This is a genomic window from Paraburkholderia sp. Tr-20389, from assembly GCF_017104565.1.
Taxonomy (GTDB): domain Bacteria; phylum Pseudomonadota; class Gammaproteobacteria; order Burkholderiales; family Burkholderiaceae; genus Paraburkholderia.
This window is the reverse complement of record NZ_JAAGPD010000005.1, coordinates 172,018-229,046: the sequence shown is the minus strand read 5'-3', so window position 1 is coordinate 229,046 and position 57,029 is coordinate 172,018. Positions and strand designations below refer to the sequence as shown.

Annotated in this window: 53 protein-coding genes and 1 tRNA gene (1 of these 54 running past the window's edge); 24 read left to right on the top strand and 30 right to left on the bottom strand. The window is 61.6% G+C overall.

What is annotated here, in order from left to right; genetic code table 11:
• The first annotated feature begins 211 nt into the window (after positions 1-211).
• From dprA to G3N95_RS08445, 3 genes are all read left to right on the top strand, one after another.
• The gene (gene dprA, locus G3N95_RS08455) at positions 212-1,381 is read left to right on the top strand and encodes a DNA-processing protein DprA (protein ID WP_205969540.1); all 1,170 of its coding nucleotides are present in this window, start codon (positions 212-214) and stop codon (positions 1,379-1,381) included.
• Positions 1,382-1,435: 54 nt separating this feature from the next.
• The gene (locus G3N95_RS08450) at positions 1,436-1,813 is read left to right on the top strand and encodes a thioredoxin family protein (protein ID WP_205969539.1); all 378 of its coding nucleotides are present in this window, start codon (positions 1,436-1,438) and stop codon (positions 1,811-1,813) included.
• A gap of 304 nt (positions 1,814-2,117) precedes the next feature.
• Positions 2,118-4,778 carry a DNA topoisomerase III gene (locus tag G3N95_RS08445; RefSeq protein WP_205969538.1) on the top strand — a complete coding sequence of 887 codons (2,661 nt, stop codon included), beginning with the start codon at positions 2,118-2,120 and terminating at the stop codon, positions 4,776-4,778.
• Positions 4,779-4,922: 144 nt separating this feature from the next.
• Here the strand turns inward: G3N95_RS08445 and G3N95_RS08440 are convergent, their stop codons facing one another.
• Together G3N95_RS08440 and G3N95_RS08435 are read right to left on the bottom strand one after the other, a co-directional pair.
• A complete protein-coding gene (locus G3N95_RS08440) occupies positions 4,923-6,011 on the bottom strand; it encodes a LysR family transcriptional regulator (RefSeq protein WP_205969537.1) in 1,089 nt (362 codons plus the stop codon).
• A 334-nt stretch (positions 6,012-6,345) separates the two neighbouring features.
• Positions 6,346-8,202 carry a phosphoenolpyruvate carboxykinase (GTP) gene (locus G3N95_RS08435; protein ID WP_205969536.1) on the bottom strand — a complete coding sequence of 619 codons (1,857 nt, stop codon included), beginning with the start codon at positions 8,200-8,202 and terminating at the stop codon, positions 6,346-6,348.
• Between the two features lie 351 nt (positions 8,203-8,553).
• Between G3N95_RS08435 and G3N95_RS08430 the strand changes: the two genes are divergently transcribed.
• Entirely contained in the window at positions 8,554-9,567 is a 1,014-nt protein-coding gene (locus tag G3N95_RS08430; RefSeq protein ID WP_205969535.1) for a D-2-hydroxyacid dehydrogenase family protein, read from the top strand.
• Between the two features lie 52 nt (positions 9,568-9,619).
• Here the strand turns inward: G3N95_RS08430 and G3N95_RS08425 are convergent, their stop codons facing one another.
• Together G3N95_RS08425 and G3N95_RS08420 are read right to left on the bottom strand one after the other, a co-directional pair.
• Entirely contained in the window at positions 9,620-10,486 is an 867-nt protein-coding gene (locus G3N95_RS08425; protein WP_205969534.1) for a patatin-like phospholipase family protein, read from the bottom strand.
• 55 nt (positions 10,487-10,541) lie between these two features.
• Positions 10,542-10,946 (bottom strand): PaaI family thioesterase, encoded by a 405-nt coding sequence (locus G3N95_RS08420; protein ID WP_205969533.1) that lies wholly within the window; start codon positions 10,944-10,946, stop codon positions 10,542-10,544.
• Between the two features lie 211 nt (positions 10,947-11,157).
• Here G3N95_RS08420 and G3N95_RS08415 point away from each other — a divergent pair.
• Positions 11,158-11,233 (top strand) — tRNA-Lys (locus tag G3N95_RS08415).
• Positions 11,234-11,310: 77 nt separating this feature from the next.
• On the opposite strand, the gene G3N95_RS08410 is transcribed toward G3N95_RS08415, so the two are convergent.
• The 10 genes from G3N95_RS08410 to G3N95_RS08365 form a co-directional block, all read right to left on the bottom strand.
• Complete coding sequence (locus tag G3N95_RS08410) at positions 11,311-11,580, bottom strand: DUF4148 domain-containing protein (protein ID WP_205969532.1); 270 nt, start codon at positions 11,578-11,580, stop codon at positions 11,311-11,313.
• Between the two features lie 175 nt (positions 11,581-11,755).
• Positions 11,756-12,589 (bottom strand): anti-sigma factor, encoded by an 834-nt coding sequence (locus G3N95_RS08405; protein WP_205969531.1) that lies wholly within the window; start codon positions 12,587-12,589, stop codon positions 11,756-11,758.
• Entirely contained in the window at positions 12,586-13,104 is a 519-nt protein-coding gene (locus G3N95_RS08400) for an RNA polymerase sigma factor (protein ID WP_012399445.1), read from the bottom strand. The genes G3N95_RS08405 and G3N95_RS08400 overlap by 4 nt, the downstream gene beginning before the upstream one ends.
• A gap of 118 nt (positions 13,105-13,222) precedes the next feature.
• Entirely contained in the window at positions 13,223-13,960 is a 738-nt protein-coding gene (locus G3N95_RS08395) for an anti-sigma factor (RefSeq protein WP_205969530.1), read from the bottom strand.
• Between the two features lie 162 nt (positions 13,961-14,122).
• Positions 14,123-14,914, bottom strand: coding sequence for an ABC transporter substrate-binding protein (locus tag G3N95_RS08390; RefSeq protein ID WP_205969624.1), 792 nt, complete (start codon positions 14,912-14,914; stop codon positions 14,123-14,125).
• 33 nt (positions 14,915-14,947) lie between these two features.
• Positions 14,948-15,790, bottom strand: a complete 843-nt coding sequence (locus G3N95_RS08385) for a carbon-nitrogen hydrolase family protein (protein ID WP_205969529.1) — start codon at positions 15,788-15,790, stop codon at positions 14,948-14,950.
• A 14-nt stretch (positions 15,791-15,804) separates the two neighbouring features.
• Complete coding sequence (locus tag G3N95_RS08380; RefSeq protein ID WP_205969528.1) at positions 15,805-16,959, bottom strand: pyridoxal phosphate-dependent aminotransferase; 1,155 nt, start codon at positions 16,957-16,959, stop codon at positions 15,805-15,807.
• 323 nt (positions 16,960-17,282) lie between these two features.
• Positions 17,283-18,674 (bottom strand): ATP-dependent RNA helicase DbpA, encoded by a 1,392-nt coding sequence (dbpA, locus tag G3N95_RS08375; RefSeq protein ID WP_205969527.1) that lies wholly within the window; start codon positions 18,672-18,674, stop codon positions 17,283-17,285.
• A gap of 14 nt (positions 18,675-18,688) precedes the next feature.
• Positions 18,689-18,874, bottom strand: coding sequence for a hypothetical protein (locus G3N95_RS08370; RefSeq protein ID WP_012399439.1), 186 nt, complete (start codon positions 18,872-18,874; stop codon positions 18,689-18,691).
• Between the two features lie 436 nt (positions 18,875-19,310).
• Positions 19,311-20,318: a helix-turn-helix domain-containing protein gene (locus G3N95_RS08365; protein WP_205969526.1), complete on the bottom strand. Its 1,008-nt coding sequence runs from the start codon at positions 20,316-20,318 to the stop codon at positions 19,311-19,313.
• Positions 20,319-20,675: 357 nt separating this feature from the next.
• On the opposite strand from G3N95_RS08365, the gene adh reads away from it, so the two are divergent.
• Together adh and G3N95_RS08355 are read left to right on the top strand one after the other, a co-directional pair.
• Positions 20,676-22,196: an aldehyde dehydrogenase gene (gene adh / locus G3N95_RS08360; RefSeq protein WP_205969525.1), complete on the top strand. Its 1,521-nt coding sequence runs from the start codon at positions 20,676-20,678 to the stop codon at positions 22,194-22,196.
• Positions 22,197-22,275: 79 nt separating this feature from the next.
• Entirely contained in the window at positions 22,276-22,668 is a 393-nt protein-coding gene (locus tag G3N95_RS08355) for a DUF779 domain-containing protein (RefSeq protein WP_205969524.1), read from the top strand.
• 40 nt (positions 22,669-22,708) lie between these two features.
• On the opposite strand, the gene eutC is transcribed toward G3N95_RS08355, so the two are convergent.
• From eutC to eat, 3 genes are all read right to left on the bottom strand, one after another.
• On the bottom strand, positions 22,709-23,503 hold the full coding sequence (gene eutC / locus G3N95_RS08350; protein WP_205969523.1) for an ethanolamine ammonia-lyase subunit EutC: 795 nt from the start codon (positions 23,501-23,503) through the stop codon (positions 22,709-22,711).
• Positions 23,500-24,894: an ethanolamine ammonia-lyase subunit EutB gene (locus tag G3N95_RS08345; protein ID WP_205969522.1), complete on the bottom strand. Its 1,395-nt coding sequence runs from the start codon at positions 24,892-24,894 to the stop codon at positions 23,500-23,502. Before G3N95_RS08345 ends, eutC begins: the two co-directional genes overlap by 4 nt.
• Before the next feature lie 81 nt (positions 24,895-24,975).
• Entirely contained in the window at positions 24,976-26,379 is a 1,404-nt protein-coding gene (eat, locus tag G3N95_RS08340) for an ethanolamine permease (protein ID WP_205969521.1), read from the bottom strand.
• 285 nt (positions 26,380-26,664) lie between these two features.
• Between eat and G3N95_RS08335 the strand changes: the two genes are divergently transcribed.
• Together G3N95_RS08335 and G3N95_RS08330 are read left to right on the top strand one after the other, a co-directional pair.
• Positions 26,665-27,531, top strand: a complete 867-nt coding sequence (locus G3N95_RS08335) for an AraC family transcriptional regulator (protein WP_205969520.1) — start codon at positions 26,665-26,667, stop codon at positions 27,529-27,531.
• Positions 27,532-27,583: 52 nt separating this feature from the next.
• Complete coding sequence (locus G3N95_RS08330) at positions 27,584-27,817, top strand: hypothetical protein (protein WP_205969519.1); 234 nt, start codon at positions 27,584-27,586, stop codon at positions 27,815-27,817.
• A gap of 46 nt (positions 27,818-27,863) precedes the next feature.
• Here G3N95_RS08330 and G3N95_RS08325 read toward each other — a convergent pair whose 3' ends face one another.
• The 5 genes from G3N95_RS08325 to dnaA all read right to left on the bottom strand — a co-directional run bounded on the left by G3N95_RS08325 (position 27,864) and on the right by dnaA (position 35,804).
• Entirely contained in the window at positions 27,864-29,057 is a 1,194-nt protein-coding gene (locus tag G3N95_RS08325; protein WP_205969518.1) for an MFS transporter, read from the bottom strand.
• Complete coding sequence (locus tag G3N95_RS08320; protein WP_205969517.1) at positions 29,054-29,554, bottom strand: hypothetical protein; 501 nt, start codon at positions 29,552-29,554, stop codon at positions 29,054-29,056. The genes G3N95_RS08325 and G3N95_RS08320 overlap by 4 nt, the downstream gene beginning before the upstream one ends.
• Positions 29,555-30,301: 747 nt before the next feature.
• Positions 30,302-32,773: a DNA topoisomerase (ATP-hydrolyzing) subunit B gene (gene gyrB, locus G3N95_RS08315; protein ID WP_205969516.1), complete on the bottom strand. Its 2,472-nt coding sequence runs from the start codon at positions 32,771-32,773 to the stop codon at positions 30,302-30,304.
• A gap of 113 nt (positions 32,774-32,886) precedes the next feature.
• Positions 32,887-33,990: a DNA polymerase III subunit beta gene (gene dnaN, locus G3N95_RS08310; RefSeq protein ID WP_012399430.1), complete on the bottom strand. Its 1,104-nt coding sequence runs from the start codon at positions 33,988-33,990 to the stop codon at positions 32,887-32,889.
• Positions 33,991-34,247: 257 nt separating this feature from the next.
• On the bottom strand, positions 34,248-35,804 hold the full coding sequence (dnaA, locus tag G3N95_RS08305) for a chromosomal replication initiator protein DnaA (RefSeq protein WP_241018311.1): 1,557 nt from the start codon (positions 35,802-35,804) through the stop codon (positions 34,248-34,250).
• Positions 35,805-36,188: 384 nt separating this feature from the next.
• Here dnaA and rpmH point away from each other — a divergent pair, with 384 nt between their 5' ends.
• The 4 genes from rpmH (at position 36,189) to yidC (ending at position 38,846) form a co-directional block, all read left to right on the top strand.
• On the top strand, positions 36,189-36,323 hold the full coding sequence (gene rpmH, locus G3N95_RS08300; protein ID WP_133649748.1) for a 50S ribosomal protein L34: 135 nt from the start codon (positions 36,189-36,191) through the stop codon (positions 36,321-36,323).
• Between the two features lie 26 nt (positions 36,324-36,349).
• A complete protein-coding gene (gene rnpA, locus G3N95_RS08295) occupies positions 36,350-36,859 on the top strand; it encodes a ribonuclease P protein component (protein WP_205969515.1) in 510 nt (169 codons plus the stop codon).
• 73 nt (positions 36,860-36,932) lie between these two features.
• On the top strand, positions 36,933-37,163 hold the full coding sequence (gene yidD / locus G3N95_RS08290) for a membrane protein insertion efficiency factor YidD (protein ID WP_007581797.1): 231 nt from the start codon (positions 36,933-36,935) through the stop codon (positions 37,161-37,163).
• Between the two features lie 30 nt (positions 37,164-37,193).
• The gene (gene yidC / locus G3N95_RS08285) at positions 37,194-38,846 is read left to right on the top strand and encodes a membrane protein insertase YidC (protein WP_205969514.1); all 1,653 of its coding nucleotides are present in this window, start codon (positions 37,194-37,196) and stop codon (positions 38,844-38,846) included.
• Between the two features lie 99 nt (positions 38,847-38,945).
• Here the strand turns inward: yidC and G3N95_RS08280 are convergent, their stop codons facing one another.
• Complete coding sequence (locus tag G3N95_RS08280) at positions 38,946-39,368, bottom strand: transcriptional regulator (RefSeq protein WP_205969513.1); 423 nt, start codon at positions 39,366-39,368, stop codon at positions 38,946-38,948.
• A gap of 346 nt (positions 39,369-39,714) precedes the next feature.
• On the opposite strand from G3N95_RS08280, the gene mnmE reads away from it, so the two are divergent.
• The gene (mnmE, locus tag G3N95_RS08275) at positions 39,715-41,115 is read left to right on the top strand and encodes a tRNA uridine-5-carboxymethylaminomethyl(34) synthesis GTPase MnmE (protein ID WP_205969512.1); all 1,401 of its coding nucleotides are present in this window, start codon (positions 39,715-39,717) and stop codon (positions 41,113-41,115) included.
• 111 nt (positions 41,116-41,226) lie between these two features.
• The gene (locus tag G3N95_RS08270; protein ID WP_205969511.1) at positions 41,227-42,384 is read left to right on the top strand and encodes an integrase arm-type DNA-binding domain-containing protein; all 1,158 of its coding nucleotides are present in this window, start codon (positions 41,227-41,229) and stop codon (positions 42,382-42,384) included.
• Positions 42,385-42,663: 279 nt separating this feature from the next.
• Here the strand turns inward: G3N95_RS08270 and G3N95_RS08265 are convergent, their stop codons facing one another.
• The 4 genes from G3N95_RS08265 to G3N95_RS08255 all read right to left on the bottom strand — a co-directional run bounded on the left by G3N95_RS08265 (position 42,664) and on the right by G3N95_RS08255 (position 44,368).
• On the bottom strand, positions 42,664-42,957 hold the full coding sequence (locus G3N95_RS08265; protein WP_205969510.1) for a hypothetical protein: 294 nt from the start codon (positions 42,955-42,957) through the stop codon (positions 42,664-42,666).
• A 302-nt stretch (positions 42,958-43,259) separates the two neighbouring features.
• Positions 43,260-43,391 carry a hypothetical protein gene (locus G3N95_RS40845; RefSeq protein ID WP_277397999.1) on the bottom strand — a complete coding sequence of 44 codons (132 nt, stop codon included), beginning with the start codon at positions 43,389-43,391 and terminating at the stop codon, positions 43,260-43,262.
• 36 nt (positions 43,392-43,427) lie between these two features.
• Complete coding sequence (locus tag G3N95_RS08260; RefSeq protein WP_028363935.1) at positions 43,428-43,595, bottom strand: hypothetical protein; 168 nt, start codon at positions 43,593-43,595, stop codon at positions 43,428-43,430.
• A 146-nt stretch (positions 43,596-43,741) separates the two neighbouring features.
• Positions 43,742-44,368 carry a LysE family translocator gene (locus G3N95_RS08255; RefSeq protein ID WP_205969509.1) on the bottom strand — a complete coding sequence of 209 codons (627 nt, stop codon included), beginning with the start codon at positions 44,366-44,368 and terminating at the stop codon, positions 43,742-43,744.
• A gap of 505 nt (positions 44,369-44,873) precedes the next feature.
• On the opposite strand from G3N95_RS08255, the gene G3N95_RS08250 reads away from it, so the two are divergent.
• Complete coding sequence (locus tag G3N95_RS08250) at positions 44,874-45,215, top strand: hypothetical protein (protein WP_205969508.1); 342 nt, start codon at positions 44,874-44,876, stop codon at positions 45,213-45,215.
• 514 nt (positions 45,216-45,729) lie between these two features.
• On the top strand, positions 45,730-46,308 hold the full coding sequence (locus G3N95_RS08245) for a YaeQ family protein (protein WP_205969507.1): 579 nt from the start codon (positions 45,730-45,732) through the stop codon (positions 46,306-46,308).
• A gap of 49 nt (positions 46,309-46,357) precedes the next feature.
• On the opposite strand, the gene G3N95_RS08240 is transcribed toward G3N95_RS08245, so the two are convergent.
• The gene (locus tag G3N95_RS08240) at positions 46,358-46,771 is read right to left on the bottom strand and encodes a VOC family protein (RefSeq protein ID WP_205969506.1); all 414 of its coding nucleotides are present in this window, start codon (positions 46,769-46,771) and stop codon (positions 46,358-46,360) included.
• A 380-nt stretch (positions 46,772-47,151) separates the two neighbouring features.
• Here G3N95_RS08240 and ada point away from each other — a divergent pair, with 380 nt between their 5' ends.
• The 5 genes from ada (at position 47,152) to G3N95_RS08215 (ending at position 52,601) form a co-directional block, all read left to right on the top strand.
• Positions 47,152-48,282 carry a bifunctional DNA-binding transcriptional regulator/O6-methylguanine-DNA methyltransferase Ada gene (gene ada, locus G3N95_RS08235; RefSeq protein WP_205969505.1) on the top strand — a complete coding sequence of 377 codons (1,131 nt, stop codon included), beginning with the start codon at positions 47,152-47,154 and terminating at the stop codon, positions 48,280-48,282.
• The gene (locus G3N95_RS08230; RefSeq protein WP_205969504.1) at positions 48,279-49,202 is read left to right on the top strand and encodes a DNA-3-methyladenine glycosylase; all 924 of its coding nucleotides are present in this window, start codon (positions 48,279-48,281) and stop codon (positions 49,200-49,202) included. Before ada ends, G3N95_RS08230 begins: the two co-directional genes overlap by 4 nt.
• Positions 49,203-49,451: 249 nt before the next feature.
• Positions 49,452-51,065: a glutamate--cysteine ligase gene (gene gshA, locus G3N95_RS08225; protein ID WP_205969503.1), complete on the top strand. Its 1,614-nt coding sequence runs from the start codon at positions 49,452-49,454 to the stop codon at positions 51,063-51,065.
• Positions 51,066-51,292: 227 nt separating this feature from the next.
• A complete protein-coding gene (locus G3N95_RS08220; RefSeq protein WP_205969502.1) occupies positions 51,293-51,769 on the top strand; it encodes a hypothetical protein in 477 nt (158 codons plus the stop codon).
• 103 nt (positions 51,770-51,872) lie between these two features.
• Entirely contained in the window at positions 51,873-52,601 is a 729-nt protein-coding gene (locus tag G3N95_RS08215; RefSeq protein WP_205969501.1) for an OmpA family protein, read from the top strand.
• Between the two features lie 32 nt (positions 52,602-52,633).
• Here G3N95_RS08215 and G3N95_RS08210 read toward each other — a convergent pair whose 3' ends face one another.
• Together G3N95_RS08210 and G3N95_RS08205 are read right to left on the bottom strand one after the other, a co-directional pair.
• Positions 52,634-54,238: a DHA2 family efflux MFS transporter permease subunit gene (locus G3N95_RS08210; protein ID WP_205969500.1), complete on the bottom strand. Its 1,605-nt coding sequence runs from the start codon at positions 54,236-54,238 to the stop codon at positions 52,634-52,636.
• Between the two features lie 146 nt (positions 54,239-54,384).
• On the bottom strand, positions 54,385-54,921 hold the full coding sequence (locus G3N95_RS08205; RefSeq protein WP_205969499.1) for a MarR family transcriptional regulator: 537 nt from the start codon (positions 54,919-54,921) through the stop codon (positions 54,385-54,387).
• 251 nt (positions 54,922-55,172) lie between these two features.
• Here G3N95_RS08205 and G3N95_RS08200 point away from each other — a divergent pair, with 251 nt between their 5' ends.
• Complete coding sequence (locus G3N95_RS08200) at positions 55,173-55,538, top strand: hypothetical protein (protein WP_205969498.1); 366 nt, start codon at positions 55,173-55,175, stop codon at positions 55,536-55,538.
• A gap of 275 nt (positions 55,539-55,813) precedes the next feature.
• A protein-coding gene (locus tag G3N95_RS08195) for an efflux transporter outer membrane subunit (RefSeq protein ID WP_205969497.1) crosses the window boundary here: on the top strand, positions 55,814-57,029 show its 5' portion. The gene runs 386 nt beyond the window's last position; the window shows 1,216 of its 1,602 coding nt (coding positions 1-1,216); its start codon is at positions 55,814-55,816; its stop codon lies off the right edge, out of view.

Below are 57,029 nucleotides of genomic sequence, written 5' to 3'. Positions count from 1 at the left end.
TTGGCTATTCGGCCAGGTTGTTCGCCAGTCGCGACACGCACAGCATAGATAGCGGCCGAACCGCGTTGATTCAACGCCTGTTCAGTGCGCTCATGCGCATGTCGCCCGGGCGCGCGCAAACGCGGCGCAGCAGGGGTTTCGGTTATTTCGGATGATGAAAATTTTAGCATGGCGACCGAAAGGCCGGTTGCCGTGAGCGAGGACGCCAGCCATGCAGACGCTTCCCCTGACAGACCCAGAACTCGCCGCGTGGTTGCGGCTTGCCATCGCACCCGGCCTGAATCCGGCCGCCCTGCGCCGCCTGCTCGTGATCTTCGGGCTGCCCGAAGCCGTGCTGTCGCAGACCTTCGCCGCGCTCTCCGAGGCCACCGACGAGGCCACTGCCCGAGCCGCACTCGCCCCGCCTTCCACGGATTTCCCCGCGCAGCTCGACGCGGTGCGCGCGTGGCGCGCGCTGCCCGGCAACGCGCTCGTGACGCTCGACGACCCTGCCTATCCTCCCTCGTTGCTGACCATGCCCGATCCGCCGCCGCTTCTGTATGTAAAAGGCCGCATCGAACTGCTGCACACACGCAGCGTCGCGGTGGTCGGCAGCCGCAGCGCGACGCCTCAGGGAATCGAAGATGCGTCGAGGTTCGCCCGTGCCTTGTCGGACGCCGGAGTGACAGTCGTGTCTGGTCTCGCGGCAGGCGTCGACGGCGCGGCGCATCGCGGGGCGCTTCAAGGGCGCGGCAGCACGGTCGCGGTAATCGGCACGGGCGCGGATGTCGTGTACCCGGCCTCTCATCACGCGCTCGCGCACCAGATTGCCGACGACGGCGCGATCCTGTCGGAATGGCCGCTCGGCACGCCGGCCCGCTCCGCCAATTTCCCGCAGCGCAACCGGCTGATCGCAGGGATCGTGCATGGTGTGCTGATCGTCGAGGCGGCGATGCGCTCAGGCTCGCTGATCACGGCGCGGCTCGCCAACGAAATGGGCCGCGATGTCTTTGCGATTCCCGGTTCGATCCACGCACCGCTGGCTCGCGGCTGTCACCGGATGATCAAGCAGGGCGCAAAACTCGTCGAAACGCCGGAAGATGTGCTCGAAGAGCTAGGATTCCCCGCGCCGCCGGCAGATCCCGCGCCCCGGCTGCACATCGTTCCGCAGTCGCAAACAGCCGATCTCGACTCGCAGCGGAACACTGAGCCCGGCTTTCAGGCCGATGCCCGACGCCTGCTCAGCGCGCTTGGCCATTCGCCCACCACGCTTGAAATCCTGGCCGAACGCACCGACATGGACGACACGCTGCTGCAAAGCACACTGCTGCGGCTCGAACTGGCTGGCGAGTTGTGTGCGCTGCCCGGCGGCCGGTATGTTCGAGCGGTGCACAGCGCCTGACGCGACGTGCTACATTCGCGCCAAATAACCCATGTAATGCCGAAGGAACCCGCCATGCCCGCGCTGAATCTGGACACCGACTCGAAACGGATCGCCGAGCGCGTCAGCGATCGCGACACGCTTTTCGTGGCGTGTCTGTGTGCGGAATGGTGCGGAACCTGCCGTGAATACCGGGCCGCGTTCGATGCGCTGGCAGACAGGCATCCCAACGTCTGCTTTGCTTGGGTCGATATCGAGACGCACGCGGACCGCTTCGACGATCTGGACGTTGAGAATTTCCCGACCATTCTTATAGAAGACGGGATCACCACGCGCTTCTTCGGAACGGTTTTGCCACAGGCGTCGATCGTCGAACGGATGCTGGTTGATCTGACGGCAGTGCCCGGCATCAAAGGCGCGCCGAAAATGCGGCCGACGCTGCTGGAAGCCTGATCCGTCCCCGGGCCCTACGCTCACCTTCGCCTCATTCCAGGGTATTCCCGACCGCGGCGGCACGGCGTTTGCAAAATCGCCGTGTAATGCGGAAAAAGTGAGCTAAATCAGCGACGAAGCCGCCTTCGGACCCGCTCGTCACACGCTTGCCCAACCAATCTGCGCGCAATTATGATGCGCCGCTTTTTTGGGCTCATCGGTTGCCGTTGCGGCGGCGTGTGCTATAAAGCGGTCGTTAATGGGTGCCTAACCCGAGTGGGAAATCCCGCGGTACCGCCCCGAATCCACCAACTTATTTTCAGTCATGTCCAAAGCACTGATCATCGCCGAAAAGCCATCCGTCGCGAACGACATCGCGCGGGCTTTGGGCGGGTTTACCAAGCATGACGAGTACTTCGAAAGCGACGATTTCGTCATTTCGTCGGCAGTCGGCCATCTGCTGGAGATTGCCGCGCCCGAAGAATATGAAGTCAAACGGGGAAAATGGAGTTTCGCCAATCTCCCCGTTATTCCGCCCCATTTCGACCTGAATCCGATCGCGAAAAGCGAATCGCGGCTGAAGGTGCTGAACAAGCTCATCAAGCGGAAAGATGTCGACCGTCTGATCAACGCATGTGACGCGGGGCGCGAGGGCGAACTGATTTTCCGCCTGATCGCGCAGCACACGAAAGCGAAACAGCCGGTGCAGCGTCTGTGGCTCCAGTCAATGACGCCCGCCGCAATCCGCGACGGCTTCGCGCAACTGCGCACCGACGCCGACATGCAGCCGCTCGCGGATGCCGCGCGGTGCCGCTCGGAAGCTGACTGGCTCGTGGGCATCAACGGCACGCGCGCGATGACCGCGTTCAACAGCAAGGGCGGCGGCTTCTTCCTGACCACGGTCGGGCGGGTGCAAACGCCGACGCTGTCGATCGTCGTCGAGCGCGAAGAAAAGATTCGCCGCTTCGTGCCGCGCGACTACTGGGAAGTGAAGGCCGAGTTCGTGTGCGCGGCGGGCTTCTACGAAGGCCGCTGGTACGACCCGAAGTTCAAGAAGGACGAGTTCGATCCGGAAAAGCGGGATTCGCGACTCTGGAGCCTGCCGGCTGCGGAAACGATCGTCGCGGCCTGTCGCGGCCAGACGGGCAGCGTCTCGGAAGAATCGAAGCCGTCGACGCAACTGTCGCCCGCGCTGTTCGACCTGACCAGCCTGCAGCGCGAAGCCAACGGACGCTTCGGCTTTTCGGCCAAGAACACGCTGGGCCTTGCCCAGGCGCTGTACGAAAAGCACAAGGTGCTGACCTATCCTCGTACCGACGCGCGCGCGCTGCCGGAAGACTACCTGGAAACGGTCAAGCACACGATGGAGATGCTCAAGGAGAGCAACAACTATCTGCCGCACGCGAAGCAGGTGCTCGACAAGGGCTGGGTGAAGCCGAACAAGCGCATCTTCGACAACTCGAAGATCAGCGACCACTTCGCTATCATCCCGACCCTGCAGGCGCCGAAGGCACTCTCCGAGCCCGAGCAGAAGCTCTATGACCTCGTCGTCAAGCGCTTCCTCGCCGTGTTTTTCCCGGCTGCCGAGTACCGCGTCACCACGCGTATCACGGAAGTCGTCGGCCATCACTTCAAGACCGAAGGCAAGGTGCTCGTCGAGCCGGGCTGGCTGCAGGTCTACGGCCGCGAGACCGGCGGCGAAGACGCCAACCTCGTCCCGGTGCAGAAGGACGAGAAGGTCAAGACCGACAAGATCGCCGCGCAACAACTCGTCACGAAGCCGCCCGCACGCTACAACGAAGCGACGCTGCTCTCGGCGATGGAAGGCGCCGGCAAACTCGTCGAAGACGACGAACTGCGCGAAGCGATGGCCGCGAAGGGTCTCGGCACGCCGGCCACGCGCGCCGCCATCATCGAAGGTCTGCTCGGCGAAAAGTATCTGGTCCGCGAAGGACGCGAGCTGATCCCGACCGCGAAGGCTTTCCAGCTGATGACGCTGCTGCGCGGCCTCGACGTGAAGGAACTGACCGCGCCTGAACTGACGGGCGAATGGGAATACAAGCTGTCGCAGATGGAACGAGGCAAGCTGCCGCGTGACGCGTTCATGCAGGAAATCGCCCGCATGACGCAGACCATCGTCAAGCGCGCGAAGGAATACGACTCCGACACGATTCCCGGCGATTACGCGACGCTGCAAACGCCCTGCCCCAATTGCGGCGGCCAGGTGAAGGAAAACTATCGGCGCTTCGCGTGCACGAAGTGCGAATTCTCGATCTCGAAGATTCCGGGCGGCCGGCAATTCGAAATCGAGGAAGTCGAAGAGTTGCTGCAGAAGAAGCAGATCGGTCCGCTGTCGGGCTTCCGCAGCAAGATGGGCCGTCCGTTCTCGGCGATCCTTAAACTGTCTTTCGACGACGAAACGAAGAACTACAAGCTCGAATTCGACTTCGGCCAGGATCAGGGCGGCGAAGACGGCGAAGCGCCGGACTTCTCCGAGCAGCAACCCGTCGGCGCGTGTCCGAAGTGCAGCGGCAAGGTGTTCGAGCACGGCATGAGTTACGTCTGCGAAAACTCTGTGGCGAATCCGAAGACCTGCGACTTCCGTTCGGGCAAGGTGATCCTGCAGCAGGAAATCGCGCGCGAACAGATGGCGAAGCTGCTGGAAAACGGACGCACCGACCTGCTGACGAACTTCAAGTCGTCGCGCACGGGCCGCAACTTCAAGGCATTCCTCGTCAAGCAGAACGACGGCAAGATCGGCTTCGAGTTCGAGAAGAAGGAACCGAAGGAAGGCGCTGCCAAGACGGCGGCTGCGAAGGCGGCTGCCAAGGCTGCGCCTGAGTCCGCGACGGCCGAAGCAGCGAATGAAGCCGCACCCGCGAAGAAAACCGCCGCGAAAACGGCTGCTGCAAAGAAGGCGCCCGCGAAAAAGGCAGCAGCAAAAACCACGGCCGCGAAGTCCGCTGCACGCAAGACAGGTTCGTAAAACAGGTTCAGCGCGGGCCGCCGCAAGGCTCGCGCGAACCGCGCAATCTCGAAGCTGCAACAAAAAGCGCAGTCACCATTACGGTGACTGCGCTTTTTTATCGCCTGGTGGACGCCGTCATTGCCCGGCGTCGCTGGACTCGCGTCAGTGGGTCGGCGAAGCGATGCCGCGAGAACGGTTCAGCGTACGCGTCGGCTTGGCCGGAATTTCGCCGTCGAGCAGGCTCGACAGCGGCTCGGCGCCGTCGAACGCTTCAGGCGGCATCGACATAGCCGTCGATTCCAGCATCGACGGTGCGCGTTCTACGCCGTCTTTCACCCACTGCTCGCCCAGCTTGCTGTTCGGCGTCTGGTTGAAGTGCTCGACGAGGTGATCGATGAACGTGCGGACCTTCGCCGGCAAGTGTCGGCGGCTCGGGTAGGCGATGTTGATCTCGACCTGCGGCAAGCGATAGTCGCTCAACAGACGCACCAGCTTGCCGCGCGTCGTGTCGCGCCCGATCAGGTAGCTCGGCAGGATCGCGATGCCCATGCCGAGCAACGCGAACTGACGCAGCATTTCCGTGTTGTTCGCGACGATCACGTTGGTCGGACGCACGCGCACCTCACCGTCCGGACCGGTGAACACGCGTTCATCGCCCCAGTATTCGGACGGCAGCGACAGGCACGGATGCTCGAGCAGCTGCTCGGGGCGCGTCGGCGTGCCGTGCTTCTCCAGGTACGCCGGGGTCGCGCAGACGGTCATGCAGCCCGTCGTCAGGCGCCGCGTCACGATGCTCGCGCTGCGCATGTGACGCGCGATCACGACGCCGACATCGAAACCTTCTTCGACAAGATCGACCTGGCGGTCGACCAGCGTCACATCGGGAATCACCTTGGGATAGCGCTCGGCGTAGGTCTGAAGCACGGGCGCAAGGTTATGCAGGCCGAACACGACGGGCGCGACGATGCGTAGCGTGCCGACGGGCTCGTGATTGCGCGCGACGACCATCTGCTCGACGTCTTCCAGCTCGTCGAGAATCTGACGGGCGCGTTCCAGATAAACCTGACCGGACTCAGTCAGCGAAAGACTGCGGGTGGTGCGGTTGAGCAGCCGGGTGCCAAGACGGCCTTCGAGATCGGCGACGTGACGGGTGGCGACTGCGTTTGAAATATCCATCGCGCTGGCCGCGCGGGCGAAACTGCCGAGGTCCGCCACTTTGACGAAAACTCGCATCGACTGCAAATGATCCATGAACAACTCCTGCCGTAGTACCGCTCCCCTCGCGAACAGGAAGCACACTTGGAATTTTCCTACGACTAGGGAAATCCTGCAGAAGTTGCCTAAGAAAACAGAAATTTTATAAAAATTTGAGTCAATCTCTTCGGGGACGGAATACCGACATGCCGATTGTTCCAGTCAACGAAACAATTTGCTGCATCGCGTCGAAAACCGACATTTGGCTCGAACAGCGAAAGGGGCGCGTCGGCAGCGGAATGGGGGTCGAAAGGCGAGGAAAAATCGGTCGGATGGATGAAAAAAGCCGCCCGAGGGCGGCTTGCTCTTAGGTTAGTGAACGCTCACAACATCACGCGGTTAGCTTCCTTTCGAGCGCGCTGCGCGTATCTTGCAGCGCGGCAGGCAGGCCCTGCTTCAGCGTGTGGAACAACTCGCTGTGCAACGCGAGTTCCTTGCGCCACGCGACATCATCGACGGAAATCACCTGTTCGAACTGCTTGCGCGTGAAGTCGAGCCCGCTCCAGTCGATGTCCTCGTAACGCGGCGATACGCCGAACGCGTGCTCCTCGCCCTTCGCCTTGCCTTCGATCCGGTCGACCATCCAGCGCAGGACGCGCATGTTTTCACCGAAGCCCGGCCATACGAATTTGCCGTCGTCGCCCTTGCGGAACCAGTTGACGCAGAAGATCTTCGGCGTGCGTGCGCTCATCTGCTCGAGTTTCGCGCCCGTTTTCAGCCAGTGGCCGAAGTAGTCGCTCATGTTGTAGCCGCAGAACGGCAGCATCGCGAACGGATCGCGCCGCACGACGCCCTGCTGGCCGGCGGCTGCTGCTGTCGTTTCCGAGCCCATCGTCGCGGCCATGTAGACGCCCTCGACCCAGTCGCGTGCTTCCGTCACGAGCGGCACGGTCGTCGAGCGGCGGCCGCCGAACACGAACGCGTCGATCGGCACGCCCGCCGGGTTCTCCCAGTCGGCGTCGATCGACGGACATTGCGAGGCAGGCGCCGTGAAGCGCGCGTTCGGATGTGCGGCCTTGCGGCCCGTTTCCTTCGCGATGGCGGGCGTCCAGTCCTTGCCCTGCCAGTCGATAAGATGCGCGGGCGGCTCGTCCGTCATGCCTTCCCACCAGACGTCGCCGTCGTCGGTCAGCGCGACGTTCGTAAAGATCACGTTTTCCTTCAGCGTGGCCATCGCGTTGAAGTTGGTCTTTTCGCTCGTGCCCGGCGCGACGCCGAAATAGCCCGCTTCCGGGTTGATCGCGTAGAGACGCCCGTCCTTGCCCGGCTTGATCCAGGCGATGTCGTCGCCGATCGTCGTGATCTTCCAGCCGTTCATGCCTTGCGGCGGAATCAGCATCGCGAAATTGGTCTTGCCGCACGCCGACGGGAACGCCGCCGCCACATGGAGCTTCTTGCCTTCCGGCGAGGTCACGCCGAGCACCAGCATATGCTCTGCGAGCCAGCCTTCAGCGCGGCCCATCGTCGACGCGATGCGCAGCGCGAAGCACTTCTTGCCGAGCAGCGCATTGCCGCCGTAGCCCGAGCCGTAGCTCCAGATTTCACGCGATTCCGGAAAATGGACGATGTATTTCGTGTCGTTGCATGGCCACGCGACATCCTTCTGGCCAGCCGCGAGCGGCGCGCCGACGGAATGCACGCACGGCACGAAATTGCCGTCCTCGCCGAGCACGTCGTACACCTTGCGACCCATGCGCGTCATGATCCGCATGTTCGTGACGACATACGGGCTGTCGCTCAGCTCGACGCCGATATGGGCGATCGGCGAGCCGAGCGGCCCCATCGAGAACGGTACGACGTACATCGTGCGGCCGCGCATTGCGCCGTCGAACAAGCCGTCGAGCGTCGCGCGCATCTCGGCGGGCTCGATCCAGTTGTTGGTCGGGCCGGCGTCTTCACGATGTTGCGAGCAAATGAACGTGCGGTCCTCGACGCGCGCGACGTCGGACGGATCCGAGCACGCGAGATACGAATTCGGCCGTTTGGCGGGGTCGAGCTTTTTGAGGGTGCCGGCCGCGACCATCTGCGCCGACAGGCGGTCATATTCCTCCTGCGAACCGTCGCACCAGACGATCCGCTCCGGCTTTGCCAGCGCCGCGACGCGCTGCACCCACTCGATCAGCTTTTTATGTTTGACCCAGGCAGGCGCTTCGAGGGTCGAATGGCCTGCAAATGCGGGATGATTCATCGAGCTGTCTCCGTTTTGGTAGAAGTAGAAAAACGGTGCTAGCCCAGCGACGCTGCGTGCGAGAGGCGATAATTCGCGCGAGGGTTCTCCGACGCGCGATCCTGCAGGTCGTTAGGGCCATTCCAGCCTGTCGCCGGCACGTTGAAACCGTCTGTAAAGCGGCTTGCGTGAACATGCAACAAACTGTTAAAAACAAGGGAACTTGCCGTGCCGTCGTGGCTCCGTCCATAGCGGCTCCTTATACGGTAAGGCATTCAAAACAAGCATCATGTGCTCCAGGTCACATGATGTGACACCCGAATCAGACTCTCCGTTCCGCACCCATTGAGTGCGTCGCACAACATATACGCCATGAAGATTGCCATCCTTGACGACTATCAAGACGCCGTCCGCAAGCTCGACTGTTTCCAATTGCTCGCCGACCACGAGGTCAAGGTTTTCAACAACACCGTTCGCGGCCTTGGCCAGCTCGCCAGCCGCCTGTCGGAAGTCGATGCCCTCGTTCTGATTCGCGAACGCACCCGCATCAGCTCTCAACTGCTCGACAAGTTGCCGCATCTGCGCATGATCAGCCAGACGGGCAAGGCGGGAAGCCATATCGACATGGCCGCCTGTACCGAACGCGGCATCGCCGTGCTCGAAGGCGTCGGGTCGCCCGTCGCTCCCGCCGAACTGACGTGGGCCCTAATCATGGCCGCGCAGCGCCGCATTCCGCAATACGTAGCAAACCTTAAACAGGGAGCATGGCAACAATCGGGCCTGAAGACGTCTGCACTGCCGCCGAACTTCGGTCTCGGCCAGGTGCTGCGCGGCCAGACGCTCGGCATCTGGGGCTACGGCAAGATCGGCCGGATGGTCGCGGGCTACGGCAAGGCGTTCGGGATGAACGTGCTGGTCTGGGGCCGCGAGCACACGCGCGAAGCCGCCGTCGCCGACGGCTATCAGGTCGCGGAGAGCCGTGAAGCGCTGTTCGAACAGAGCGACGTGCTGTCGCTGCATTTGCGCCTGCACGATGACACACGCGGCATCGTCAAGCAGGACGACCTGATGCGCATGAAGCCGACCGCCCTCTTCGTCAACACGAGCCGTGCGGAACTGCTGGAAGAAAATGCGCTGATGGGCGCGCTGTCGCACAACCGGCCGGGCATGGTGGCGATCGACGTCTATGAGAGCGAGCCGATCCTGCAGGGCTATAGCCTGCTGCGCATGGAAAACGTGATCTGCTCGCCGCATATCGGCTACGTCGAGAAGGAAAGCTACGAGCTTTATTTCAGCGCGGCGTTCAAGAACATTCTCGCGTTCGATCAGGGCGACACGGTGAGTGTCGCCAATCCGGAAGCGCTGCAGGGCGGGCGCCGGAAGTAAGCAAAAGCGGCCTTCAAAGGCCGCTTTTTTATGTGCGCCCTTTAGTCGTGCTTCAGTCGCGCGCGGCGGCGTTGAGCAGTTCAGGCATGCGTTGTAGAAACTGCTCGCCGTCCGTGCGGCCGAGATTGTACGCGTGCAGCATCTGCGACGGACTCGTGTAGTCCCAGCTCGAAATCGGCACCTTGCTCGACGGCTGCACGTACAACCGCTGCTGCGCGTCGTGCGGCACGACGAACATCTGCGGACGCGGATAGATGCGCGTCACCATCACGAGCACCATGCCGGGCGTTGGATCGAGCGCGCCGACGGGCACGTTGTCGACCATCCCGCCATCGAGCACGGGGCGCCCGTTGCGCCGCAGAACGGGCGTGAACGGCGGCGTACACGATGACTGCAGAATCAGGTCGGCGAGTTCTTCGACATTCGCGCAATCCTGCGCGCGCACGAACTCCGGATGAAAGCCAATCGACTGGCCGAGCGTCGGGTGCAGCGTCTTGCGAATGTATTTTTCGATGTTGTACGCGATCAGTCCGGCCGCGACGGCGCTGCGTGCGCCCAGCCAGCGCGGCACATGCGACACGCCGATGCGGATTTCGGGCGCCTTCGCGAGTAGCTCGAACTTCTCACCGTAGATGTCGAGCAGCGCCTGGCGGTAGATGCGGTAATGCGGAAACACCGATTCGCCGCGCAGCAGATTGCCCCAGTACGCGTTCTTCTTGTTGTTGCGCAGCGCGTTCTCGTAGTAGCGCATGACCCAGTCGGCGTCGCGCGTGAAGAGCATGCAGGCCGTCGCCGCGCCCGCCGATATGCCCGTGATCACGCGCGGCTTGATGTCGAGTTCCGGCTGGATCACGTCCCAGAAGCCTGCTTGCCACCAGCAGCGATTGCCGCCGCCGGCGAAAACGACCTGATCGAACATCCAAGTTTCCTTCGATCGCCGTCGCGCGCGTTTTGCGCCGACGGCGGATGCGCGCTCAGTTGAGCAGCGCGTAAGTGGTGGTGGCGTGGACGGCCATCTTGCCGTCTTCGTCGATGAGTTCGACTTCGCCGAATACGAGATTGCGGCCCATGCGCAGCACGCGCGCGGTGATCAGCACATCGCCTTTGCGGACGGCGCGCATGAAGCTGATGTTCAGCGAGACGGTTGTCATCGGCTTGAATTCGCCGAGCGCAGCCGAAATGGCGACGACCATCGCCGTGTCGGCAGCCGCCATGAAAACCTGGCCGCAGATGACGCCGCCGCTGTGGCGCAGCTCGCCTGAAAACGGCAAGCGCAGCGTGGCGCTTTCATCGTCGACCTTGACGGGCGTGAGGGAAAGCGCCCGTACCCACGGCGCGAGCACACGGTCGAGCAGTTCCCGGACTTCGTTGTCGTCCATCGTGATTTTCCGTTGGAGCCGTGCGGGAGGCCGCACGGCGTGATGTCGCGACATCATACCGGGACGAACGCGCGTGCGCTTCAATGGTGCTTTCGGCTGCTTCCCACGCCTTGCTTCGACCCTGTGGCGGACGCCGCGTGATCTTTTTTTAAGAAATTTGCGAGATACGCTTGCCAAGCAAGAAAAACTCCTGCATACTCTCGCTTCTGTTGGGGCGTTAGCTCAGTTGGTAGAGCAGCGGACTCTTAATCCGTAGGTCGAGTGTTCGAGTCACTCACGCCCCACCAAGTATTAGAAAGGCCGGTTAGCAAAAGCTAACCGGCCTTTTTCATTTCCGGCTCGTCCCCGACACGGGCAAAGTCATTCAATTCCCCGGCACCACCGCATCCGAAGCAGCCTTCGCCATCCTGTTCGCATTGTCGGCTTTCGCGAGCGCCTGCTTTTTCAGATATTCGACCGTGCTTTGGAATGCAGGGCTCACCTCGGGATACGACGCATCGGTAACGTAGTTGAGTCCGTTCTGCTGCGCCTCGATCAGTTCCTGATAAACCTGCGCGCGCGTCTTGCCTTGCGCGAAGACATTCGTCGAACCGAGTGCGGCGACGGATACGGCCAACAGTGCGAGCATCTTCATTTCCAACTCCTTTGAAAACGTGCGGTACGCACAGTGACGAACCGCATGACGCCGCGATCTATTCCCTCTTCTCCGTAAAATTTCGCCAGATAAATACGGATCACTAACTATTTAAAAGAAAGCGAAAACGGCCACATCCCTAGATGCAGCCGTCGATGCAAAAACAGCCCAACGATCAACCCGGCGTCGCTCCCGTCAACTGCGCATACACGTCATGCGCGATCTGCAGCATCACCTTGCGATCGATTCCGCCCGACACCGCATACCCAAAATCGCCGTCGACCCAATAGAACACATTCACAGGCCCTTCCTGATACAGCTTGAACGCCGTCGTATTCGCACTCGCCTTGCGATGAGAAATACACAGCGTCACACGCTCGCCCTTCGCGTTGTGATACATGAACTGCGCAACGGGCCCGTCGTCGCCGGGCAATACACGGCCGCCCGCAAGCTCGAAGCCGTTCTTCGTGAGCATCGGCGGATGAACGTCGGTACCGAGCTTGTTCGCGAGGTACTGCACGAATTCCTGCTCGTGATCCTCGCCGATCTGCGCTGGGCGATCGACGGCCGGCATATACACGACGTGCGCCAGCGCCGCTTTCTGCGCGAAGACTTCCGACGCATCCGCACTCACCGGCCGCGTGTTCGATGTCGCCGACGAGCTACCCGTCCACGGCGCAGCGACATCCTTGCCCATGTTCGTGCCGACGCCTATGCCGATGCCCAGCACAAGCGCCGCCGCCATGCCAGCGAACTGCGGCCAGTTCGCCGCGCTCAGCCAGCGACGCTTCTCCGGCATGCGCAAACGCGCAGGCACAGGCTCGCTCAGTACGCGGTCATAGCGCTCATGAAACATGTTGTTCAGCGAAAAGTAATCGCTGATACGCGCTGCCAGCACGGGATTCAGTTCGATCGCGCGCTCCACCTGTTCACGACGTTCATCGGACAGCGTGCCGTCCACGTACGCATGAATTTCCTCTTCGCTGATGGGAGTCTGTTGATCGCTCATCGCACCACCTTCAGTTTCGCGCCGGGCTGTGCACCCGCCATCAACGCGCGCAAACGCTCGCGTCCACGCGAGAGCCTCGACATCACCGTGCCGACGGGAATGTCGAGTGCAATCGCCACTTCGGCGTAACTCATTTCTTCAAGCCCGACGAGCAGCACGACCTCGCGCTGATCGGCGGGCAGACGCTGCAACGCGTAATCGAGATCGCGCACTTCGAGCGAGCGCGTCTGCTCGCCCGACACCGCAAATTCGCTTTCGACGATGCTCTCGTCATCCACCGACACATGCACCGCACGCGACGACGACTTGCGCACCTGATTGACGAACACGTTGTGCATGATCGTGAAAAGCCAGGCACGCAGATCGGTTCCGGCCTCGAACATCTTCGTTCGCGAAAGCGCGCGTTCAAGCGTGTCCTGCACGAGGTCGTCCGCGAGATCGCGATTGCTGATCAGCGCCCGCGCATAGCGGCGCAATCGCGGAACGTGATCCATCAACTCGTTACGGATGTCCATTTGCTCTACCCATCGAATATCGCACCACACGCAAAGCCGCCGCGCGCATTGCCTCTTGAAGCAGAGAACACAACCTACGGCATTTTATTCCGCCTGTTTTTCGCTGGCTGAACAAGGGTCAGCGCGAAGTCAGCGCGTCCGCGGCACGCATCAGCCCGTGCGCCGTGGCACGGCCCGCAATCACGTATCGCCGGCCGTCCACCGTCCACGACAGAAGCCGTACATGGCCGATGCGCTGCGCCGTCCAGTGCGGCTGATCCGCCGCAAACGGAGCCGGCGCCGAAAGCAGCACGACAGGTTCGCCGTCTGCGTTCCGATAGTCGAGCACGTCGATGCTCGCGAACGCGTTCGGATGATGTGTCTTTACCGCTACCAGTTTCAAACCCAGAGGCGCGAGATCGACCGCGTGCGGATCGCCGTGCACACCCGCCGATGCGTCCGGAACCTGCTGGCCGGACTCGCGCATCAACGCCATGACAGCCGCGGCATCGAGCATTTCCGGCGACACCCGCGACGCGACGAACCAGCCACTCGCCGCCAACATTGCCAGCACGACGCCAAGCAGCACCACGCCAACGCGCCGCATGACAAACCGGCGTGTCGCCGAGCGAACATCCGGGTCGTGCTCACGGTTGGTGCGCTGCGCGTGAGCCCGCTGCGGAAACGCGCCTTCGAACACGCTGCGCATCTGCATGTTCAGTTGCCGGTAGAACGCGATCCGCTCGGCTTCGCCCGGCCGCGAGCCAAGGTACTTCCGCACACGCGCCGCCCGGTCCGCCGGCAGATTGCCGTCGGCGAATGCCTGCATGTCCGCTTCGGTGAGCGGCGTGTCGGACGGTGGGAAGGTGCGGGACATGATGGTTCGGTCGTGCAGATTTCGGGCTCTTGCTGCGCTAACAGGCCCATTGCAGGCTTTATTCCATCGGCTTTCGGTTATTCATTCCTCAGACGTTAGGCAAAAAAACGCGCCGCATGGCGAAAACCATGCGGCGCGTTATGCGGTGCGGAGAGCGGAGATTTACTTCGCCGACACGTCGATATTGCCGAAGTACTTTTCCGCGAGCGTCTTGACGGTGCCATCCGACTGCACCTTCGCGATCGCCGCATTCAACTGGTTGCGCAGCGCGGTATCGCCCTTGCGAATCCCGAATGCGATGCCGCTGCCGAGAATCTTGTCGTCGCGAACCGGCTGGCCGACGAACGCGAAGTCCTTGCCGTCAGGACGCGACAGGAAACCCGTCTGTCCAGCAGGCGCGAGCACGAGCGTCGCGTCGAGGCGGCCGGCGACAAGATCCGCGTACACCTGGTTCTGATCCTGATACGGCGTGACGGTCACGCCCGCGCTTTCCCAGTGCGCCTTGGCGAACGTCTCCTGAATCGACGCCTGCAACACGCCGACGCGCTTGCCCTTCAGCGATTCGGGCGTCGGCTGCAGCCCGCTGTCCTTGCGCGCGATCAGTTGCGTCGGCACGCGGTAGATCACGTTGGTGAAGTCGATCGCCTGGCGGCGCTTTTCCGTTGCGTTCATCGCCGAATTGATCGCATCGAACTTGCGGCCCTGCAACGCGGGAATCAGGCCGTCGAACGAGGTTTCAACCCAGCTGCATTTCAGGTTCGCGGTCTTGCAGACCGCGTTGCCGATATCGATATCGAAGCCCTGCAACTCGCCGTTCGAGCCCTTCGATTCGAACGGCGGATATTGCGCCTCGAGGCCATAGCGCAGCGACGTGGCATCGGCGGCCATCGCCGACACGGTCGCCACCGATGCGAATGCACACGCCAGCATCAGCAGATTCTTCACTAGCTTCATCATCGATCTCCTTCCCCTTGTGTTCAATGCGGTTCAACGCACGTCAGACTGCGTAGCGATGCGCCGATGCGTGAGCACCGGCAGACGGTTGCGCGCTTCGTCGAGCGCGCTTTGTGTGAGCGTTGCGAGCACGATGCCGGGCTCGTCGTCGCGCCGCGCGAGCACCTCGCCCCACGGCCCGACGATCATACTGTGACCAAAAGTACGCCAGCCATTCGAATGCGTGCCGCACTGGCCGGACGCCAGCACGAAAGCCTGGTTTTCGACGGCGCGCGCACGCAGCAACAGTTCCCAATGCGCGAGGCCCGTCGTATGCGTAAAGGCCGCGGGCACCGCGATGACGTCGGCGTCCGGCCCCGCGCGATACAGCTCCGGAAAGCGCAAGTCGTAGCAGACCGACAGACGCAGCGTGCCGAACGGCCCCTGCGCGGTGCCGATGCTGTCGCCGCCGACCATCGTGTCGCCTTCCGCGTGCTGCTCCGCACCCTGGTTGAAGCTGAACAGATGGATCTTGTCGTAGCGTGCCGAGCATTGCCCCGCGGGATCGAACACGAGCGACGTGTTGTACGCGTGCGTGCCCACCTGCGGCCCTTGCGCCGGACGGATAGGCACTGTGCCGCCGATCAGCCATGTGCCCGTTTCGCGCGCCAGTTCCGATAGCGTCTGTTGAATCGGGCCATCGCCGAATGCTTCGGCGAGGGCGACCCGCTGCATTTCGTCGTCACCGATCCAGCAGAAGTATTCGGGCAACGAGATCAGCGTGGCGCCCTCGCGCGCAGCCTGCTCTACCCAACGGCGCGCTTCGCCGAGGTTCTGCTGCACATCGGGGGTGCTGCTCATCTGCACGACGGCGGCCTTGATCGATTGCTGCATCATCGCTTGATCCTTGCTCAGATTGAACGCAGACGGCGCGCGCCTTCGATCAGCGTCTCGTCGTCCTTCGAAAAGCTCAGACGAATCACGCCGTCATCCTTGCCGTCCGTGTAGAACGCGGACAACGGAATGGTCGCAACCTTCGCATCGCGGATCAAACGCAGCACGAAGTCGCTGTCGCTTTCGTCCGAGAAACCGCGAAAACGCGCGAGCATGAAGAAGCTGCCTTCGCTCGGCAACAGCTCGAAACGCGACTCGCGCAGCTCGCGCGCGAGCAGATCGCGCTTGCGCTGATAGAACTCGGACAGGCCCAGATAGCTTTGCGGATTCGACAGCGCCTCGACGAACGCATACTGCATCGGCGTGTCGGCGGAAAACACCATGAACTGATGGATCTTGCGAATCTCGTCCATCAACGCCGCGGGCGCGAGGCAGTAGCCGACGCGCCAACCCGTCACGTGATAAGACTTGCCGAACGACGACACGATCACACTGCGCTCCGCGAGTTCGCGATGACACGCCATGCTGTGATGCTTCGCGCCGTCGAACACGACGTGCTCGTACACTTCATCGGAAAGAATCACGATATCCGTGTTGCGCGTCACGGCCTTCAGCCGTTCGATATCGGCGTCGCTGAAAATCGTCGCGGTGGGATTGTGCGGCGTGTTGACGATGATCATGCGCGTCTTCGGCGTGATCGCTGCAGACACTTCGTCCCAGTTCACGCGGAAGTCGGGTGCGGACAGCTTGATGGGAACCGGCTTCGCGCCCTGCAAACGCACGATCGGCGCATAGCTGTCGAACGACGGCTCGAAGTAGATCACTTCGTCGCCGGGATGCACGAGCGCGCTGATCGTCGAATAGAGTCCTTCGCTCGCACTCGCGATCACGGTCACTTCCGTCGACGGATCGTAGTGCACGCCGTACAGCGTTTCGACTTTCGCGGCGAGCGCGGAGCGCAATGCGCCGATGCCCGCCATCGGCGCGTACTGGTTGTGTCCCCCGCGCATTGCCTTCGTCACACCGTCGACGAGCGCTTCGTCGGGCGCGAAATTCGGCGCGCCTTGAGACAGGTTCAACGCATTATGTTCAGCGGCCAACTGGCCGATGACGGTGAAAATCGTCGTGCCGACGTCCGGCAATTTCGAGCGGGCTTGCAAAGCGCTCTGCATGAGATTCCTCCTTCTCGCTGCAAATCGGCGGGCCACGCGTCGCGCGTCGGTCCCGATCAGTTTGTACGATTAGGCAACATCGCGCACATGAGAACAATCGAAAGTTTGTCATGCGCGGCATGCGTTCGGCTCATGCGCGTGACGAGCGGCACGGGCAGGCAGATAGGCGGAAACGCGTTTGCGTCCATGGCGCAAGGTGAACGGCACGCAACGGCAGGGTAATCCCGCAGGTATGAAAAGGAGTGATGCCTTCTGGTTCGCAGACGATCCGTGTGAAGGAGAGCGAGGCGATGTCGTGCGCAACCGCCCCGCACTTGCGCGCGTCACTCGTCCATCAAACGCACTTTCACCTTCTTGCCCTTGACCTTGCCCGCGTTCAGTTTGCGCAGCGCATCGCGTGCAACGCCGCGATCGACGGCGACGTAGGTCGAGAACTCCGTCACGTTGATCTTGCCGATCTGCGAGCCGTTGAAACCGGCGTCGCCGGTCAGCGCACCCAATACGTCGCCCGGACGGATCTTCTCCTTGCGGCCGCCGAGAATCTGCAGCGTTTCCATCGGTGGCAGCAGCGGTTCGTCGCTCGCGGCCTTCAGCTCGGCAAGCGGATGCCATTCGACGTCGCGCCCTTGGGCCTCTTCGATGCCGCCCACGCGCCCCATCTCGTTCATGCTCGCGAGGCTCAGCGCCCAGCCTTCCTGATCCGCGCGGCCGGTGCGGCCGATGCGATGCACATGGACTTCCGGGTCCGGCGTCACGTCGACGTTGATTACGGCTTCGAGCTGCGCGATATCCAGACCGCGCGCTGCGACATCGGTAGCGACGAGCACCGAGCAGCTGCGGTTTGCGAACTGGATCAGCACCTGATCGCGTTCGCGCTGGTCGAGTTCGCCATGCAGCGCCAGCGCATGAAAACCTTGTGCGCGCAGCACGTCGAGCAGATCGCGGCACTGGTTCTTCGTGTTGCAAAACGCGATCGTGCTCACCGGGCGGTAGTGATTCAGCAGCTGGCCGACGGCATGCAAACGCTCGTCTTCCGTCACTTCGTAGAAGCGTTGACGGATCTTGCTGTCGTCGTGGCGCTCTTCGAGCTTCACCTCCTTCGGGTTGCGCAGGAACTGCTGGCTCAGCTTCGCGATGCCTTCGGGATAGGTCGCGGAGAACAGCAGCGTCTGGCGCTCCTTCGGGCATTGACGCGCGACCTTCGCGATGTCGTCGAAGAAGCCCATGTCGAGCATGCGGTCCGCTTCGTCGAGCACCAGCGTGTTGAGCGCATCGAGCGACAGGCTGCCGCGCTCCAGATGGTCCATGATGCGCCCCGGCGTGCCGACGACGATATGCGCACCATGCTCGAGACTCGCTGTCTGCGGACGCATCGGCGTGCCGCCGCACAGCGTGAGCACCTTGATGTTCTCTTCGGCGCGCGCGAGGCGGCGGATTTCCTGCGTCACCTGATCGGCAAGTTCGCGCGTCGGGCACAGCACCATCGCCTGTATCGCGTAACGGCGCGCATCGAGCCGCGCCAGCAGCGCCAGCGAGAACGCCGCCGTCTTGCCGCTGCCCGTCTTCGCCTGAGCGATCAGATCGTGGCCGGCAAGTGCGATCGGCAGGCTCGCGGCCTGGATCGGCGTCATCTCGGCATAGCCGAGTTGCGTGAGATTCGCGAGTGCCGCCTGCGAGAGCGGCAGTTCGCTAAAAGGTCGAACCTGGGTTGTCATGTCGGTGTGCGGGCTTAGTTGTACGGGCGACCTTCGATCTGTTCATAGACGATCGTGCCGTCGTCGGCATCGAATCGCTCGACGTAGTTGCGCGCGCCGCACATCGGACAGCGGAACAGCAGGCCCTGGCCTTCGTTCTTGATGGTGACGTCGGACAGTTCCCACTGCGCGCCGCAGCTTTGGTTGATACATGTGAACACGGTGAATCTCCAGCGTGAGTTGCCAACGCGTCTTCCCCCTACGCGCTGGCTTTTCAACAATAGGTTTACTTGTATGTATACGTAGTAGCAGTTAACAAGCACGCCGCTTTTCTGTGGATAACACAGGTTTACCGAAACGAATCAGCGTTTTGCCGGACGCATAACCGCATGCGCTTGGTGTGCGCACCCGATGGCGTTCGTCGAACAACTTTTCCGGTCCAGGCGCGAGCGTCGAGTTACCCCGTTTACGTCCACATCGATTCCACACGCGTTCCGCCCGCTAGTCCCGCCGTTATCCACAGCCTTCTGTGGACACGTCGGGACAGGGCGGCACGCATGGTGTGTCGTCGTTGAGGATGGTGGGTGGGGCGGCGAAACGGGGCCGCGCATGCCGCAATTCTAGCGGATGCGCAATGGCCACCCCGGCGACGGAACGCTAGTGAGCCAGTTGCGGACTGGCGGGCGAGGTGAAGGCTTTCAGCGTTTCGGAGGGACGCACGCCAAAAAGCTTGCGATAGTCGGTGGCGAACTGGCTCAGATGCCAGAAACCCCATGCGGCCGCGACATCCTGCACCGTGAGTTCGCCGGGCGTCGCGCTACATAGCTCGCGGCGCGCGCCGTTTAGCCGGATCGCGCGCAGATAGCTCGCGGGCGCGAGGCCCAGCACGTCCTGAAAGCAGTACTGCAAGGTGCGTCGGCTGACGTGCAAGTGCTCGCACAACTCCGGCACGCCGACCGGACGTTCGCGATTCGCGATCACGTAATCGCGCGCTTCGGAGACGATCCATTGCCTGCGCGGGCGTGCAGGTATCGCGGCCGGTTCGAGCGCAGTCGTCGCGCACAGATCGAACAGCGAAGACAACACCGATGCCTGCAGATTGCGCCGTGTGCGTTCAGATAAGGCGGCATGCGCGGTGTCGTCGAGCACGCTACGCAAGAGCCCGCAAAAATGTGCCTTGCGCTCCATTTCAATGGGAATGATGCCGGTGTGCGTTGCGCGATCGAGCAGATCGGCGTGTTCGACGGATGCCGCGTGCCGCCGCAACGTCTCGCCGCGCACGACCACGCCGAAGATCGCATAGCCGCCCGGCGTGAGCAGTTCGAACTCGACGCCGCCGCGCTGAAACGCGAGCGCGTCGCCGTTGATCGGCTGCGGGCCGATGCGGCCGATGCTCACATCGTCGGCGGGAACGCCGAACCAGTATGCGTCCGATGGCACTTCGCAGGTCTGGCGCAGCGTCTGGCTGGTCGTCTCGCAGAACACGTGCATGTCGTCGAGATGCAATCCCGTCAGCCTGCCGACGAAGTGGCCCGCCGTGAGCTGGTCGTACGTCTGCGTCCAGCCGTGAAGGTTGCGCGCCTGTTCATCGGCGTCGTGCGCGACGCTGGTTTCGACGCGGCACGCAGACGGCTGCGCGGGCAAGGAGTGAAGGTCGGTCGTCATATGGGGCATCGATGATGGACATGCACCTGCATGTGACATTGAACAAACAGGCGCTATCCAACGCAAGTCCCGTGCCGAATGGATCATCCCGAGCATTCCCTCTGCAACGTACCGCGCTGTTCAATCGATGAACACTCGCGTTTCGAACTGCTCATGGATGCAACGTCATCGACATGCACGTCACAGGCTCGAAACGCGGCCTGCATCGCGACAGTGCCGCATGCACCGGCATTGGCCGCCGTTGCGCCCACGTTGGCACGCTTCTGGCGATAAGCACCCCCGGCAGCGCAACACCGCCGGGACGGGTGATATACCCCGCCGAATACATCGACATCCGATCATGTGAGGAGCACACAGATGAATCACGCAGAGATGAAGTTTCTGACGACCGAGTTTCCGTACAAGAAGCAATACGCGAATTTCATCGGCGGCGAATGGGTGAAGCCGACTGGTGGCGAGTACTTCGACAACATCTCGCCGATCACGGGCGAGCCGTTCACGTCGATTCCGCGCTCGCGCGAAGCCGACATCGAACTCGCGCTGGACGCAGCGCATCGCGCGAAGGCCGCATGGGGAAAGACGTCGACCACGGACCGCGCGAACATCCTCAACAAGATCGCCGATCGCCTCGAAGCGAATCTGCAACGCCTCGCCGTCGCCGAGTCGATCGACAACGGCAAGCCGCTGCGCGAAACCATGGCAGCCGACATTCCCCTCGCAATCGATCACTTCCGTTATTTCGCGGGCGCCGTGCGCGCGCAGGAAGGCGGCATTTCGGAGATCGATCACGATACGGTCGCGTATCACTTTCATGAGCCGCTCGGCGTGGTCGGGCAGATCATTCCGTGGAATTTCCCGATTCTGATGGCGGCGTGGAAGCTCGCGCCTGCGCTCGCGGCTGGCAACTGCGTCGTGATGAAGCCGGCCGAACAGACGCCCGCATCACTGCTCGTGTTCGCAGAACTGATCCAGGATCTGCTGCCGGCGGGCGTGCTGAACATCGTCAACGGTTTCGGTCTCGAAGCAGGCAAGCCGCTCGCATCGAACAAGCGCATCGCGAAGATCGCCTTCACGGGTGAAACGACGACGGGCCGCCTGATCATGCAGTACGCCAGCCAGAACATCATTCCCGTGACCCTGGAACTGGGCGGCAAGAGCCCGAACATCTTCTTCGCCGACGTGCTCGACAAGGACGACAGCTTCTTCGACAAAGCGCTCGAAGGCTTTGCGATGTTCGCGCTGAATCAGGGCGAAGTCTGCACGTGTCCGTCACGCGTGCTGATCGAAGAGTCGATCTACGACCGCTTCATGGAGCGTGCGCTGAAGCGCGTCGCTGCGATCCAGCAGGGCCATCCGCTCGACACGAAGACGATGATCGGCGCGCAGGCATCGGCGGAACAAATGGAAAAGATCCTGTCGTATATCGATCTGGGCAAACAGGAAGGCGCGCAATGCCTGATCGGCGGCGAGCAGAACAAGCTCGACGGCGAACTCTCGAAGGGCTACTACGTGAAGCCGACCGTGTTCCGCGGCCACAACAAGATGCGTATCTTCCAGGAAGAAATCTTCGGGCCGGTGGTGTCCGTCACGACGTTCAAGACGGAAGAAGAAGCGCTCGAGATCGCCAATGACACGCTGTACGGCCTCGGTGCAGGCGTCTGGACACGCGACGGCACGCGCGCCTATCGCTTCGGCCGCGAGATTCAGGCGGGCCGCGTGTGGACGAACTGCTACCACGCGTATCCGGCGCATGCGGCATTCGGCGGCTACAAGCAGTCGGGCATCGGACGTGAGAACCACAAGATGATGCTCGACCATTATCAGCAGACGAAGAACCTGCTCGTCAGCTATAGCGAGAAACCGTTGGGCTTCTTCTGAGCGTAGTGCTCCTGTTGGGCGAATCGCGCGGTGCGGTTCGCCCGCTTTTTCAGCGAGTCAAAGCCAGAGAGGTGGCGCGATGAACGAAGAAGGCGTTGCGCGTGTCGTGGCGACGGACGCCGCCATCAAGCTGATCCAGCAATTGAGCGCCGAGCACGGGCCGATCATTTTTCATCAGTCGGGCGGATGTTGCGACGGCAGCGCACCGATGTGTTTTCCGTCGAACGAGTTCCTGGTCGGCGGATCGGACGTGAGGCTCGGCGAGATTGCAGGCGTGCCGTTCTATATGAGCGAATCGCAGTTCGAGTACTGGCAGCACACGCAATTGATCATCGATGCCGTGCCGGGTAACGGCGGCATGTTTTCATTGGAGCGGCCGACGGGCCTGCGCTTCCTGACGCGCTCGCGTCTGTTCGAAGATGATGAGAATGCGTGGCTCGAAAAGCATCCTGTGAGCAAGGCGGATGCTTAGACGTACGCGGTGCCCCGACGTAAGCGTCGGGGCACTTCTTTTACCGGGCTTTTGAATCGCCGGCGATCGTCGTTGTGGTATCAGGCGCTTTCAGCAGCGCGTCGCTATCATCCTTCAAGCCGACACCCGTCAACCCCAGACGACGCGCCTGCGTCAGCAGATAGTGCAGCTTGTGTGCTGCGGCTTCGTAATCGAGGCCTTCGGGCCGCACGTTCGAAATACAGTTGCGCTGCGCATCGCTGCATCCGACTTTCGGCGCGTAGGTCAGATAGACCCCGAGACTATCGGGCGAACTCAGTCCTGGCCTTTCGCCGATCAGCATCACGACCAGCTTCGTCTTCAGCAGTTCGCCGATCTCATCGCCCAACGCGACACGCGATTGACGCGCAACCACGACAGGTCCGATCTTCCAGTCGGCGAGGCGCTTCGCGATGGCCTGCAGAAAAGGAATCGACTGTTTCGACGCGGCAAATGCTGAGAGTCCGTCAGCGATGACGAACACGACATCGGGCGCCTCGCTCGCTGCGGCATGAGTCAGCGCTTCGCGGCTCTCATCGGACAAACGACGGCCCATGTCCGGACGCCGCAAATAATGCGCGCGATCGGGCGCCGCGCTATGCACGTCGAGCGTCGAGAAACCGTGCGTCCGCAGTTGTTCATGCAGGACGTCGGCATCGAGCGGATGATGCACGGCGTCGCGCGCCTGCGCATGCGACAGATTGAAAGCGAGCAGCGGCGCCGTCGGCAGGCTGTTGCCCGCGCGACCCAACGCAATGCGCGCATTCGTGAATGCACGCAACGCCTGCCACGCATTCTTTTCGATGGAGTCGCTCATGCGATGCCCATCCATTCGCTAGCGCCTTCAAGCAACGGCTGACGCGCCGGCGCATTGAGCAAACCGCCGCGTGTGTCGGTGATCTGCATCGACTCCAGCCACTCTTCGAACTCGGGCGCGCGGCGCAAACCGAGCACTTCGCGCACATATAGCGCGTCGTGGAACGACGTGCTCTGATAGTTGAGCATCACGTCGTCAGCGCCGGGAATGCCCATGATGAAGTTGATGCCCGCGACGCCAAGCAGCGTCAGCAGGTTGTCCATATCGTCCTGATCGGCTTCCGCATGATTCGTGTAGCAGATGTCGCAGCCCATCGGCACGCCGAGCAGCTTGCCGCAGAAGTGATCTTCGAGACCCGCGCGCGTGATCTGCTTGCCGTCGTACAGATACTCAGGGCCGATAAAGCCGACCACCGTATTCACCAGAAACGGATTGAACTGACGCGCGACGGCGTAGGCACGCACCTCGCACGTCTGCTGGTCGACGCCATGATGCGCATCCGCCGACAGCGCACTGCCCTGTCCGGTTTCGAAGTACATCACGTTGTCGCCGACCGTGCCGCGCTTGAGCGACAACGCCGCTTCATAGGCTTCCTGCAGCAACGCGAGCGAAATGCCGAAGCCCGCGTTGGCCTTCTCGGTTCCGGCAATCGACTGGAACACGAGATCGACAGGCGCGCCCTTCTCGATCGCTGAAATCGTGTTGGTCACATGCGTGAGCACGCATGATTGCGTCGGCACCTGATAGCGCGTGCGGAAGTCGTCGATCATCAGCAGCAGGTTCGTGATCGCCGAGAGACTGTCCGATGCGGGATTGATGCCGATCATCGCGTCACCGCAACCGTACATCAGGCCATCGATCATCGATGCGGCGATGCCCTTCACATCATCGGTCGGATGATTCGGCTGCAGCCGCACCGACATATGGCCCGGCAAGCCCACGGTGTTGCGAAAGCGCGTGACGACAGGCCGCTTGCGCGCCGCCAGGATCAGATCCTGATTGCGCATCAGCTTCGACACGGCCGCGACCATTTCGGGCGTGAGCCCTTTCGTGATGCCAGAAAGGGCTGCCGTGTCCGTCTCGCTCGACAGCAGCCAGTTGCGAAACTCGCCGACGGTCAGATGCGCAATCGCCGCGAATGCTTCCGGTGAGTGCGTATCGATGACGAGGCGCGTGACTTCGTCGCTCTCGTACGGAATCAACGCCTCGTTCAGGAACGTGCGCAACGGCACGTCCGCCAGCGCCATCTTTGCGGCGACGCGCTCCTCCTCGCTCGCCGCCGCGATGCCGGCGAGCTGATCGCCGGAACGCAGCGGACTTGCCTTCGCCATCAGCGTCTTCAGATCGGCAAAGCGATACGTGCGGCTGCCGATTGTCTCCGTGTAGCTCATGTCGTGTACTCCATCGCCGCGGCTGCTGCGCGCGGCTTCATTGCCAATGCGTCAGTGCTGCTTATGCTGCATGTGTTGCCGTCATTCTTCGAGCAATGCGTCCGCTGGGGCAACTTCGCGTTGATGACCCGTCATCAGGAAGTAGCCGTAGCCGAGCGCGAGGAAAGCCGCAAACACGAGCGCGACGAGCAGATTGAAGTAGATCATCGTACCCAGCGAAATCACTGCGGCCACCAGCGCGAACGCCGGGAAATACGGAAACAGCGGCGCGCGGAACGGACGCTCCATGTTCGGCTCGATGCGGCGCAGCTTGAAGAGCGCGAGCATGCTGATGATGTACATCACGATAGCGCCAAATACCGACATCGTCACGATATTCGCGGTCAGCGTCTGGCCGCCGAACTGGATCAACTCGTCGCTATAGATGGCGGCGATGCCGACCACACCGCCCGCGAGAATTGCACGATGCGGCGTCTTGAAGCGCGGATGCACCTTCGACAGCCACTCCGGCAGATAACCCGCACGTGCCAGCGCGAAGATCTGCCGCGAATAGCCGAGGATGATGCCGTGGAACGACGCGACGAGGCCGAACAGGCCCAGCCAGACGAGCATGTGCATCCAGCCGCTGTTTTCGCCGACGATGTATTTCATCGCTTGCGGCAGCGGGTCGTTGATGTTGGAGAGCTTCGTCCAGTCGCCGGCGGCGCCCGCGAACACCATTACGCCGATCGCGAGCACGACGAGCGTCAGGATGCCCGTCACGTAGGCGATCGGGATCGAGCGCTTCGGATTCTTCGCTTCTTCGGCGGCCATCGCAACGCCTTCGATCGCGAGGAAGAACCAGATCGCGAACGGAATTGCCGCGAACATGCCGTGGAACGCGCCCATGCTGAACGTATCGGAACCTGCCCAGCCGCCCTTCGTGAAGTTCGACCACTGGAATCCCGGCGACACGACACCCATGAACACCAGCAATTCGAAGATGGCGAGCAGCGTCACGCAAAGCTCGAATGCCGCCGCGATCTGCACGCCGACAATGTTCAGCGCCATGAACACGAGATAGGCGCCCATCGCCGCATGCTTCGGTTCGAGGCCGGGAAACTGCACATGCAGATACGCGCCGATAGCCAGCGCGATGGCGGGCGGTGCGAACACGAATTCGACCAGTGTCGCTGCGCCCGCGATGTAGCCGCCCGTCGGGCCGAACGCGTGACGTGCGTAGGCGAACGGGCCGCCTGCGTGTGGAATGGACGTCGTGAGTTCGGTGAAGCTGAAGATGAACGTCGTGTACATCGCGGCAATGAAGAGCGCGGTGATCACGAATCCGAGCGTACCGGCGCTCGCCCAACCATAGCTCCAGCCGAAATACTCGCCGGAAATCACGAGGCCGACGGCGATGCCCCAAAGTTGCCAGGTGCCGAGCGTCTGTTTCAGTTCGTGATGCGTGACGGTGCCTTTGTGCTGGATCGTCGACTTTTGTTTCATCGGAGGCTCCCTTGTGAAGTGGCCGGTTGGCAATCGCGTTCGCGATAGCCTCGCGGTTGCCCATTACCGGCGGCATCTGGCGATGGTAGGAAGCCATTAATCGAGGTGTTATCGAAAATCGGCAAAGTTGGGGAGCGGGTTTCTTTCTGCATCTGCGCTCGATGTTCGCGGTCGGCGTTAAGCCGTCGCTGAATAATGCCGGCGAATGGCGCGGCGCAACTTCGCAGGATTTGGTAAATCGCGGCGTGCTATCGTGTTTTGGTCGCCCTTTCCTTTGCGCTTGCCATGAACGATATCGGCCATCGCGCGCGCTACGCCGCGCGGCTCGCACGCGTGCTCGACCATATCTACGATCATCTCGACGAGCCGCTCGATATCGACCGGCTTGCCGGGATCGCGTGTCTGTCGCCGTATCACTGGCACCGCATCTATCAGGCGATGTACGGTGAAACCGTCTCGACGACGGTACGGCGGTTGCGGCTGCATCGCGCGGCGGGCTTTCTCGCCAATGGATCGCTGCCGATTGCAGAAATCGCCGGGCGCTCCGGATACAGCAGCTTGCAGTCGTTCACGCGGACGTTCAGCGCCGTCTTCGGCATGCCGCCCGCGCAATATCGAAAGTCCGGGACGCACATCCGGTTCCGGCCATCTCTTGCAGACTCAGGAGGCAATCAAATGACGATGAGAGACGTGGTGCTTCGGGATATCGAGGGCTTCGACGTGCTGACGGTCGATCACGTCGGACCGTACATGCAGATCGGCAAGGCGTTCGATACGCTGATGGGCTGGCTCGCTTCGCGCGGGCTGCTGTCGAACGAAATGCGGATGATCGGGATTTACTACGACGATCCCACGGCAGTGGCCGAGGGCGAGTTGCGGTCGAAGGCGGGCGTGTGGCTGCCGCGTGCCGTCGATGTATCGGGCGATCCGCTCGTGAGCGTGACATCGATTGCCGGCGGCCGGTACGCTGTTTTGCGGCACAAGGGGCCGTATGCGGATATGGCGTCGGCGTATCAGTGGCTTTATGGCGAGTGGCTCGTCAATTCGGAACATGAGGCCGCGAATGCGCCGGTGTTCGAAGAGTATTTGAATAATCCGAAGGAGACCGCGCCTGCGAATTTGCTGACGGATATTTGCTTGCCTGTGGTTTAGGAATGGAGTGTGCTGGTTTTGATGTTCTGCTGATGTTGGAAAAGGTGCGGCCGTGAAGCGGTATCGGGATTTGAGCGGCAGATCGGGTGTGGTTGCCTACGAGCTATCTGAAGCCGGGATTCGCGTGAAGTTTTCGGACGGTGACTTGTATCTGTACGACTATGTGCTGCCGGGACAGGAGGAAGTTGAGGAGATGAAGCGGTTGGCTGTCGCGGGGCGTGGGTTGTCGACCTATATCTCGCAGGTTGTTAAGGGGCGGTATGCGCGCAAGTGGCGCGGAAATTGATGCAGCAATGAAACGCGCCAACCGTTAGCGGTTGGCGTCGACCTCATTATGGCCGCGCCACGACTTCCGCAGCCAGACCGCCGCGGATCTCACCGTACAACGCCATGACGCCCACTCCAGCGAAAACTAGGAATACCACCATCGGAATCACCGGGCCGAGTTTCCAGCTTTGCGAGTAAGCGAGTGCCAGCAAGGCGAGGACGGGAAAGCCGAATGCGTTGCATGACACGACGATCTGGCCAACGCGATGAGCGGGTTGCGTTGCCATGAGTTGCTTGCGCATGCTCACCCGAAGCGCGCCAAAGCCGATGCCACACAGGAAAAATGTCGCGCACAGCATGGGGAACCGATAGGTAAGCGTCAGCAGAACGGCGAATGGCAAAGGGATGAAAACTGCTGTAGCGGCGATCGCACGTTTCTGGCTCGGCGGCGGTAACGTCGCCAGCTTCTCGTACATCACGCCGGCGAATGCCATCCCAAGACCGATCGAGGCGTCGAGTATGGCGGCCTGCTCGACCGCACCGCGACCTTGTGTGTTGGCCACCAACGGTATCACCATGTTCACCAGAGATAGCGACGGCCATACGAGCGCAAGAGTCGCGAGTGTCCGCCACGACGTGGCAAGAACCCGCGTGCCCGGCCGTTCAGTTGATGATGTTGCAGGCGTATCTCTCTGCTCACTGCCGGTCGTGAGCATCCGAAGAGCCGGGAACAGGAACATTGAAGCCGAAATTGTGTAGAGCACGGCAGCTGCAATAAATGGCGCATCGGTTCCACCGAGGCGGATCAGAAAGCCAAGCGGCAGGCCGCCGAGCATGAGGCCAGCTTGAGTCGCCGCGCTTTGACGAGAATTGAGCCGCTCGCCGGATTTCGTTGGCAGCCGCTTCGCGGCCGTTGCCAGCAGTGCGTCCCATACGCCTTCGAGCAGAAAGAATATCGTGAGAAGGACCACATTGATTGCCAATAGCGTGTCAGGCGTATTGAGAAACGGTATAAAAGCCAACGCACATGCGCTCAGCCCTGCGATGCCGAACAGCGTCAAGATTCTTGGTTCGATCCTCTCCAGCAGCCAGCGCCCAAGCGGCGCAGCGGCCACGGCTGGAAAAAATCCGAAGATCGCGGACAAGGCCAACGCCAAGGCCCCATGGCTCGAAGACTGGACAAGGTTCCAGGCGACCGCCAGGAACAACAATCCATTGGCCAAACGATAAACAAGCGTGGCAATCAAGAACAGATTCACGCGACCTCCATTAATACCCTATGCACCCGTCCTGAATGGAACGGACCGAAATCGTCATGCCACGGCGCGCTCGATTGCGTTGGGGCCAGGACATGCGAAGGCGGCTCGCCCGTCAGAATGCGCAACTCTTCCGATGGAAGATGCACGCCGGTCGCGAGTTCGAACGTCGCCACCACATCAGCACCACCGACGCGATTGGCGACCTCGAGAAACACGGGAGCGCAGTCCGGCGTTTCAATCGCCTCAAGATGGAAACTTCCCTGCCGAATGCCTACGGCGTCAAGCACGCGGGCCGACCAGCAATGCATTTCTGGTGTCAGAGGGACATGGTGCGAACCGAGCGGTCGACCCTGGGCAAAGCCAAGACATGTGCCGATGTAGCGGCTTGCCGTGATCGTCACGATGTTTCCGTCGACAACCAGTCCGTCGAAATGCAGCACATCGCCCGCGATAAATTCTTCCAGCTGGTAGGCTTCGGCGCCGTTCGTCTCGGCCATCTATTTCTGAATCTGTTTCTTGTCCAAGCGTAATGGGCGAGTAGCTGCTATTCGAGATCGGGTTATTCACATTTAACTTTGAATCTAGATTTATATTTTACTTTCTGACGTGCTGGCCGTTTCGGCGTATGTGCAAATTTAAACAGCAAACGATATCTCGATAAACACGCATCAACATCTCAAATACCTATCAGATTGAGAGGCTACCCAGCGAATGCATAACGTGCTTGTTTGCGATGTAAAGTTTGGATTCCTGAGTAACAACGCAAATTGACGTGCCGAGTGTTGGCAATCGCTCCGCCGCTGAAGGGTTCGACAGGCGTATTTCTATCCGGTAGCGCAATTTCGCCAGTGTGTCCGCGTAGGGCTTCGCACCGTTTGATGATTTATACATCGAGACCACGCGACCAAGGTCGACGCGCGAATCGTCGATTTCGTCGATACGGGGGCATCCCGCACTGGTGCGCATGTGAGACAAACGGCAGGCGGGTTATCTTGCGATGGGCTACCGGGTGGACGGCACGCTGTCTGCGAAAGGTCTGTTATAGCGAACGTGCGTCACGGTGACGAAGTTGGCGGCTCGAAAAAAAAGCGGGCGCTGGGAAATACCCCCAGCGCCCGCTTCCATATTGATTCTCGTTAGGCCTTTGATCGGTGGAACTCAACTGCTGACAAGAGCCTCGCAACCAAACCCAAAACGAGAGCCATCGTAATCGAAACTAATGCCGTTTGGCGCACATACGACGCTCAAACATCAATATTCCCTGCCCGCAAAGCATTGCTCTCGATAAACGCGCGACGCGGCTCAACCTCATCGCCCATCAGCGTCGTAAAGATCCCATCTGCGGCAATTGCATCTTCGATCTGCACACGCAACAAGCGACGCACGCTCGGATCCATCGTCGTTTCCCAGAGCTGTTCGGGATTCATCTCACCGAGTCCCTTATAGCGCTGCTTCGACACGTTGCGTTCCGCGTCGGCGATCAGCCACTTCATCGCGCTCTTGAAGTCGCCTACCGCCATGCTGCGCTCGCCGCGCTTGATGACAGCGCCCTCGCCGATCAAGCCCTTGAACGTATTCGCCGTATTCACGAGTTGCTGATAGTCGGCCGTCAGCTGGAACTCTTCGTCGATGACCGAGACCTTCACGTTGCCGTGATGACGACGCTCGACGCGCAGCGAGCGCAGTTCGCGCACCGGATCGTACATCGCGATCACCTTGATCTCGGGCTTGAGCGGATCGTCGCGCAGCTTGGCTTCGAGTGCGCGCGCAGATGCTTCCGTCGACTGCTCGCTCGACAGATCGATCGACGCACCATCCATCACCGCGCCGAGCGCCGCTTCGTCGTACAGCCGGCTCAGACGATCGACGACTGCCTGCGCCAGCAGATAAGAACGAGCCAGCTCGCCGAGCGCGTCGCCCGCGATCGGCGTCGCGCCTTCGGATGCGACCAGTTCAGAACCGTTCAGAGCCAGACGCAACATATGCGCGTTCAGCTCGGCCGTGTCCTTAAGATAACGCTCGTCCTTACCCGCCTTCACCTTGTACAGCGGCGGCTGCGCGATGTAGATGTAGCCGCGCTCGATCATCTCCGGCATCTGACGATAGAAGAACGTCAGTAGCAGCGTACGGATGTGCGCGCCGTCGACGTCAGCGTCGGTCATGATGATGATGCGGTGATAACGCAGCTTGTCGAGGTTGTAGTCTTCCTTGCCGATGCCACAGCCCAGCGCGGTAATCAGCGTGACGATCTGCTCCGACGACAGCAGCTTGTCGTAGCGCGCCTTCTCGACGTTCAGCACCTTGCCGCGCAGCGGCAGAATGGCCTGGAATTTTCTGTCACGGCCCTGCTTCGCCGAACCGCCTGCCGAGTCACCCTCGACGATATAAATCTCAGACTTCGCCGGATCTTTCTCCTGGCAGTCTGCAAGCTTGCCCGGCAGACCGACGCCGTCCAGCACGCCTTTGCGGCGCGTCATTTCGCGCGCCTTGCGCGCTGCATCGCGCGCACGCGCGGCGTCGACGATCTTGCTGCAAATGATCTTCGCGTCGTTCGGCGTTTCGAGCAGGAATTCTTCGAGCGCCTTCGCAACCACTTCTTCCACGGGCGCGCGCACTTCAGACGAAACCAGCTTGTCCTTCGTCTGCGAGCTGAACTTCGGTTCCGGCACCTTCACCGACAACACACACGACAACCCTTCACGCATGTCGTCGCCGGACGTTTCGACCTTCGCCTTCTTGGCGATTTCGTGATCGGCGATGTACTTGTTGATGACGCGCGTCATGGCCGCGCGCAGACCCGTCAGGTGCGTGCCGCCGTCGCGCTGCGGAATGTTGTTGGTGAAGCACAGCACATTTTCGTTGTAGCTGTCGTTCCACTGCATCGCGACTTCGACGCCCACGCCTTCCTTCTCGCCGACGATATGGAAAATGGTCGGGTGCAGCACGGTCTTCGTCTTGTTGATGTACTCGACGAAGCCCTTCACGCCGCCGACGAACGCGAAATCGTCTTCCTTGCCCGAACGCTGATCGGTGAGACGAATCCGTACGCCGTTGTTCAGGAACGAGAGTTCGCGGATACGCTTCGCCAGGATGTCGTAGTGATATTCGACGTTGCCGAAGATCGTCTCATCGGCCATGAAGTGGACTTCGGTGCCGCGATTTTCCGTGTCGCCGACAACCGGAATCGGCGACAGATGTTCGCCGTCCACTTCCTCGATCACGCGGTTCTGCACCACGCCACGGTGGAATTCCATGAAGTGCTTCTTGCCGTCGCGGCGCACCGTGAGGCGCAGCCAGGACGACAGCGCGTTCACACACGACACGCCCACCCCGTGCAGGCCGCCCGACACCTTGTAGCTGTTCTGGTCGAACTTGCCGCCCGCGTGCAGCTCGGTCATCACGATTTCAGCGGCGCTGCGCTTCGGATCGTGCTTGTCGTCGCGCTTGATGCCCGTCGGGATGCCTCGGCCGTTGTCGGTCACGGAGATCGAGTTGTCGGCGTGGATGATGACCTGAATATCGTCGCAATGACCGGCGAGCGCTTCGTCGATCGAATTGTCGAGCACCTCGAACACGAGGTGATGCAGACCGGTCCCGTCCGACGTATCGCCGATGTACATACCCGGCCGCTTGCGCACGGCCTCCAGACCTTCGAGGATCTGAATGGACGAGGCGCCGTAGCTGTTATCGGGTTGCGAGTTGTTCGTATCAGTCATGGATTTCTTCCGGATCTGCGTTGCTGCTTCGTTACTGCTCGAGGAATTTCAAAACACCATAAAAACGCCAAAGGGGCGCTGCGCCCCTTGGTGTGTTCTTCGTGTTGGACGCTTTAGATGCGCATCGGCATCACCACGTATTTGAACTCGTCGTTCTCGGGAATCGTGATCAGCGCGCTGGAACTTGCGTCGCCGAGGCTGATTTCCAGCATGTCGACCTTCAGGTTCGCGAGCACGTCGAGCAGATACGTGACGTTGAAACCGATGTCGATGCTGTCGCCCTGATACGGGATTTCGAGTTCTTCCTGCGCTTCTTCCTGGTCCGCGTTGGTGGACATGATCTTCAACTGGCCCGGCTCGACGATGCAGCGCACGCCCTTGAACTTGTCCGAGGTCAGAATGGCCGCGCGTTGCAGCGAGCGCTGCAGTTCTTCGCGACCGATCACGAACGTGTTCTTGTGCGACTTCGGGATCACGCGCTGGAAATCGGGGAACTTGCCTTCGACCAGCTTCGACACCAGTTCGACGCCGCCGAACGTGAACTTCACCTGCGTCGGCGCGATGTCGATCTTGAGCACGTCGTCGATGTCTTCGAGCAGACGTTGCAGTTCGAGAATCGTCTTACGCGGGATGATGACTTCCTGGCGCGCGAACGAACCTTCGATCTTCATCGACGAATAGGCAAGACGGTGGCCGTCCGTTGCCACGGCCATCAGCTGATCGCCGTCGACCACCAGCAGCATGCCGTTCAGGTAGTAACGGATGTCCTGCTGCGCCATCGCGAAGTGGACCATGCCGAGCAACTGGCGGAACGTTTTTTGGGGAACCGCGAGGTTCGCGCCGAAGTCTTTAGCTTGAGCGACGGTCGGGAACTCGTCGGCCGCCAGCGTTTGCAGCGCAAAACGGCTCTTGCCGGACTGAACCGTCAGACGCTTGTCGTTCAAGGTGAGCGTGACTTGCCCGTCGGGCATCGCGCGCAGAATGTCGAGCAGTTTGCGTGCCGCCACCGTGGTGGCCACCGATTCACCGCCGACACCGAAGTCGGCGCGCGTGGTGATTTGCAGTTCGAGGTCGGTGGACAGGAACGAGACGTCCGGGCCGTTCTTGGTGATGAGCAAATTGGCGAGGATCGGCAACGTATGACGGCGTTCGACAATGCCGCTCACGGTTTGCAGCGGCCTGAGGAGGTTATCGCGTTCGGTCTTGACCAGTTGCATAGAGTTCCTTCGTTGATGTGACGGCCTGCGCGCCTTGTCCAGCTAGATTGAAGCGCGCGGCCCCGGCCCCCCGCCGGCGTCGTACTGCGCCAGTCACGGCGTGAATCCCGCCCGTTTTTGCCGGGCGGTTAAACCTGTATTGTGCCTGAAAATGGAAGCACTTCCCTAAATTGGGGGTAGCTTGCGCAATAAACAGATCGAATTTTCCGGCGGTTTCGAGTAACCCTTCGGTTCGATCCCGCCCTTTCACACCGATTTCAGCCCTTCAGCGTCTGTTCCAGCACGTGCAGTTCGTGATTCAGCTGCGCGTCCTTGCTGCGTTCGTCGGCGATCTTGCGCACCGCGTGCAGCACCGTCGTGTGGTCGCGCCCGCCGAACAGCTCGCCGATTTCGGGCAGACTCTTCTGCGTCAGCTCCTTGGCCAGATACATCGCGATCTGTCGCGGCCGCGCGATGTTGGCCGGCCGCTTCTTCGAATACATGTCGGCGACCTTGATGCTGTAGAAGTCGGCGACAGTTTTCTGGATGTTTTCCACCGAAATCTGCCGGTTCTGCACCGTCAGCAGGTCTTTCAGCGCTTCCTTGGTCAGTTCGATCGTGATTTCGCGGCCGTGGAACTTCGAGTACGCGAGGATCTTGCGCAGCGCACCCTCCAGCTCGCGGACGTTCGAACGCAGATGCTTCGCGACGAAGAATGCGACGTCCTCGTTCAGATTCACGCCTTCCGATTGCGCCTTGCGCATCAGAATCGCAACGCGCATCTCAAGTTCAGGCGGCTCGATTGCGACGGTCAGGCCGGAATCGAAGCGCGAGATCAGACGGTCGTCGATGCCTGAGATTTCCTTCGGATAGGTATCGCTGGTGATGATCACCTGCGCCTTGTTCGCAACCAGCGCCTCGAACGCGTAGAAGAATTCTTCCTGCGTACGGGATTTGCCCGAAAAGAACTGAATGTCGTCGATCAGGAGCAGGTCGAGCGAGTGGTAATAGCGCTTGAAGTCGTCGAACGCCTTGCGCTGGTACGCCTTCACCACGTCCGACACGTATTGTTCCGCGTGGATGTAGCGGATGCGCGCGCCGGGCTTGTCCATCAGCAACTGGTTGCCGATTGCGTGAATCAGGTGGGTCTTGCCGAGGCCCACGCCGCCGTACAGAAACAGCGGGTTGTACGAAATGCCGGGGTTGTCGGCGACCTGGATCGCAGCAGCGCGCGCCAACTGGTTCGCCTTGCCGGTCACGAAGTTGTCGAAGGTAAGCACCGGGTTCAGCTTCGAGCGCTCGTAAGTCGAATCGCTCTCGGCGCCTGCCGCCTGCGCGGCAGCGCCTGGACGCCAGGTGCGGCGTGCTGCCGCGGCTTCGTTGGCGTCGAGGCTCGGCAGATCGAGGTCGGCGGCATCGTCGGTCAATTGCGCCGCGTTCGTCGGCATGCCGAGACCGGCCATGCCGCCCGCGCGCGCCGAGTGGGCCGCTTGCACGGCACCGACGGCGGCGTCGACGGCCGCAGCCGCATTGCTCGCCCCGACGGGCGACGGACGCGACGGCGCAGCAGGCGCCGCACGCATGCCGGCCTTGGGATCGAGGACGAACTGGACGTCGACGGGCGAATGCCAGAAATCGCGCGCGAGATCGGTGATGCGGCCCGAAAACTGGCTCTTGACCCAATCGAGCTTGAAACGGTTCGGCGCCGCGATGCTCAGGGTATTCGCATCTGCGTCGAAGGCGACCGGGGCCAACGGTTTGATCCACGTCACGTACTGCTGGGGCGTCAATTCACGCTCCAGCAGTGCGGAACAGTGTTGCCAGAATTCGTTCATCAAGTTGCTATCGTTATGTATGCGACGCGATCCGTCGGCGCTCTGGTCGCGGGATACGCGACGAGGCCCGAAGCTGCCAGGCGGAAAAGCCCCAGACGCTTGTGCCACAAGGGTTTGCGGGGTCAAGCGGGCCGGGGCGGCGTGCAGGATTTTTGGGAAGTAAGGCGAGATTCTACCGCCAAAACGGCAGTCAAAGTGAGTTATCCACAGGGCCCGATCAAACAGCGCCGAGAGGCGGCGCCTGTGGATCATCGACCTAAACTATTGACGGCTCAGAGAAAAGCGGTTTAAATAGCGGGTTCCGCGAAAACCAATTTTCGAACCTCCGGCCATTGCACTTTCAGCGATGCTCGCGCGGTTATTTCTCAAACAAGTGAGAGCAACATGAAACGTACTTACCAACCTTCCGTGACGCGCCGTAAGCGCACCCATGGCTTCCGCGTTCGCATGAAGACCGTCGGCGGCCGCAAGGTCATCAACGCACGCCGCGCGAAGGGCCGCAAGCGCCTCGCCATCTAAGGCAGGCGAATACGCGGTCAAGCCGAGTGCGCGCTGTGTCCGAGACCCGTGACGCTGCGGGAACGGCCGACGCGCCGCATCAGAACTCCGTTCCGTTGCAGGTGTCCGCTGCCTTTCCCAAAGCCGCAAGGCTGCTAAAAACGGATGAATTTTCATCCGTTTTTCGTTTGCGCCCGTGGCGCCGCACGCCTCACTTCGTCGTGTATGCAAGGCCGACAGGCAGCGAAGCGCGCCTCGGCCTCGTGATCGGCAAGAAGTACGCGCCGCGCGCGGTGACGCGCAATCTGGTGAAACGGCTCGCGCGCGAAGCGTTTCGCCTGCGGCGCGCGGAGTTCGGCGGCTGGGACGTGCTGCTGCGTTTGCACACCAAATTCGACAGGAAGGCGATGCCCAGCGGATCGTCGCCGCCGTTGAAAACGCTGTGCCGCGGCGAGATCGAGACGCTGCTCGACAAGGCAGCGCGCGAAATCGCCCGTCGCGAAGCGACGGCCGCCTCGGCACCGTCGGTGGCGGGCACGCCGCCCGGCACGCCATGAGAGCCACGCAGCCTCGAGGCGCGACTGTTTTACAGCGCTTCACATCGAGCGGCGCAGTCGGGCCGCACTAGTCATGCAAACGGTACTGTTCGCTTTGCTGCGCTTCTACAAGATTGCCGTGAGTCCCATGCTCGGCAACCGGTGCCGTTTTTATCCCTCCTGTTCGGATTACGCGCGCGAAGCAATCCAGTATCATGGCGCCGCGCGTGGTACTTACCTCGCCGCAAGGCGCCTGTGCCGCTGTCACCCGTTTTCGGCGGGCGGCATCGATCTTGTCCCGCCTCCAACTCCTAAGAAGCGCTGACGCGCTGTGCCATCGACACTGAGACAACGCATGGATATCAAACGCACCGTCCTATGGGTCATCTTCTTCATGTCAGCTGTCATGCTGTTCGACAACTGGCAGCGCGACCACGGACGCCCGTCGATGTTCTTCCCGAGCGCGACGCAGACCAAGACGGCGACTCCCGCCACGCCGGGCTCGTCGGCGACCGGAAGCCAACCGGCCGATTTGCCGCAGACGACGGCAGCCGCCCCCGGCTCGACGACGCCTGCCGCGCAGCAGGCGCAGCTGGTTTCGTTCAACACTGACGTCTACCGCGGCCAGATCGATACGCGCGGCGGCACGCTCTCCAAGCTGACGCTGGTCAAGCCGGGCGAGGGCAAGCAGCCGGATCAGGTGATCACGCTGTTCGATCACACGGCCGATCACACGTATCTGGCGCGTACGGGCCTGCTCGGCGGCGACTTCCCGAACCACACCGACGTGTTCACGCCCGTTGCCGGTCAGGCGACCGACATGACGGGCAACACGCTGACGCTGTCGTTCCAGTCGCCGGAAAAGGGCGGTCTGAAGGTCTTGAAGACGTACACCTTCACGCGCGGCAGCTATGTGATCAACGTCGACACGAAGATCCAGAACGTCGGCACGACGCCAGTCAAGCCGACCGCGTACATGGAACTCGTGCGCGACAGCCAGCCCGTCGAGACGCCGCGCTTCTCGCACACGTTCATCGGACCGGCTGTCTACACGGAACAGCATCACTTCCAGAAGCTGACGTTCGGCGACATCGACAAGAACAAGCATGACTATGCGACGTCGGCCGACAACGGCTGGGTCGCGATGGTGCAGCACTATTTCGCGTCGGCGTGGATTCCGCAGCAGGGCGCAAAGCGCGACATCTACGTCGAGAAGATCGATCCGTCGCTTTATCGCGTCGGCGTCAAGCAGCCGCTGCAGGCGATCGCACCGGGCCAGACGATCGACGTGTCCGCGCGTCTGTTCGCCGGTCCGGAAGAAGAGCGCATGCTCGAAGGCATTGCGCCGGGTCTGGAGCTGGTGAAGGACTACGGCTGGGTGACGATCATCGCGAAGCCGCTGTTCTGGCTGCTCGAGAAGATTCACGGCTACGTCGGCAACTGGGGCTGGGCGATCGTGCTGCTGACGCTGCTGATCAAGGCGGTGTTCTTCCCGCTGTCGGCCGCGAGCTACAAGTCGATGGCGCGCATGAAGGAAATCACGCCGCGCATGCAGGCGCTGCGCGAGCGCTTCAAGAGCGATCCGCAAAAGATGAACGCGGCTCTTATGGAGCTGTACAAGACTGAGAAGGTGAATCCGTTCGGCGGCTGTCTGCCTGTCGTGATTCAGATTCCGGTGTTCATCTCGCTGTACTGGGTGCTGCTGTCGTCGGTGGAAATGCGCGGTGCGCCGTGGATTCTGTGGATTCACGATCTGTCGCAACAAGATCCGTACTTCATCCTGCCGGTTCTGATGGCCGTCTCGATGTTCGTTCAGACGAAGCTCAACCCGACGCCGCCGGATCCTGTGCAAGCCAAGATGATGATGTTCATGCCGATTGCGTTTTCGGTCATGTTCTTCTTCTTCCCGGCCGGTCTCGTGCTGTACTACGTCGTGAACAACGTGCTGTCGATCGCGCAGCAGTACTACATCACGCGCATGATGGGGCAGAAGAAAAAGGCTGCCTGATCGGGCGTTCAGATCGGATGAATGCTCGTCCGATCCGATCCCGGAGAAATGAAAAACCGCCCGGTTTCAGCCGGGCGGTTTTTTTATGCCTGTGATGTTTTAGGAGTTGTCGGCGTCGCCGTAGAGTTGTGCGATCAGTTCCTGCACAAGGTATCGATGATGCGGCGTCAGCGACTCGATTTTTGACGCCAGTTCGAGCGTCTCAGGTGAAAGTGGATATTTCTCGCCACGCGCCAAAGGCTTGGGAACATTCCGCGTCGATCCATTAGGCGAAGGTCCGTAGTGCAGCCAGTGGACGTCAACTTCGAACCATGCGGCGAGCGTGCGAAGCTTGTCGTCGGTGGGAATCGTGCGGCCGCTCAGCCACTTGTGTACCGTCTGCGGCGACACGGGCTGGTCGCCGTGATGGCGTAAATTGAAATGCAATGCGAGATCGGTCCCGCCCCTGAGTTTTTCCGGGGCGCGTCTCATCGCGAACTTGAGTCGCTCGGCAAAGGCCGCTTTTTCTTCGACGGTTGGCATCCGCGAATTGTGCAGTCCGACGCGTCGTAGGTAGACAACTGTACACGCTACATTTAGCGCGTCTGAGTTTTGCCTATCTCAACTCAGCAAGCAATTGGAATTGTCGCTTCTTGTATCTCAAAGTCCGCTTTGGCTTGCTACGTAAGAATCAGACTACACGACAAGTCGGAATTCTTCCATCGTTGACCTGATAACGACTTAACTCACACAAGATAAATCTGAAGGATAACTTTCGCTCACCGTGAGGACGCGCACCTGAAGGCGTCGCAAACGCCCGCGTTACAATGCCACGCGTTCCGCGCACGTCCGATGCGCGTCTCTTCTCGTCATTTCCGACCGGTCACCCATGCTCGCCACAGATTCCGATCCTATCGTCGCCATCGCTACCGCACCGGGCCGCGGCGGGATAGGCGTCGTGCGCATTTCGTTCGGACGCGCGGGCGAAGCCGCCGCGCAGCCGATGATGCAGGCACTGACCGGCCAGACGCTGACGCCGCGTCATGCCAGCTACGTCCCCTTTCTGGATAGCAACGGCAACGCGCTCGATCGAGGGATCGCGTTGTATTTTCCCGCACCGCATTCGTACACGGGGGAGCACGTGCTCGAGTTGCAAGGGCACGGCGGACCGATCGTACTTCAGCTCGTCCTGCAACGCTGCATCGATGCCGGACAGGCTTTCGGTTTGCGTCTCGCAGAACCGGGCGAGTTCACGCGCCGCGCGTTCCTTAACGACAAGCTGGATCTCGCGCAGGCCGAAGCGGTGGCCGATCTGATCGAAGCCAGCACGGAAGCAGCCGCGCGCTCGGCGGGACGTTCGCTGGAAGGCGCGTTCTCGCGCGATATTCATGCGCTGGTCGAAGACGTGATCACGCTGCGGATGCTCGTCGAAGCAACCCTGGATTTTCCGGAAGAAGAGATCGATTTCCTCGAAGCCGCCGATGCGCGCGGCAAACTCGCGCGTATTCGCGAGCGTCTCGCGCTCGTGCTGAGCGAGGCGCGTCAGGGCGCGTTGCTGCGTGAAGGCCTGTCCGTGGTGCTGGCTGGGCAGCCTAACGTCGGCAAGTCGTCGCTGCTCAATGCGCTGGCCGGCGCTGAACTCGCCATCGTCACGCCGATCGCCGGCACAACTCGCGACAAGGTCGCGCAGACGATACAGGTCGAAGGCATTCCGCTGCATGTGATCGACACGGCAGGCTTACGCGAGACAGAAGACGAAGTCGAGAAGATCGGCATCGAGCGGACGTGGGGTGAGATCGAACGCGCGGACGTCGTGCTGCATCTGCTCGACGCGCGTTCGGGGATGACGGGCGACGACGAATCGATCGCCGCGCGTTTTCCGGAGCGCGTACCCGTCGTTCGCGTGCTGAATAAAACGGATCTGACGGGCGTTGCTCCACACGTCGCGAAGCTGAACGCGCTGGACGAGCCCGACCTGTGCGAGGTTCGACTGTCGGCAAAGATGGGCGACGGGATCGGCCTGCTGCGCGGCGAGTTGCTGCGCATCGCAGGTTGGCAGGCGGGCGCGGAGAGCGTTTACCTCGCACGCGAGCGGCATCTCATTGCGCTCCGGGCCGCGCAGAATCATCTCGGACTTGCCGCCGAACATGCGGATCAGAATGCGCAAGCGCTCGATCTGTTCGCAGAAGAACTACGTCTGGCACAGGATCAACTCAACTCGATCACCGGTGAATTCACTTCCGACGATCTGCTCGGCGTGATTTTCAGCAGGTTTTGTATCGGAAAGTGATTTGTTTATTTCATCGTCATTTAGCGGAAAATTCCGACGATCGACCAGTTCAATTTCGGTACACAGACTAGTAAACTCGGCTTTTCACGTGCCCTGTGTACCGAAATCGCCATGCCCAAACTCGCGACGCCCCTTAGCGAATCCCACATCCGCGCCTTGCAGCCGCGTGCGACGCGCTACAGCGTCGCTGATGGCAAAGGCCTGATCCTCGAAGTAATGCCGACCGGGAAGAAGGTCTGGCGATTCCGCTACACGCTCGACGGGCTTCGGCAGCCGATGGTCACTATCGGCGATTATCAGTTGATGTCATTGCGGGTCGCACGGGCCCGCGCTCAGAAGTACGCAGAAATCGTGGCGAAGGGCCAGTCGCCCGTTTCGATTGCGCGGCAGGACCGCGGAGCAGAAAAGCGCGTCGACGTGCTGCGCGACGGTGCCGAGCTGTACGTGGCTTCGGAAATCGCCCGCAAATCCGACGAATATCGCCGCACGACACAGCGCGCGCTCGACAAGGACATCCTGCCGGCAATCGGCCACAAGCCGATCGCGCAAGTCACGACGAAAGACATCCAGTCCATCTGCGATGCGATCAAAAACCGGGGCGCGCCGCAGATGGCACTGCAGACGCGCAATGTCGCGAAGCGTTTGTTTGCATTCCTGATCAGGCGGCAACTCGCAACCGTCAATCCCGCCGAGTCCATCGAAGCGCGCACGATCGCGACGCAAGACGGGCGCACGCGCGTCCTGACAGCAGACGAAATCGGCGCGTTGCTGCGTGCAATCTACACGTCGAGTATCAGGCGTCCATTGAAGCTCGCGCTGCATTTGCTCATGCTGACCATGGCCAACAAATCCGAGCTGATCGAAGCGACCTGGCGCGAGTTCGATCTTGATGGAGGCGTCTGGACGATTCCCGCGTCACGCGCCGGCAATGGCCGCGCGCGGTGCATCGCACTTTCCGGCCAGACGCAAGCGATGCTTCGCGAGTTGCGCGACATGAGAAACAGCCGCACGTACGTCTTTCCGTCGACGCGCGGCGACGACGACCGGCCGATCGCGAAAGGCACGTTGAATCAGGCCGTCAAGACGCTGGGGTTGGAGGTCGATCGTTTTGTGCTGAGCGATTTCCGACGCACGGGTTTGCATCACCTGCGCGAGCTTGTGCGGTCCGCGAAGGGGGAAGAGGCGGCGGTTGTCGAATCCGACGGCGCTGTCGGTTCATATGCAATGCAAAGCTGGGCCGATTTCGTCGAGGCGCAGTTTCGCGCATAGTCGCCTTATGAAGCGCCCAAACCAAGCTAACCACTCAAGAGCTGGCCGATTCTATTTTGGGTACACAGCTATCCACGCACCACGGCGGAAGCCCTATCAAACCTCGGTAATCAGCAGCTTCGTGAGGGTTTCAAAACGCTGATCATCGGAAACGGCCTTTTAGGTACACAGTACTTTGATGCAAGCCTGTTAATCACCGATGGTAATGGTATTGATCTCCAGATAGCAGGTTACAAAGGTGAGAAATATCGTCCATCGCCTGCTAGCCGCGATGCCTGATTACCCGTGCAATGCCACCGGCTCCGAATTATGCGCCGTGCGATCGTCCGCGGATGCCCCGTCAGCAGGCGTCGAATAAGCATCCGGTCCGTGCTGGTCGTAGTGATCGAGCCGCAGCAACAGACTATCGAGCGCGCACAGCTGGACTTTCGTGAGAGACGGAGCATCGAGCAGCGCGTGCAAGCGCATGCGCCAGTACTCCGAAGAGAGAATTGCGCCGCCCATGTCCCCGAGCAGCGATGGCCACATAACGCGCGTGATGTGCGCGATTTCCTGATCGATCAATCGGTTCATGCCGTCCCCCGTGACGTCTCGACAAGGCCAAAGTTTTTTACATCTGATGATTAACTTTAGCCGGATTTTAGCCAGTCACTACCTATAAAAACAAATAGGTAGCCCGGCGATGTCGGACGGTGAAGCAGGCGACATCGCATGAACTCAAGCGTACGCATGCGGGACGCATCGCAATCGCGGGAACAGAACGAGGTTTGGGCGTCATTTTGGTGACGCATGAAGCTGTGGAGATCGCACTGAGCGCCGTCATCGGCACGCCATGCAAAACGTGAAGGGGAGTTGAAGAAAAAACGCCGCAAGGGCTAGGCATCATCCTCCGGCGGTTCGGGCGCTCGCGGCGCTGAACCGCAAAGGGACGTCAACGCGACGCTGACCAGAATCAGCGCCAGCATGAACAGCCAGTACTCGGTCCACGAAAAAGAGAAGGCCAGCATGACCGCCTCCAGCCGCTCCGGATCCCGTCAACCTGCCTAGTGGTGCAACAGACTGCGAATCGGGTGCCGCCAGTCCATCCGCCTGTGATGGTCGTCATCGTGCAAGGCCTGGCGATGCTCCTGCCAGAGTTCGTCGGAAAACAGAAACGCGACGATGAGAAGCGGCACGATCAAAAACGCGCCCAGAATCAGATGCTCGATCACAGTAATCTCCTGATCGATGGAACAACGACGATTTCATTGTAGGCGTGTTGGTAGCCACTGCGTGTGATCCACCGCGCACACCCGGTGCGCGAATCGTGATGCAAACCGCGCGCCTGCTTCGTCGTCGTCCTTCGATCAGAAGGCATTCACGCGGCCGATTTCTTCCATGCCGCGGCCAGCAGTCCAGCGCCGATCAACAGCGTTCCGCCCGTGCAATTGACGCGGCGCTGCACGCGCGGACTGCGGATGGCGCGCCGCGCAGCCGAGGCCAGCACGGCATACCCGAGCGCGTTCAAGGTGCCCAGCGCCACGAAGGTCGCTTCGAAGACCGCGATCTGCGACCAGGTCGCAACTTGCGTATCGATGAACTGCGGCACGAATGCTACGAAGAACACGATGCTTTTCGGATTGAGCGCCGTCACAGCGTAGGCGTGCGCGAAGATGCGGCTCGGGCGCGTTTCTCCTGCGGGCGGCGCATCGTCGGCCGACACGGGCGCACGCCACAGCTTGATGCCGAGATAGATCAGATACACAGCGCCCACCCACTTGAGCGCGGTGAACAACGTCGCGGAGGCCGCGAGGATCACGCCGAGGCCGAGCATCGACGCTGTCATCGACGTCAGATCGCCGAGCGCTACGCCTGCCGTCGTTACCAACGCGTAGCGTCGGCCGTGGCCGAGCGCATAAGAAATTACAAGCAGTACGGTAGGGCCGGGAATCGCGACGAGAATCGCCGATGCGATCGCAAACGGAAGCCACTGGGCAAGCGTCATGAGAATCTCCTGTCTTGCAAGGTTTTGGGGCCGGTCGATTTATCCACGAACTCGGCGCCCGCGCAAGGGTGCTATTCGCGTCTGTCGTCCCGCTTGCGGCCCGCTTCCACTCAGGCATCCTTTTTATTCTGCGTATGCTTCATTAGACCGACGTGTTTGATGATTCCTTCGAATGACTTTGTGTGCGACGCATCAACGAGCCGCCGGTTTATCGCCAACTGTTTAAAAACCGGTTGAGCGTAAACGCGAATAACGTCCGCAAAAGGTTATCTGGCCTGACTCTGCGTCGCGCATTATTTTTCGCAATTCGCCGAATAACGGCCAAATTGCGTCATTAGGGGAGAATCAATTACGTGCATTCTGGCATGCGACAAATCGCCGCTGTTGCGAGCGCACACAAGATGTGCTTGCTCTTCAAAGCGGTTCTCCTAAATTGAAAAGCGTGTCTGTTTTCTGGCAGTTAAACACATAGCTAAACCGAGCAATAACCCGCACGGAGGTAACCATGAACAAGCGAGTCGCCATTCTGATGGCACTGACGGGTTTGGTTGCAGTAGCAGGCGCGCAGGCGCAGGACGTCGTGATCAAACCCCAGCAGACAGTTCGGTTCAAGGCGAATTCATATGGCTGCCTGTCGAGGGACAAGCTCGACGCTGTCACCCAGCATGCACAAGCCGGCGAGCAGCAAAAAATGCAGGAGTTCTTCTCGGGTTTCGAGTGTATTTCCACGCCGGAGAATTCCGATTTCCGTGTCGTCCGCGTGGTCGGGCATGATGTGGAATTCGTGAATGCCGGTAATAGCGATACCCAAGGTCTTTGGACGAACGACCGCTTCATCAAGCAATAGATCAGGCAACAGGCGTTTAAAGTTGGATGCCGCCCGACATTAAATGTCGGGTAAAAACCAACGTCCGAACGAAAGAATCTCTTTCGGGGTTCGGCATGGCCGGGTTTTGAATCCGGCCATCTTCATTTCGATCCGGGTTTTTGCCCCGGCATCTCTCCATCCGGCGCGTCAAAACCCCGTCCGCTCGTTCCGTGTTCGCATAGGCACCGCCTCCGGCACCACATCAGGCTGTCATACCGTCCCCGCATATTCGGTATCATCACGCTCCCACCTTCGCAGTGCGACGCGTTCAGCGCCCATTCGGCACGCATGTTGCTGCTCCTACGACATGCGAAAGCAGGAAGGTTGATGCGACGGGGCCTCGCGGCCCGACGTCCCGGCAACCCGGCAAATGTGTTTCACCGGCGAGACGCGCGACCGAGGCGTGACCGCTGCAAGGCAGGGGACGATCATGGCAAGGTACGCCGACTCACTATTCACTATCCGGTCCGCGTTTGCGGGACCAGGTTGTAGCATGGCTCTCAAATCGACAATCTATAAGGCTGAACTCCAGATCGCCGACATGGACCGGCACTATTACGCCGACCACTCGCTGACGATCGCACTGCACCCGTCGGAAACGAACGAACGGATGATGGTTCGCGTCGCCGCATTCGCGCTCTTCGCGCAAGAACGCCTTGAATTCTGCAAAGGCCTGTCGGACATCGACGAGCCGGATCTCTGGGCGAAGGATCTGACGGGCGCCATCGATACCTGGATCGAAGTCGGCCAGCCCGACGAACGCCGCATCGCGAAGGCAAGCGGACGTGCAAACGAAGTGATCGTGATCGCGTACGGCGGCCGGACTTCCGACATCTGGTGGCAGGGCGTACGCAACAAGGTCGAGCGCATGCGGAACGTGACCGTGTGGTCGCTGGGCGAAGACGTTGCGCCGGCGCTCGGTGCGCTGGCCGAACGGACGATGCGTCTGCAATGCACCGTCCAGGACCACGCGGCGTGGCTTGGGAGCGAAACCGCCGATGCCGTCCCCATCGAGTGGACCGTACTCAAAGCTGCGGCGAATGCGCGTCCAGCGGCGCATGGCGGACGGTGATCCGCTGACGTGCCGTCCAGTCTGTGTACCAAAAAACGCTGTGTGAAAATCAGGCTGTTGGAGCCGGTGGCCCTTTGAGTTCAACCATGTTGCCCTCTGGATCGAACAGATACAAAGACGGTCCATAACCATCCGCACCATAGCGCGTCGCCTGCTCGCCGATGCGTACGTCGCGCGCGGCGAGCCAGGTTTGGAGCGCATCTGCGTCGAAAGGCTCGACGCGCAGACAAAGGTGATCCATGTTCCGGCCGGCGCCCGGCATACCGCTTTCCGGCCGGTCGATCCGGCCGCCGACCTGCAACAGGTCGATCAGAGCACGTCCCGCTCGAAGCTGGATCAGGCCAAGATCGAGTTGCTCCTTCTCCAGCGTGCAGCCGAGCACCTCGCGATAGAAGCGAGTCATCACATCGAGATTCGCAGCACGAATGACGACGTGATCGATATCGAGAATATGGAAGTTCATGGCGTCGCGTCCCGTCTTTGAATTCGGGTGAAGGACCCAGTGTAGAAGGTATCGCGCGCGAAGATTGCCGCCGCATGAAACGACAAGGCGAAAAAAAGCCCGCTCGACTTGGAGCGGGCTGAATCCATATCAGGAGGAGACATGGAGGAGACAAGAACCACTATACACGCCGGGTTGATGCGACGCAATAACTTTTTAAGGGAAAACCCCAACTTTTTTTGGGGTCGAATTACTCCCACTAAATGGGTAAAGGCGCGCAAAAACGCCGTGGGATAACCCCACTGACCGAGCAGCCCAAATGACACAGCAAGAACCGGAGCGTACTGTGTGCAGGTGCTCGCTACAGTGGTAAGCGTCAAAACCGTCCCCCGGGGCAAACGATGAACACAGCCTTCTCCCACGCCGTGCCCGCCGCGTTCGACACCGAAGACGACCGCTGGACGGCCGTGCTGAAACGCGACATGTCCGCCGACGGCGCCTTCTTCTACGGCGTCCGCACGACGGGCGTCTTCTGCCGTCCTTCATGCGCGTCGCGGTTGCCGCGCCGCGAGAATGTCGACTTCTTCGAATCCGCCGACGATGCGCGCGCCGCAGGCTATCGCGAATGCAAGCGCTGTCAGCCGGGTGGCCTGCCGCGCGAACTCGAAATCGTGAACCGGGCGTGCGCGGCACTCGACGCCGATCCGCAGCGGCGCCTCACGCTCGCGCAGTTGAGCGAAGCCGTGCACGTCAGCCCGTTCCACCTGCAGCGGCTTTTCAAGCGTGTGGTCGGCGTCTCGCCGCGGCAGTATCAGGCCGCGCAACGCGGCGCCGCCTTGCGCGACGCGCTGAAACGGGGCGCGGACGTCACGCGTGCGACGGTCGACGCCGGCTTCGGCTCGCCGTCCCGCATGTACGACACGGCGGCCGCCGAACTGGGGATGGCGCCGTCCCAATATCGACGCAAAGGCGCAGGGCTGCGCGTCCGCTACGCGAGCGCGCCGACGACGCTCGGCCTCGTGCTGGTCGCGACGACCGACAAAGGCATTTGTAAGATCGCTTTCGGCGACGACGAAGCGCCGCTCGTCGACGACCTGCGCAACGAATTCGCGAGCGCGGAGCTGATCGGCGATCCCGCGCGGCTGGCGCCGTTCATCGAACAGATCGACGCGTACCTGCAAGGCAAGCGTGAGCGCTTCGATCTGCCGCTCGACATCGCCGCCACGGCGTTCCAGCAGCGCGTATGGGAAGCACTGCGCCGCATTCCGTACGGCGAGACGCGCAGCTATTCGCAGATTGCCGAGGCAGTCGGATCGCCGCGCGCGGTGCGCGCCGTCGCCAACGCGTGCGCATCGAATCCCGTGGCGCTTGCGATACCGTGTCACCGCGTCGTGCAGAAGGGCGGCGCACTCGCGGGCTACCGCTGGGGCACTGCGCGCAAGGCGACACTGCTCGACACGGAAGCGCAGCACGAATCCCATAATGCCGACGAAACCAACCCAACCACCGCCGACATGGATCACGCCGCTTGAGCACCACGCCGACCGCCACACTCGAACTCCCGTTCAAAGCTCCCTATGACTGGCCGCGCATCCTCCGCTTTTTCGGCGGACGCGCGACGCCGGGCGTCGAATCCGTCGAAGACGGCGTATGGCGTCGCGCGATCGGCTGGAACGGCGACAGCGGTACGCTCGCCGTCCGCAAGCATCCGCGCCGTCATTGCATCGTCGCCACGCTCGACGGCGCGGTAAGCCGCCACGCGGACGCGCTCGCCACGCCGATTACGCGCATGTTCGATCTGCAAGCCGATCCCCGATCGATCGGCGCGAGCCTTGCCGCCGATCCGTGGCTCGCGCCGCTGGTCGCCGCGGCGCCCGGCCTGCGCGTGCCCGGCGCGTGGTCCGGGTTCGAACTCGTCGTGCGGGCTATCGTCGGCCAGCAGGTCAGCGTGAAGGCCGCGACGACGATCATCGGCCGCATCGTGCAGCGGGCGGGCGAAAGGATCGATGGTCATCCGCACGAAAGCACCGCCTGGCGCTTTCCGACGCCCGCCGCGCTCGCCGCCGTCGATCTCGCGCAGATCGGCATGCCCGGCAAGCGCATCCAGGCGCTGCAGGGATTCGCGCGCGCCGTGGCGGAGGGCGTAGTGCCTATCGACAGCGTCGGCAGTGCATCCTTCGATCTCGCCCATCTGCGTGCGTCGCTGCTCGCGCTGCCGGGCATCGGCCCGTGGACCGTCGAGTATGTTGCGATGCGCGCCTGGCGCGACGCCGATGCATGGCCCGCATGGGATCTCGTGCTGATGCAGGCGATTGCGGCACGCGACCCGGCGCTCGTGCGCCCCAACCAGCAGCGCGCCCGCACCGACGCCTGGCGGCCCTGGCGCGCCTACGCGGCGATGCATCTGTGGAATGAAGTCGCCGATCGCGCGGGCGGGGCACGCGGCGGCTAGCGGTTTTCCGCACATAGAAACGCGCGCAGGGAATCGACTTTGCGGCCTCGCGCGGCGTACAGTGAGAGGACGCGCACAAACCTCGGGAACCGCGCCGGAAGCGGCGCGGGAGCGGCCCGAGGCAACGCCAAGCAGCCGTTCTGGCGAGATGTTAAAGTGCCCGCTACTGAAAATTCCGCCGAACGTTGTCGACCGCGCTCAAGCAGCACCGTGCGGCGCATGGCGGCCGACCCTGTTCGACCCGCATCAATGCCAAACACGACATCCACCCGCACGACCGACGCGCTCCTGCATCGCCTGTCCGTGCTGACATCCGGTCCGCAGCGTGACGCGCTGACGACCGGCTTGCGCGGCATCGAAAAGGAAAGCCTGCGCGTCCTGTCCGACGGCCATCTCGCGATGACGCAGCATCCGCGTTCGCTCGGCTCGGCGCTCACGCATCCTTCGCTGACCACCGATTATTCGGAAGCGCTGCTCGAACTGATCACGCCCGCCGAACAGGACGCGTCGACCACCATCGAGCGCCTCGACACGCTGCATCGCTTTGTCTATTCGGCCATCGGCGACGAACTGCTGTGGAACAACTCGATGCCGGGCCTCCTGCCCGAAGACGACGAGATTCCCATCGCGCGCTACGGCACGTCGAACATCGGCAGACTGAAGTACGTATATCGCGTGGGTCTCGCGCTGCGCTATGGACGCACGATGCAATGCATCGCGGGCATCCACTACAACTATTCGTTGAACGAAGAAGTGTGGCGCCTGCTGCGCGCCGACCAGAAATCGACAGCCAATGCTGTCGATTTCCAGTCCGATCGCTATCTCGCGCTGATCCGCAATTTCCGTCGCACGAGCTGGCTGCTGATGTATCTGTTCGGCGCGTCGCCGGCACTCGACCGGCGCTTCCTGCGCGGCCGCCCGCACACGCTCGAAACGCTCGACGCCGATACGCTCTATCGTCCTTACGCGACGAGCCTGCGCATGAGCGACCTCGGCTATTCGAACACGACCGCGCAAGCGGCGCTGCACGCCGACTACGACACGCTGCCCGGCTATCTCGACGCGCTTGCAAAAGCCGTGAGCCAGCCGTATCCGCAATACGAGGCGATCGGCACGCAACGCGACGGCGAGTGGGTGCAGATCAACACGAACGTGCTGCAGATCGAAAACGAGTTCTATTCGACGATCCGCCCGAAGCGTGTCACTTATCCGGGCGAGCGTCCGCTGCATGCGCTCGCTGCGCGCGGCGTGCAGTACGTCGAAGTTCGCTGCATGGATATCGACCCGTTCGAACCGACAGGCATCGCGCTCGAAACGGCGCGTTTTCTCGACGCGTATCTGCTCGTGTGTGCACTCGACGACAGCGCGACGCTGCCGCCGCCCGCGTACTGCGAGGCCAATCAGAATTTCGGCCGCGTGACGATGGAAGGGCGCAAGCCGGGCCTCGAACTGGTGCGTGACGGACAACCCGTGAAGATGCTCGACTGGGCCGGCGAACTGCTCGCGAAAATCGATCACGCAGCTGCCGTACTCGATTCGATTCGCGGTGACGACAGCCACGCGCGCTCGGTGGCTGCGCAACGTGCAAAGCTCGCGGATGCATCGTTGACGCCGTCTGCCCGGGTGCTGCAGATCATGCGCGACAAGCAGCAAAGCTTCCTCGAATTCGGCCTCGCGCAGAGCAGCGCGCATGCGGAGCATTTCCGCGCGCGTCCACTGGACGAAGCGCAAGCGCATGAGTTCGCCGCGCTTGCTGTGGAATCGCTGGCCGAACAAACGAAGCTCGAGCGTGAAGAAGTCGGTTCGTTCGATGCATTCGTTGCCGCATACCGCGCTTATACGTTGAACCGCTTCAGCGTCTGATGTGTCGCGGCGTTGGCGCCGCGCACAACGAACGAAACCGGGCAGCTTAAGCTGCCCTTTTTTGTTATGCGCAGCGCAGGGCCGAAAATTGCTGTGACGGAATAGCGCTGGCCGAACGTCGCGCCTGCTTGATGCGCACAGGATGAAACGCGCCCACGACGTCGCGGTCCAACCCTGTATAAAGCAGCGCTTAGCCGCTCGGATAGATGCCAGGGAGGAAACCGGTTATGAACAAAAGTCTGATAGCCGCGCTTTGTGTCGTGGCCGTCGGCTGCACGACACGAGGGCAGGTCAATCCCGATGTGATGCAGATCGCCACCGCACCGCTGACCTGCACCAGCAAGAGTCAATGCGATGCCTGGTGGGCGCGCGCGCATACATGGGTCACTACGCATTCCCGTTACGAGGTCTCGACGGCGACCGATACGCTGATCCAGACGGCCGGCCCGGACGGCGGCAAACGCGATCTCTCGTTTGAAATCACGAAGGCGCCGAACAACGACGGCACGTCGACGATCGGATTCGCCGCGCATTGCGACAGCTCGCTAGGGTGCAAGCCGAACCCCTGGGAGGCGGGCGCCGACTTCAAGGCGTTCGTGCGGAGCAGTTCAGCGAGCGTGGCGACGCCGTCGCCATCCGGTCAGGCAGCGGGTTCAGGTGGACAGTCGACGACATCGCCTACGGGCGAACCCGTCTCGCAGTAGGACGAACCGGAAACGTTAAATCTCCTTTGAGACTTCTCTGATTGGCGCCGAGACGAGCGCTCACTATCGTCTCGCTACCTCAATCTAATCTGCGAGAAGTCTCATGTTCGTTCGTATCTTCACGGCGACGGCCTTCGCCGCCGCGATCGCAGGCTGCACTGCGTATTCCGGTCCCACCCACAACACCGATATCGTCACGTTGTCCAACGGCGCACAAGCATATCGTGTTCAATGTCACGGACTGCTGGAAAGCTCCAAGGCCTGTATGGACGAAGTGAAGCGCATCTGCGGCGATAAGCCGGCTACTCGCGTTTCGTCGGTTGATCACATCACCTCGGATCTGAAGTCCGAAAACGATCCGCGCGAAATCACGTTCCAGTGCTCGACGCCTGTCGTCCAGCAACCCGTTCAGCCGGCGCCCGCGGTTGTCGTCGCGCCTGTTGCGGCTGTGGCACCGGTCGCGGCTCCCGTTCGCCACGCACCCGTACGCAAGATCACGCTGCAGGGCGACGCGACGTTCGCGGTCGGCAGCGCAACGCTCACGCCCGTCGCGACAGCCAAGCTCGATGACTTCGTCGCGGCAAACCAGGGCGTCGACATCGATCGCCTGACGATCGCCGGCTATACGGATTCGACGGGTTCGGCCGAGTTGAACAACCGTCTGTCGGCGGCACGCGCGCGCTCGGTGCAAGGCTACCTGGCAACGGCAGGTCTGCGTGCTTCGACCTGGGACGTACATGGCTATGGCAGCGCCTCGCCTGTCGCGCCGAACACGACGGCCATCGGCCGCGCGAAGAACCGGCGTGTCGATATTCAGGTCGACGGCAAGTAAGTCGTTTCGTTGAAGTATCAAAAGCGGCGGCGTCAATGACCCATTGACGCCGCCGCGCCTTTTTGTGGCTTCGTGATCCACACAAGACAGGCGAGCACGACGAAGCCCACACACGAAATCCGGAAGAAATCGTTGGTCGCCATCATGTAGCCTTGCTGCGTGACGATCTCGTTCAATTGCGCCGTCACGCCTTGTCCCTTGAAACCCAGGGATGTCAGCAGGTCGCTATAAGACGTCGTGCTCGTCGAATAGGCACTCACCGATTCCGACAGCACCGCGTGGTGATAGATCGCGTCGTTTTCCCAATACGTCGTGCTGACGGCGGTGCCGATTGCGCCCGACAGCGTACGCAAGAAATTCGATAGTCCCGACGCGCTGGCCAGTCGTTCGTCGGAAATGCTGGAGAGCGTAATCGTCGTCATCGGCACGAAGAAACAGGCCACGCCGATGCCCTGCACGAGACGCGGCAGGATCACATGATTGAATGGCACATCGAGCGTGAATGTCGAATTCCATAGCGACACGATCGCAAACACGATGAACGCAAAGCTGGCGACGATCCGCAGATTGAGCCGGTGCATATTGCGTCCGATCATCGGCGACAGCACAAGCGCGAGAAAACCGACGGGCGCGGTCGCGAGCCCGGCCTTACCCGCCGTGTAGCCCATCACCGTCTGCAGCCAGAGCGGAAAGATCACCACGGATCCGAAGAACGCCATGAAGCCGAACGAGATGATCAGCGCGCCCAGTGCAAAATTGCGGTCCTTGAAGAGCGACAGGTCGACGACGGGTTCCTTCTCCGTCATCTCCCACACGATCATGAACGCCAGCGACGTCACCGCGATGATCGCGAGCGCGACGATGAACGTCGAATTGAACCAGTCGCGGTCCTTGCCGAGGTCGAGCACCATCTGCAGGCAGGCAACGCCAATCACCAGCAGTCCGAGGCCGACGCCGTCGATGCGTTGTTTGGTCGTCGTGGTTTCGCGTCCGCGCAGCAGAAAGTAGGCGCACGCCGCAGAAAAGAGGCCGATGGGAAGATTGATGTAGAAGATCCACGGCCACGTGTAGTTATCGGTGATCCAGCCGCCCATCACGGGACCGAAGATCGGCGCGACGATCACCGTCATCGCCCATAAGCCGAGCGCGAGGCCACGCTTTTCCAGCGGATAGGAGCGCATCAGAATGGTCTGCGAGAGCGGCACCATCGGACCGGACACCAAACCCTGCAACAGACGGAACGCGATCAACGACTCGAAATTCTGAGCGAATCCGCAAGCCGCCGACGCCAGTGTAAAAAGCAGCACCGACAGCGTGAACAGGCGAACTTCGCCGACCCGCCGCGCGAGCCAGCCCGTCAACGGCACCGCAATCGCCGACGCCACCGAGTATGACGAGATTACCCACGTGCCTTCGCTGGTCGCGACGCCCAGACTGCCCGAGATCGTCGGCACGGCGACGTTGGCGATCGAGGTGTCCAGCACTTCCATGAACGTGCCCAGCGCAAGCCCGACCGTGAGCAACGCGAGCGTGCCGCCGGCGAGCGGGGCAGGGGCGGTGGATTGAGCCGGCGCGTTGACGGCGGGCGGCGGTGCGTCGGCGCTCGTGTCGCCGGAAGAGGAAATGGAAGCGGTCATGCGCGTGCTCTCCTTGTCACGTTGACGCACGAAAAACTTGCCGTGACACCAAAAAGGTGTACACAGGGGACGACATTTTCATGTCCAAACACTCTCTGCCCAGACAGATAAATCGATCTTACAAAGCCGCGCCAAGGCGCGGCCGCTTATTGCTCGTCGCGTGAAGCCGACGAGCCGGATTCATCTCCATCGCTGAGCGCGCCGACGCTACAGCCGCCCGCGCCGTCGCCACCGTCGATGCCATTCGCGATGAAGCGACTCAACAAATCGATCAACGTCGCGAGGTCGGTGTCCGAGAAACCTCGCAGCTGTTCGTTCAGCACCGCCGCGCCGAGCTCCGGCAGTTGCGACGCGGCATGCTCGCCTTGTTCAGTGAGACCAAGCTTCACGACACGCCGGTCGGTATCGCTGCGCGAGCGCGCGATCAGCCCTTTCTTTTCAAGGCGGTCGAGCATCCGCGTCATGGATCCGCTGTCGTACGACATGGCCCGCGACAATTCGAACGGTGTCGTCGCGCGGCCACATGACAGCAGCAAAATCACACCGATCTGCTGGGTCGTCAGCCCGAGATGCGCGACCGCGCGATCCGTGCGCTCGACCAGCACGTTGCGGGCTTTCGTCAGGTAATAGCCGAGGCTCGACTCAAGGTGAATCGACTCCGGCTGATAGGGGCCATCCGTCATGGAAGCTCTTTGAAAATCGCGGGGTGGCGCATGTCGCGCGAATTGTCGGGATTCTATCTGCCCAGGCAGCGAAGTCAATCGCGCGATAAAAAACAACAGAAGACCATGCTGCGGAGCACAGTATCTTGAAAATTGCTTGCATGGTCAATATTATTACAGGCAACGAGTTACGCGATCCGCGTCATCGGAGACCATGTTCTGACCGCACTTTGCGTGCGCCTACTTTTGCCGGCGCACAGAGGATTCCCGCGATGCTGTACCTGAAAAACACCCTCGGCGGCTGGGGCCGCTCATTCACCGATTCCGCGCTGCAAACTTTCCAGGGAGCCAACCGCTGGTGGAAAGTGGCGCTGTACGCGGTGATTTTCGTCTTGCCGGGCGGGTCTCTCGGGGTGCTGGTCTTCGCGTGGTTCGAACGTCGGCGCTCGCTCAGCGCCAAAACGCGGGCCGTGAAACCGATTGCACTGCTCGCCGCGCCGCTCAAGGCCCGCTCGGCGGGCAATCATCAGTCGATCGCGCCCGCCGCGACGGTTTGCCGGACACGCCCCGACGCGCCTGCTTGCCGCGCCGCCGCAGGCAAGCAGGCGCGCCAGACGACCGCCGATCCGCGCGTCTGAACGCTGCGCACGTTGTCTCCCCTCGAAGGCCGCCCATCGGGCGGCTTTTTTGCGCGCCAGACCGTATGGCGCCATGCCGTAACAGCGCGTAACCGACACCTCACCACCGGTAACACACACCAGGCGTGCCCGGCATTACTCTTCTGTTTTCCTCGCCGGGCGACGCGTGAGCTACCATTCGAGCCATCGCGAACATGCACCGGACATCGCGCGAGCAGCCGCCTCGCGATCGTCCCGGCGCATGGCGCCACCCGAATCGACAGGAATTCATTTGCATGCAGTTTGATCGAACTTCGCGCGCACGCGCCGTTGTCGCGAACGTCGCGGGGCCACGCGTCCTGAGCATCGCCGCTTGCGCCGCGCTGGCCTTCGCGCTCGCCGGCTGCGCCGTCGGTCCCGACTACAAGCGGCCGTCCGTCGACATCCCCGCTTCGTACAAGGAAGCCGCCGACGGTTGGAAAGTCGCGCAACCCGCCGATCAGCACGACCGCGGCGCATGGTGGTCCATCTACAACGATCCGCAACTGAACGCGCTCGAAGAGAAGCTCGATGCATCGAACCAGAGCATCGCGCAGTTCGCCGCTGCGTACCGGCAGGCCCGCGCGCTCGTCGGCGAAGCGCGCGCCGCGTATTTCCCGGTGATCAGCGCATCGGCGGACGCGACGCGTTCGCGCACGCCGAGCCGCAGTTTCAGTGGCTCGGTGACAGGCGGAGGCGGCGGTACCACGTCGTCGCTGAGCAGCTCGGGTTCGATCAGCAACAGCTACAGCCTGTCGCTCGACGCGACCTGGGAACCGGACCTTTGGGGCAAGGTGAGTCGCACCGTCGCCGGTCAGCAGGCGGGGCAGCAGTCGGCCGCCGCCGATCTGGCCAACGCGCGCCTTTCCGCTCAGGCGACGCTCGCGCAAACCTACTTCAACACCCGTTCGCTCGACGCGCAGCAAAAGCTGCTCGACGACACCGTCGCCGCATACCAGCGCTCGCTCACGCTCACGCAAAACCGCTACGCGCAGGGCGTCGCTGCACGCTCCGACGTGATCCAGGCGCAAACGCAACTGCAATCGGCACAGGCCGCCGCCATCGACAACGGCGTCACGCGCGCGCAGAACGAACATGCGATCGCCGTACTCGTCGGCCAGCCGGCGTCGACGTTCTCGCTGCCGCCCGCGCCGCTCGATGCCGTGCCGCCCGGCGTGCCCGCGCAACTGCCGTCCGCGCTGCTCGAACGGCGCCCGGACATCGCTTCCGCCGAGCGCAAGGCGGCGGCCGCGAACGAGCAGATCGGCATCGCGATTGCCGCGTACTTCCCAACGCTCACGCTGTCGGCGACCGGCGGCTTCGAAAGCTCGGTGTTCTCGCAATTGCTGCAGATGCCGTCGCGCTTCTGGACGCTCGGGCCGCAGCTCGCGGGCACGATCTTCGACGCGGGTCTGCGCAAGGCACAGACGGACGCCGCGCGTGCCGCCTACGACCAGGACGTCGCCACGTATC

Bases quoted from the DNA above. Each gene is read 5' to 3' on its own strand.
- dprA (WP_205969540.1), top strand. From the start codon at position 212: ATGCAGACGCTTCCCCTGACAGACCCAGAACTCGCCGCGTGGTTGCGG.
- G3N95_RS08450 (WP_205969539.1), top strand. From the start codon at position 1,436: ATGCCCGCGCTGAATCTGGACACCGACTCGAAACGGATCGCCGAGCGC.
- G3N95_RS08445 (WP_205969538.1), top strand. From the start codon at position 2,118: ATGTCCAAAGCACTGATCATCGCCGAAAAGCCATCCGTCGCGAACGAC.
- G3N95_RS08440 (WP_205969537.1), bottom strand. From the start codon at position 6,011: ATGGATCATTTGCAGTCGATGCGAGTTTTCGTCAAAGTGGCGGACCTC.
- G3N95_RS08435 (WP_205969536.1), bottom strand. From the start codon at position 8,202: ATGAATCATCCCGCATTTGCAGGCCATTCGACCCTCGAAGCGCCTGCC.
- G3N95_RS08430 (WP_205969535.1), top strand. From the start codon at position 8,554: ATGAAGATTGCCATCCTTGACGACTATCAAGACGCCGTCCGCAAGCTC.
- G3N95_RS08425 (WP_205969534.1), bottom strand. From the start codon at position 10,486: ATGTTCGATCAGGTCGTTTTCGCCGGCGGCGGCAATCGCTGCTGGTGG.
- G3N95_RS08420 (WP_205969533.1), bottom strand. From the start codon at position 10,946: ATGGACGACAACGAAGTCCGGGAACTGCTCGACCGTGTGCTCGCGCCG.
- G3N95_RS08410 (WP_205969532.1), bottom strand. From the start codon at position 11,580: ATGAAGATGCTCGCACTGTTGGCCGTATCCGTCGCCGCACTCGGTTCG.
- G3N95_RS08405 (WP_205969531.1), bottom strand. From the start codon at position 12,589: ATGAGCGATCAACAGACTCCCATCAGCGAAGAGGAAATTCATGCGTAC.
- G3N95_RS08400 (WP_012399445.1), bottom strand. From the start codon at position 13,104: ATGGACATCCGTAACGAGTTGATGGATCACGTTCCGCGATTGCGCCGC.
- G3N95_RS08395 (WP_205969530.1), bottom strand. From the start codon at position 13,960: ATGTCCCGCACCTTCCCACCGTCCGACACGCCGCTCACCGAAGCGGAC.
- G3N95_RS08390 (WP_205969624.1), bottom strand. From the start codon at position 14,914: ATGAAGCTAGTGAAGAATCTGCTGATGCTGGCGTGTGCATTCGCATCG.
- G3N95_RS08385 (WP_205969529.1), bottom strand. From the start codon at position 15,790: ATGATGCAGCAATCGATCAAGGCCGCCGTCGTGCAGATGAGCAGCACC.
- G3N95_RS08380 (WP_205969528.1), bottom strand. From the start codon at position 16,959: ATGCAGAGCGCTTTGCAAGCCCGCTCGAAATTGCCGGACGTCGGCACG.
- dbpA (WP_205969527.1), bottom strand. From the start codon at position 18,674: ATGACAACCCAGGTTCGACCTTTTAGCGAACTGCCGCTCTCGCAGGCG.
- G3N95_RS08365 (WP_205969526.1), bottom strand. From the start codon at position 20,318: ATGACGACCGACCTTCACTCCTTGCCCGCGCAGCCGTCTGCGTGCCGC.
- adh (WP_205969525.1), top strand. From the start codon at position 20,676: ATGAATCACGCAGAGATGAAGTTTCTGACGACCGAGTTTCCGTACAAG.
- G3N95_RS08355 (WP_205969524.1), top strand. From the start codon at position 22,276: ATGAACGAAGAAGGCGTTGCGCGTGTCGTGGCGACGGACGCCGCCATC.
- eutC (WP_205969523.1), bottom strand. From the start codon at position 23,503: ATGAGCGACTCCATCGAAAAGAATGCGTGGCAGGCGTTGCGTGCATTC.
- G3N95_RS08345 (WP_205969522.1), bottom strand. From the start codon at position 24,894: ATGAGCTACACGGAGACAATCGGCAGCCGCACGTATCGCTTTGCCGAT.
- eat (WP_205969521.1), bottom strand. From the start codon at position 26,379: ATGAAACAAAAGTCGACGATCCAGCACAAAGGCACCGTCACGCATCAC.
- G3N95_RS08335 (WP_205969520.1), top strand. From the start codon at position 26,665: ATGAACGATATCGGCCATCGCGCGCGCTACGCCGCGCGGCTCGCACGC.
- G3N95_RS08320 (WP_205969517.1), bottom strand. From the start codon at position 29,554: ATGGCCGAGACGAACGGCGCCGAAGCCTACCAGCTGGAAGAATTTATC.
- gyrB (WP_205969516.1), bottom strand. From the start codon at position 32,773: ATGACTGATACGAACAACTCGCAACCCGATAACAGCTACGGCGCCTCG.
- dnaN (WP_012399430.1), bottom strand. From the start codon at position 33,990: ATGCAACTGGTCAAGACCGAACGCGATAACCTCCTCAGGCCGCTGCAA.
- dnaA (WP_241018311.1), bottom strand. From the start codon at position 35,804: ATGAACGAATTCTGGCAACACTGTTCCGCACTGCTGGAGCGTGAATTG.
- rpmH (WP_133649748.1), top strand. From the start codon at position 36,189: ATGAAACGTACTTACCAACCTTCCGTGACGCGCCGTAAGCGCACCCAT.
- yidD (WP_007581797.1), top strand. From the start codon at position 36,933: ATGCAAACGGTACTGTTCGCTTTGCTGCGCTTCTACAAGATTGCCGTG.
- yidC (WP_205969514.1), top strand. From the start codon at position 37,194: ATGGATATCAAACGCACCGTCCTATGGGTCATCTTCTTCATGTCAGCT.
- G3N95_RS08280 (WP_205969513.1), bottom strand. From the start codon at position 39,368: ATGCCAACCGTCGAAGAAAAAGCGGCCTTTGCCGAGCGACTCAAGTTC.
- mnmE (WP_205969512.1), top strand. From the start codon at position 39,715: ATGCTCGCCACAGATTCCGATCCTATCGTCGCCATCGCTACCGCACCG.
- G3N95_RS08270 (WP_205969511.1), top strand. From the start codon at position 41,227: ATGCCCAAACTCGCGACGCCCCTTAGCGAATCCCACATCCGCGCCTTG.
- G3N95_RS08265 (WP_205969510.1), bottom strand. From the start codon at position 42,957: ATGAACCGATTGATCGATCAGGAAATCGCGCACATCACGCGCGTTATG.
- G3N95_RS40845 (WP_277397999.1), bottom strand. From the start codon at position 43,391: ATGCTGGCCTTCTCTTTTTCGTGGACCGAGTACTGGCTGTTCATGCTG.
- G3N95_RS08255 (WP_205969509.1), bottom strand. From the start codon at position 44,368: ATGACGCTTGCCCAGTGGCTTCCGTTTGCGATCGCATCGGCGATTCTC.
- G3N95_RS08250 (WP_205969508.1), top strand. From the start codon at position 44,874: ATGAACAAGCGAGTCGCCATTCTGATGGCACTGACGGGTTTGGTTGCA.
- G3N95_RS08245 (WP_205969507.1), top strand. From the start codon at position 45,730: ATGGCTCTCAAATCGACAATCTATAAGGCTGAACTCCAGATCGCCGAC.
- G3N95_RS08240 (WP_205969506.1), bottom strand. From the start codon at position 46,771: ATGAACTTCCATATTCTCGATATCGATCACGTCGTCATTCGTGCTGCG.
- ada (WP_205969505.1), top strand. From the start codon at position 47,152: ATGAACACAGCCTTCTCCCACGCCGTGCCCGCCGCGTTCGACACCGAA.
- gshA (WP_205969503.1), top strand. From the start codon at position 49,452: ATGCCAAACACGACATCCACCCGCACGACCGACGCGCTCCTGCATCGC.
- G3N95_RS08220 (WP_205969502.1), top strand. From the start codon at position 51,293: ATGAACAAAAGTCTGATAGCCGCGCTTTGTGTCGTGGCCGTCGGCTGC.
- G3N95_RS08215 (WP_205969501.1), top strand. From the start codon at position 51,873: ATGTTCGTTCGTATCTTCACGGCGACGGCCTTCGCCGCCGCGATCGCA.
- G3N95_RS08210 (WP_205969500.1), bottom strand. From the start codon at position 54,238: ATGACCGCTTCCATTTCCTCTTCCGGCGACACGAGCGCCGACGCACCG.
- G3N95_RS08205 (WP_205969499.1), bottom strand. From the start codon at position 54,921: ATGACGGATGGCCCCTATCAGCCGGAGTCGATTCACCTTGAGTCGAGC.
- G3N95_RS08200 (WP_205969498.1), top strand. From the start codon at position 55,173: ATGCTGTACCTGAAAAACACCCTCGGCGGCTGGGGCCGCTCATTCACC.